A 57,671-nucleotide genomic window follows, 5' to 3' on the forward strand; every position below is an offset into this window, starting at 1 on the left:
GTGCGCTCCGACGGGTCGGAGGTGCGCGGCATCGGCGTGCGCCGCTACGCGCCGAGCGTGCCCGACATGGGCGCGGTCATCGCCGCCGCGGCCGACGTCACCTTCACCGACGTGACGATCCGCGACACCGCGACGACGGGGTTCTACAGCTGGAGCCCCGGAACGACCCTGCGCAGAGTCTCGCTGATCGGCAACGGGATGCTCGGCGGCGGTGCGGCGACGGCCGACGGGTTGCGGCTCGAGGGCGTGCTGTCGGTCGGCAACAACACCGAGCGGTTCAATCGTGCGCCCGTGTCGGGCGCGTTCAAGATCGGGCGGTCGCGCGATGTGGCCGTCGTCGACTCGGCGTTCATCGACAACCTCGGCCAGGGCCCCTGGTTCGACGAGTCGGTCTACGACATCCGCTTCACGGGCAACGACGTGCGGGGCAACACGGGCAACGGCCTGGTCCTGGAGCTCTCCGACACCGCGATCGTTGCCGACAACATCGTCGTCGGCAACGCCCTCTCGGGCATCTACGTCATCAACACCGGCAACGTGCAGCTGTGGAACAACACGGTCGTCGACAACACCCGCAACATCAACATCACCCAGGATCGCCGTCGCGCCGCGACCGCCACCACCGGTCACGATCCGCGCCAGCCGCGGCCCGACCCCACGGTGCCCTGGATCACGCGCAGCACCGTCGTGGCCAACAACGTCGTGGGCTCGCCCGCCGGCGATTGCCTCGTGTGCGTCGAGGACTCCTCGCGCGAGTTCACCGCGGCCGAGATGGTGGCGTCGACCGATGGCAACCTGTACCACCGCGACAGCGCCGGGCAGCCCCGCTGGTTCGGGGTCTGGTCACGCGGATCGGCCGGCAGCCCCGTCGTCGTCGACACCCTGGAGCGGTTCCGCGCGGCGACGGGTCAGGAGCAGCGGTCTCGGCTGGTCGAGGGCGGCGCCGTCGTGACCGATGCGCACGAACTTCGGGCGGAGTACGTCGCGGAGCAGGCCGCGATCGCGCGCGGCGTGCCCGCCGCGGTCGCGGCGGAGTCGCGTCTGCAGGTGGGCAGCCGTGTCCTCGGCGCGCAGCAGCGCTGAGCGGGGCCTCAGTCGTGCGTTCCGGCGGCCGCGCGTCCGATCGCGCGGCGGTACTGCTCGGGGGCGTGCCGGGCGAGCGCGCGGGCGCGTCCGTCAGCCGCGCGCTCGCGCAGCACCGCCCAGTCGCCCCGCACACGCGCGAGTGCCTCCGCGAGCGCGGCGGCGTCGCCGGGTGCGACGAGGTGCGCCGTAGGGTACGTGCCGACGGCCTCCCGCAATCCGGCGATGTCGCTCGCGATCACGGGTCGCAGCGCCAGCACGCCCTCGACCGCCGTGTTGCCGAACGACTCGTCCAGCCGCGACGGCACCACGACGACGTCGCTGTCGGCGAGGTGCGGCCAGATGTGCGGGTCGAAGCCGGCGAAGCGCACCTCGATCTCCTCGGGCAGCGCGGCCGCGGCGTCGCGCAGCTCTCGCTCGTACCACTCGTTGCCGGGGAACACCGAGCCGAGCAGCGTGACCCGCACCGGGGTGCCGTCACGGGCGAGCAGCCGCGCCGCGTCGAGCACGAGGTCGGGCCCCTTGCGCGGCGAGAGGCGGCCCACGTAGCAGATCCTGGTCGGCCCGGTCAGCTCGGCCCTGGGAGGCTCGGGATCCCGGGGGCTCTCGACGCCGTTGTGGATCACCGTCGACCTCTGCAGGAGCGGGGGCACGCTCGCGCCGAGGATCGCGCGCGAGTACCGGCTGTTGACGATCACGGTGTGCGCAGCGGCGAGCGGCAGGTAGGCGGCGGTGTTCACCCACCGGTTCACCGACCCCTCGGCTTCGTGGACGTGGGCGACCACGCGGGCGCCGGCCAATCGCGCGGCGATCGGCCAGTGGGGGAGCGTGATCGTGCTGACGTAGACGACGGCCGGCCGCACCTTCCGCAGGAGCCGGCGCGCGGCGACGAAGCCCCGCACGCCGTCGCGCGCGAGCGCTGCCCACCCCGACGGGCGCAGCAGCGCCTTTCGCAGCACGAGCATGGGGAGCAGCACGACCCGCGCGCCGATGGCCTGCACGGCGGGCACGAGGGGTCCGCGCGCGGGGAGGGCCACGACCACGTCGAAGCCGGCCTCCCGCAGCCCCGCGATGCTCTCGAGGAACATACGGTCCGAGCCGAAGAGCTCGGCCCCCGGGTGCACGGCCAGCACCGTGGGCGCCGTCACCGGGCCCACTCCTCGGATGAGCGGCGCGCCCGACGCGCCGAGCGGTGGACGGATCCGCCGGCCGCGAGCCGGCGGGCCAGCTCCTCGTACCGCGTTGCGACGTCGTCCCAATCGAACGCCGCGGCCGCGCGCTCCCGTGCGGCCCGGCCCGCCGCCGCGACCGCCTCGGGGTCGGCCTCGGCATCGTGCAGCGCCCGCGTGACGCCCCCGGGGTCGGAGAAGAACCATCCGCCCCCCGCCGTCTCGCGATTGAACCCGACGTCGAAGGCGACGACGGCGGTTGCGGCGCCCATCGCGCGCAGCAGCGACGGGTTGGTGCCGCCCACCGAGTGCCCGTGCAGATAGGTGAACGCGTGGGCGTAGAGGGCGTCGAGCAGCTGCTGATCGTAGACGCTTCCGAGCAGTCGAATGCGCGGGTCGCCGTCGGCGAGGTCCTGGATCCGATGGGTGTACTCGGCGCTGTAGGGCGCCGACCCCACGACGACCAGCGGTCGTCTCGCGCGGCTCTCCGCGTAGCCCGCCACGATCTCGCGCACGTGGTTCTCGGGCTCGAAGCGCGCGACAACCAGGTGGTATCCGCCCGGTTCGAGCCCGATGCCGCGGATCCCCTCGGTCGGGGCGGAGTCGATGAGCGGTGCACCGTAGCGGATCATCTCGGTCGCGACATCGAATTGGTGCCGGTAGTAGTCGGCGATGCCCGGGGCGTCGGCGATCAGCGCGTCCGCGCGGCGCACGCCGAATTGCTCGGCCCAGCGGTAGTACGCGCGGCCGCGCGGTCCCCACTTGGAGCGGCGCCACTCCAGCCCATCCATGTGGAGCGCCGTCGGGATGCGCCGCGCGCGCAGGAGCGGCACGAAGGGGGAGTTCGCGGCGTTGAAGACGAATGCGGCGTCGATGCGCCGCCTCGTGAGGGCGTGCACCGTCGATAGGCCGGTGTGGCTGAGCGTCTCCACCTGTTTCACGGGCACCGCCGGGAGGCGCACGATCTCCATGCCGAGGTACTCGCGCTCTCGGCGCTCCGAACCGCGCGTGTAGACGAGCACGCGGTGCCCGCGTCCGACCAGACGACGGCCGATCTCCTCGATCGCGGTCTCGAAGCCGCCGTAGGCGGCCGGCACTCCGCGGGTGCCGATCATGGCGATGACGAGGGCCGTTCCGTCGTTCATGAGTACAGTATGCCGATCTCAGCGCACGGGCGCGTCCCGGAAGCCGTCGAGTTGCGCGGCGAACTCCGCCGTCTCGGCGCGCACGCGCCGCAGCACGGCCGCGTGGGCGTGGCGTCGGCGATGGTGCGCATCGGGAATGTCGAGCGGGTGGGGCGCTTCCCGCCGCGACAGCACCCGACGCTGCTTCCGCGGACGAGGGATCACGAGCGAACCGCGGTGCGCGTCGAGCATCTCGGCGTACTGCGCCACCGCGCCCGGCCGCGACTCCTCGGGGGCGCGGAGGGCGGTTTCGTGCAGGCGGTGCGCGGCCGCGTGCCGGCCGAGCAGCACCGCTTCCGAGAGGGTGAAGAGGCGCCACCGCGCATCGGGCGCGCGCCGGGCGAGTGCCGCCCGCTCGGAGCGGGAGGGCACGATGATGAGATCGGCGCGCAGCTGCGCGCCGTCGACCGGTGTCGCGCGGTGGGCGCTCGCCGCGGCTCGGAGCGGCTCGGAGCGCACGAATGCGCGGCCGAGCTCGCAGGTGGCGGCGTGTTCGCGGGCAGAGACGCCCGCGCTCGAGACGGCCCACTGCTCCGAGTCGGCCACCGAGTCGAGGAACGTGTACTGCATGAGCGGTGAACGGCACACGTTGGCGGCGCACACGAAGAGGATCGATCCTCTCATCGGGCACCTCCCCGCGGCGACTCCCGGATCCTCCGGAGGGTTCCGCGCAGCGTGCGCAGTGCGATGCGCGGCCGCGCCAGCGAGAGCCGGACGAGGCCGAAGCCGCGATACCGGGGCACCCCGCGGCCGCCCAGCCGCGCCCCCCACAGGCGCGCGGCGAGAGAACGGCGGCGCTCGGTCTGGAGCGGCTGGGCCCGCGCGAGCCGCTCGGGATCGAGCTCGCGCAGCTCGATCACCCCGGCCTCCTGCGCGGCGAGCACGATGGCGAGGCCGCGTTCCGTGCGGGCCAGGAGCGCGCTGCGCCCATCCTGCTCGTCGAAGACGGGGTAGCCGCGATCGTCGGAGTCCCAGGAGTCGGCCGCAGCGATGTCGGCCGACTCGCCGATACCGTCGGCGCAGAGCTTGCATCGCCACTGCGTGGCGGGCCCGAGCGCGGCCCCCCAGGAGCGGTCGTAGTCCGCGCTCACCTCGCCCCCGTCGAACACCGCGGTGAACCTGCCGGGCCAGCCCCTCCCCCGATACCACAGCTCCGTGACCTCCTCGGGGGCGGGCCCCCCGAGCTCGCGGACCAGCTGCTCGGTCGCGCGCTGGCTCGGTGTGCCGGCGCAGAAGAACGACAGCAGCACCGGCGAGCCGCCGAGGGCGCCGCCCGTGAGGGCGCGCACGGCGCTCACCTCGCAAGGCTTGGCGGTGAGTGCGTGCGTCGGGTCGGCGGTCGCGATCGCGCCCACCGCCACGGGGGCGTAGCGGGAGCCCGCCGCTGCGAGCGCCTCCTCCTTCGACGTGATGCGCACCGGGACCGTGCGCGTCGGCCGGGCGGGATCCGATGCGGCGGTCGACACCTGCGCGACCGCGCCCGTGGCCAGCAGCCAGCTCTGGATGGCGGTGAGCGCGCCGCCGCTGCTGCCCCGATGCCGCATCTGCGGGTCGACCGCCCAGGCCTCCCACACGCCGAAGTACGAGCCCAGCAGCGGGTGCCTCGTGCTGCCCGCGGGTCGCTGCGCCGTCACGCTGCGGCCGGGGCAGACGCGCGCGAAGGCGCGGGCGGCACCGGGCTCCTCGCGCGGCGGCCCCGCGGCGACCGGCCGCAGATACCCCGACCCGTCGAGCTCCATCGAGAGCCCGGGGTCGAGCAGGGTGCACACGCCGCACCCCGAGCACGCGTCCGCCTGCAGCACCTTCGCCACCTGCTTCCGGACGGTACTCACAGCGACCCCTCCCCTGCGCGGCCTTTCCATCCTCCGTGGTGCCACCCTACAGCCTTGCGGGGCCCGACCCCCGCGCTCACCGCTGCCGGCGCAGCATGAGCCTGCCGAACGAGACCAGGGTCCGGGCATCTCGGCGCAGCTGCGGGAGCAGGAGCAGCGCGGAGAGCGCGAGGGCTGCGGCGCCGAGTCCGGCGATGAGCGCGAGCCAGTTCCCGGCGAGCGGCAGCACGGCCGTCGATGCCGCCCAGGAGGCGAGCGCTCCGCTCGCCGAGACGAGGAGGATGCGGGCCGCGCCCCGGTAGAGCTCGCGCACGGGCAGCTCCGTGAGTCGGGACAGCCAGAAGATCGACAGGGGCCAGGCGATCGCGGGCGCGATCGCGAACCCGGCCGCGATCCCCACCACTCCGAAGAACGAGCCGGCGACGATGCACGTCACCCGGATCGCGGTCGACACGAGGGAGTAGTGCAGGAGCTGTCGGCTCAGCCCGCGCGACACGTAGACCCAGTACCCCACGAACGAGAGCGTCGTCAGGGCTCCCGCGATGGCGAAGCACTGCAGCACGGGCACGGCGGCCTCCCACTGGGAGCCCAGCATGATCGCCACGACGGGCTCCGCCATGCCGCACATGAGCAGCAGCGGGACCCCCAGTGAGTACCCGAGCGCGAGCTGGCCCGCGACGACGAAGCCGTTGAATCGCTCGCGATCCTCCTGCGCCCGCGAGAAGACCGGCAGCGCCACGTTCGTGAGCGGAGACCGGATCTGGTTCAGCGGCGTCATGACGAGCTGGTAGGCGCGGTTGTAGAGGCCGAGCGGAGCGGCTCCGAAGCGCGCCGCCACGAGTACCGTGTCGACCTGGGAGGCGGCGTAGGTGATCAGGTTGGTGGCGACGAGGTGGCCGCCGAAGCGCAGCAACGCGCCGATCTCGTGGCGGCGCGAGTAGCGTCGGGGGCGCCACCGCCCGAATCGCACCAGCAGCGCGAGGAGGGCGAGCGCCGCGACGAGCTGCTGCAGCACCAGCGCCCAGTAGCCGGCGCCGAGGAGGGCTGCCGCGACGGCTGCCCCGAGTGCGACCGCCGCGGAGACGATATCGGCGACCGCGAGCGCGGTGAACCGCAGGGCGCGCATGAGCTGCGCGCGGTACTGCGTCGCGAGACCGTTGAGCACGAACACGACCGACAGGGCCTGCACGATCCCGAGGAGCTCGGGCTGATCGCTCAGCCGCGCGATCGGCCAGGACGCGAGGAGCACGACGACGGCGAGGGCCGCGCCGAGCGCGGAGTTGATCCAGAACAGGTTGTCGCGCTGTCCCTCGGTCAGCGTCGGCGCCTGCACCGCCGCAGAGGTGAGCCCGAAGTCGCGCAGGATCTCGCCGATCCCCACGAGCACGAGCGCGATGGCGAGCAGCCCGTAGTCGTGCGGGGTGAGGAGGCGCGCCAGAACGACGACGGAGAGCAGCTGCAGCAGGATGCGGGCGAGCTGGGCGCCCATCGTGAACAGTGCGCCGCGGGCCGCGGAGTGCGCCAGATCCTGTGCCACCCGTGCACCGCCCTACGCGAGGGCCCCGACCGAGGAGCGCAGCCGGTCGATGCGAGCGCGCCCCTCCGCCTGGGCGTCGCGCGCGCGCTCCGCCAGCCGCGGCGAGCGGATCGCCGAGAGCACCGCGCTGCTCGTGCTCGAGGCGTCGCGCACCTCGACGACGTCGTCCCATCCCAGCTCGGCGAGCAGCGGCCGGAACTTGCGCGAGTAGGCCATGGCGACGGCCGGCGTGCCCGTCGAGAGCGCGTTGAGGCACGCGTGCATGCGGGCGCCGACGACGACCTGCGCTGCGGCCAGCGCGCCGCGCGCCGCATCGAGGCTCTCGGGCTCGAAGAGCTCGAACTCGCCGTCGTAGTCGGCGTGGATCGCGCGCGCCGCCGCGAGATCGCTGTCAGGGCTGCTCGAGTCGAGCACGTGCGGCATCAGCGTGATGCTCCGGCCGTCGGCGCGCACCCCCTCGATCACGAGGCGGACCGACCGGCGGTACTCCTCGTAGTCCACGTGTGGATTCGGCTCCCACAGCAGGCCGGAGACGTTGAGCACGACGTCGCGGGGCGCGTCGGGGCCGGGGGGCGCGATCGCGAACACCAGGTCGGTGGTCAGCGCGTCGACCGGTCGGCCCAGCGCCGCCGCCGCCTCGGCGCTCCTGGGGTCGCGCGCGAACACCAGGTGCGATCGCTTGAGCGTGCGCGTCGCCAGCCAGGCCGCCCGTCGGGTCGCGAACGGCCCGATCGTCTGCGGCGCCATCACGCAGCGCACGCCGGCCTGCGCCGCGAACTCGTGGATGAGCGACATCGTGAGGTGCCGGTCGAGCCCGTAGATGTCGGCGAAGCTGTCGCCCGAGCGCGTATCCCAGAAGAGGTCGAACGACGCCAGCCAGTCCATCATCCCGGAGCTCCGCAGCGCGCGCCGCCGCAGCAGTGTGCGCGGCGACCAGTCGATCGCGGCCGGGCGCGAGCCGTAGTTCATCACCTCGAACTCGGCGTCGGGGTGCGCGGCCGAGAGCAGGTCGATCGATCCGCGACCGAGCGCCCGAACGCCGAGGTTCGGCGAGACGTCGTCGGCCCAGGCGATCAGCACGCGCATGGTCGTTCACCCGCGCTTCCGCCGGGCACCGGATCCGGCGGACCCGCCCGACGGGCGCGTCCGCCCGTTCTCGGTGTAGTAGCCGTCGGTGCTGCGCCGCCGCCGCGCCTTGTTGAGCACGACCCCGATGAGACGTCCCCCGGCCGTCTCGAAGCTCGTCACGGCCTGCGCGAGCTGCGACCGCCTCGTGCGCCCCGCGTCGACCACGAGCACGGCGCCGTCGACGAGCGGCGACGTGAGGCCGGCGTCCGCGACGCTCAGGATGGGCGGCGAGTCGACGATCACGTAGTCGTACTGCGGCGCCACCTCGTCGATGAGCTGCCGCATCGCGTCCGAGGTCAGCATCTCGGACGGGTTCGGAGGGATCGTGCCGGCGGTGAGGATGTCGAGCGTCGTGCCGCGGCGCCGGATCCGGGCCTGCTCGAAGGTGGCGTCTCCCAGCAGCACGGAGGTGAGCCCGACGGCGCCCTCCACGCCGAAGAGGTCGGTGATGCGCGGTTTGCGGAAGTCGGCGTCGATGAGCAGAACGCGGCTCCGCACCTCGGCGAGCGTCAGCGCGAAGTTCGCGCTGAATGTCGACTTGCCCTCGCTCTCCGAGGTCGAGGTGATCATGATCCGTTGCAGGCGATCCGAGACCGCCGCGTAGGTGAGCGCGGAGCGCACGCGCCTGAACTCCTCGGAGGCGTGCCCCAGCGGGTCCTGCGCCACGACGAGGCCCACGCCATGCCGAGCGCCGCGCACCCGCGAGATGGAGCCGAGCACGGGAAGGGGCACCGCGGCCTTGAGCGCGGCGGCGTTCGGGATCCGCGTGTCGAGCAGGCTGGAGATGAGCGCCGCGGCGATCCCGAGCAGCAGTCCGACGGCGGCGACCAGCAGGGAGTCCCGCGACTTGTTCGGAGAGACCTGGTAGATCGGCACGACCGCGCTGTCGACGAGCGACGCGGCGATCGACGGCGCCCCTTCGGCACCGGTGGGCGAGACCTCCTTCACCACGTCGGCCAGGCTCTCGGCGACGGCGTTGGCGACGGCGGCCGCGCGCTCGGGCGAGGTCGAGGAGGCCTGGATGCTGAGGATCACGGTGTTGCTCGGCGTGACCACCTGCAGATTGCGCGCCAGTTCCTGCGGTGTCAGATCGAGATCGAGATCCTCGATCACCGGCTCCAGCACGCGCGAGGACGTGGCCAGGCGCGCGAAGGACTGCATCTGATTCTGGGCGTAGGTGGTGCCCTGATTGAGATCCGAGCCGCTCGACCCCTGGTTGATCGAGACGAACAGGGTCGCGGTCGACTGGAACACGGGCGTTGCCAGCAAGGACATCGTCAGGCCCACGATCCCGCCGAGCACGGTGGCGGCGGCGATGAGGTACCAGCGCTTCTTCAGCGCGGCCCAGACCGATCCCAGCGTCCAGGCGGAGGTGGTCTCGGTCACGTCGAACCTCCCCCCGCCGCTTCGGGCCTCTCGGGCGATATTCGGTTCAGGATAGCAGCGGGCTGCGCCGGGGTCTGCGGCGATCGTGCGCTGCCGAGGCGGGGGAGTCTCCCGGGGACCCGGCGCCGATCCGCGACCCCGATGGCCACCGCCAGCCCCGCGGCGAACCAGAAGAACGCGGAGTACTGGGTGATGAAGGCGACCGCGAACAGGCCCGGGATCTGCCCGGCGATGGCGATGTTCGCGGCGTTCGCCCCGCGCCTGCGCAGCATCTGCACCGTCGCCGCGATCAGCACGGCGACGAGCAGCAGCGCGGCCACCCAGCCCACCCGCATCGCCACCACGAGCAGCGCGTTATCGATCGATCGCGAGAACGTGCCGAGGTAGTCGCCGCCCACCGTCAGACCGGCGATGTCCGGCGCCGCCCCGAACGGGCGCAGCACGGGGCCCAGGGACAGCAGATCGAGACGGTACCCGGCACTGCCGCCGGCCTCCTGGCCCGCCTCGAGGAACACGTCGTTCACGATGGGGACGATGAAGAGGGCAGTGGCGAGGCCGGCGGCGGCGATGAGCAGTCGGGCGAGGCGCGTGAGCCCGGGGAGCACGATGATCGAGAGGGCCACGGTGATCACGAAGGTCACCAGACCGATGCGGCTCAGGGTCAGCAGGATCGCCGCGGCGATGGTCACCAGCAGGAGCAGGCGCACCTGCAGCCGCCATTTCGCGGCGAGCACGAACGCGGCGCACATGGAGAGCGTCGCGCCGAGCGCGATCGAGTGGCCGAAGGCGCCCTCCACCCGGGTGAGTCCGCCGCGCGGCTGCAGCGGGGACCAGATCTCGTAGATGTCGGCCGCGCCCCAGGAGATGAGCACGAACGGGTTGACGGACGTGGTCGCCTCCAGCAGCGCCAGGGCCGCGGCGACGCCGGCCACGAGCGCCACCGCGCGCACCAGGAAGTCGAGGCTCACCCGGGTCAGCACGAGCCGGCCCCAGACGTAGGGGAGCAGCCACTCGGTGAGCGCGATGACGGCGCCCGAGAGCGAGACGAGGCCGAGTGCGTACTGCGCGACGATGAGCAGGCCGAAGGCCGCCATGATCCCGTCGGCCGGGGAGAGTTCGATGGACCGGGAGCAGGTCATGATCATGAGCACGGTGACCGCGGTGATCGCGGACCAGAAGGGGCCGACGCTCACGCCCACCCACACGGGCACGAAGAAGAGCACGAGCAGCCAGAGCGCGACCGCGAGCCGCGGTGCGGCGCGCAGCACGAGCAGCGCGACGATCGCTGCGGCGAGCCCGCCCACGGCCATGATCACGGTGGTCACGCCTCCCATGCTCGCCTACTCCCCGGCGAACGGGAAGACCCGCGGCGCACGAGGCCTCCCCGCCCGCCGCGCGCCTATCCGATCCCCTGCACGTGGAAGCGGTCGAAGGAGACCACCGCGGGGGCGGTGGATGCGCTGGTGCGGCTCGCCCGCACCCCGGCGCTTCCGTCCGCCTGCAGTGCCGCATCGGCGTTCTGCACGGAGACCTGCCACCCCGCCGGCTCCGGAGTGCCGATCTTCCACAGCTTGGCGTTCAGCTGGGTCGCATCGATCCCGGTGACCTCGAGTTTCAGCGTGAACGCGTCGCCCGCGGCGTAGGAGAGCCCCGAGAGGCTGGACGTCTGCAGCACGGTCGAACCCTGCTGCACGACCAGCCAGACGGTGCCTCCGGGCCGCAGCCAGGCGTGCACGAGGTACGAGCCCGCGCCCGTGTCGCGGGCGATCACCCCCGCGTAGACCGCGCCGGTGTCGGGGGAAGCATCCGTCGAGAAGTCGAGCTCGGCGGTGTACTCCCGGGTCGGAGTCTGGCTGAGCAGCGCGAAGCGCGTGCTTCCGGGCGCGAGGTTCAACCGCCCCAGGCCGTCTCCGACCGACGCCGCCGACGCCGCACCTCCCGTGATGGTCCACGCGCCCCCGATATCGGCGCTTCCCCACGAGGCGGTCGCGCTGCGCTCGAAGTCGTCCTGGATGACGACGCCCGCCGGCGCGGGAGCCTCGACGGTCACGTCGCGGGTGGTCGTGCCGGTCGCGCCCTGGTCGTCGGTGACGACGAGGGTGATCGTGTACAGCCCCGCGGCCGCGTACTCGTGCGTGGCCGTCGCGTCCGCGCCGGCCGGCGTGCCGTCGCCCCAGTCCCAGGCGTACGAGACGATCGTGCCGTCCGGATCCGTCGACGCCGAGGCGTCGACCGTCACCGCGAGTCCGGCCGCCGTTGGCCCGAAGTCGGCCACCGGGGGAGCGTTGACCTCAGGGTCGGGGTCCGGGTCGGGTTCGGGATCGGGATCCGGCTCGGGATCCGGGTCGGGTTCGGGGTCGGGATCCGGCTCGGGATCCGGATCCGGCGCGGGCGCGCCCAGGTCGCGGATCGCGAGGCGGTCCACCGCAACCGGTCCGACCGCCGCCGAGGCGGAGCCGAGGTTGTACCGGATCGACGCGAAGCCCGCCTGCTGCAGGCTCGCGGTCGAGTCCGTGACCGTGAGCTGCCACGCCTGCGGCTCTGCGCCGTCGTTCGACCAGATCTTGGCCCGCAGCGTGGTGGGATTCGTGCCGGAGACCTCGGTCTTGACAGTGAACCGGTCGCCCTGCGCCCAGGTCAACCCGGCGATGGGCTGCGTGCCGATCACCGTGCCGCCCTGCTGCGCGACCAGCCAGATCGTGCCGTTGCTGCGGTGCCAGGCGTGCAGGGTGTACCCGCTGGTTGCGGTCTGCCGGAGCGTGAGGCCCACATAGCTCGCTCCGGTCGCCGGCCCGTAATCCATGCGGTAGTCGAGCACCGATTCCGTGTCGGCGAGCGCGAGCGACTGCTGCGCCATCTGCCGGGTGCTCCCGGGTGCGAGGGCGAGCACTCCGTGGGTGCCGTCCGTCGATGCGACCGAGGACGACCCGAGCATCGTCGTCCAGACCCCGTCGGCGGGAGCCGCGCCCCAGCCGCCCGACACGATCCGTTCGAAGTCGTCGAGGAAGGCGTAGACGGTCGACTCGACCGACACCGTGCGGCTGTACTCCGAGCTGGCGCCCAGGCTGTCCGTCGCCGTCAGCGTGATCTCGTAGGTGCCGTCCGCGGCGTAGCTGTGCGAGGCGGTCGCGCCCGATGACCCGGGTCCGCCGTCGCCCCAGTCCCATGCGTAGGAGAGGGTCGCGCCGTCGGAGGCGGTCGTGCCGCCCGCGTCAGTCTCGACCGTCAGGCCCGAGGTCGCCGCCTCGAACACGGCCACGGGCGCGGCGTGCGTCGCCTCGACCTCCTGGCTCGTGCTCGACGAGCCGCCGCGGTCGTCGGTCACGGTCAGCGTCACGGAGTAGGTGCCGGGCGCCGCGTAGACGTGCGATGCGAGTGCGCCCGATCCTGCGGCCGTGCCGTCGCCCCAGTCCCACGCGTAGCTCTCGATGGTCCCGTCGTCGTCCGTCGATCCGGAGCCGTCCACGGTGACCGTCAGGCCGGTCGCCGACGCAGTGAACGCGGCGTCGGGCGGCAGGTTCGGGCCGAGCACCGACACCTGCTGCTCCGCGGTGCCCACGAGCCCGTGTTCGTCGGTCACGGTGAGCGTGGCGGTGTAGTCGCCGGTCTCGGGATAGCTGTGCGACGCGGTCGGCGACGAGCCGGAGACCGCCGGGGAGCCGTCTCCGAAGTCCCAGGCGTAGTCGACGATGTCGGCTCCGCCCGCGGCGGTCGAAGCCGAACCGTCGAAGTCGACCGTCAGCTCGTCGGCCGTGGCGGTGAAGCTCGCGGTCGGCACCTCGAGGCCGCTGCCGATCGCGTAGTGCGCCGCCACCTGCGCCGCGCTGAGCGCGTGCGGGTACACCGCGACCTCGTCGATCGCGCCGGAGAACCAGTCCGACGTGGGCCGGTTCGGCCAGCTGTTCAGGTTGTCGCCCCCGATCCGCCAGAAGCCCGCGAACGATTCCCCGCTCGTGACGTTCGGATCGGCTGCGGCGAGCTGACCGTCGACGTAGAGCTTCATCCCGTCGCCGTCCAGCGCCGCCGCGACGTGGTGCCACTCGCCGTCGTTGTAGGCCGCGTCGCTCGTCACCACGCGCACGCCGCCCGGGTACACTCCGAAGTTCAGTCGTCCGTCGTTGCGCATGTAGATGTGGCGGTCGTAGGAGGACGAGGATCCCGTCTGAGCGTTGCCGTAGCCGATGAGCTTCCCCCCGCGGGTGGTGGTCGTCCTGAACCACAGCTCGGTCGTGAACTCAGCGGGCGTCGGCGGGCGCGAGGTGGTCGAGACCCGGCCCGAGCTGGAGCCGCTGAAGGACGAGAAGCCGGTGCTGGATCCCGTGACCCCGCTCGGCTGCTGCGCCTGCACGCCGCTGCCGAACACCGGGGGATTCGCCCCGGCCCAGTCGGCGCTGCTGTCGCCCAGCGGATAGTAGAGGCTCGCGCCGTCGTCGATCACCGCGCTCGTGTACTCCGCCGCCGTCCCGCTGCTGGCCGTCGCGGTGACGGGCTGGCTCACCACCGAGTTGCCGTCGCCGTCCCTGACCGTGATGCGGTAGGTGTAGGTCTCACCGGCCTCCACATCGGTGTCGGTGAGCGTCACGGCCGGCGGATTCCACCAGCCGTTCGAGTGCGTGACCGAGCTGATCGCCCCGGTGACTCCCGTGCGCGTGAGCTCGTAGCTCAGATCGCGGTCGTCGCGATCCCAGGTGCCCGCGATCGAGAGGCGGATGCGCCCCGGCACCACCGTCGAGGCGGCAGGTGCCCCCCACGCCGCGGTCGTCGCGCGGGGGCCGTCCTTCGCGCCCCCGGGCGGATCCGAGGAGAAGCGCACGATGCCCTGGAAGTAGGAGTTGTTCACGCCGGGGAACTCGCCGGCGATGGAGATCGTGTTGCCGGCCCCCGTGATCGAGAGCCCGGCCTGGCCGAGCCCCGTCGCGGTGCCGGTGAAGAAGTCGGGGTACCAGGCGTACGCGGAGGGAGCCGGCTCGCCCTCCCAGTTGACGTACGTGGTGCCGGCGTGCGGCTGGCGCGACAGGGTGCCCCGCACGTCTGCCGTCATGGCGTGGACGAACTTGTGGGTTCTCGGCGACTGCTCGGGCCACAGGTTCATGGTGCTGCAGGCGTGGGTGTGCGTCGTCGAGTAGACCACGCTGCCGGTCGAGTAGACCCCGTAGTGGTCGCCGAGGCAGTCGGCCATCCAGCGGGTGGAGCCCGAGGAGGGTTCCAGGGCGAAGACGCCCTCCATGTTGCCGACCTGGGCGTTCGCGAACACCCACCCCGTGCCGTAGATCCCGTCCGCGTCGGTGTTGAGCGCGAAGATCCCGGCCTTGCCCCGGCTGCTGCCGGTGCCCCAGCCGTTCTTCACCTTCGCCGTCCCCTGCCACGCCGTGTTGAGCAGCCCGTCGCCCGCGCCGATCGAGGCCATGCCGCGCCAGGCGCCGTCGCCGTTCACATCGGCGAACCGACCGCCGATCACCACGTGCGCGCCGTCCGGATCCATGACCATCGTGTCCACCTGCTGGTCGGGTGCAGCCACCCAGTCGGTGCGCAGCGCACCGTTCGAGGCGGCGAACGCGGCGAGATTGCTGCGCGCAGTGCCGTTCGCCTGGGTGAAGAGGCCCCCCACGTAGACCGCGCCGGCGTCGGCGGCCAGAGCGTAGACGCCCGACCCGCCGATCGAGGGGCTGAAGCCCGGGACGAGCTGACCGGTCTGCGCGTCCAGCGCTGCGATGTTCCAGCGAGACTGGCCGTTCACGTTGTTGAAGGTGCCGCCGATGTAGATCCGACTGCCGTCGGGGGAGGCCGCGACGGCCTTGATGGCGCCGTTCACGGTCGGCGCGAAGGGCAGCAGCGCCCCCGTGGTGATGTCGAACGCGAGGATGTTCGTGCGCGGCGTGAGCGAGGTGCCCGGCGCGGCGAGCGCGGCGCGCGCGTTCTCGAACTGCCCCACCGCGTACACCGTCGTGCCGATGGTGGCCTGGGCCCACACGTAGCCGCTGTCGATCTGGACGGTCGGCAGCGGATCGCCGGTGACGACGGAGTCGTCGCGCTGGAGAAGCGGCGGGGGCGAGGGCAGCGGGTCATCCGCGAGAGCGGCCGTGGTGCCTCCGAAGACGATCGCGCCGGCGACCAGAGCCGCAGTCGCGATCGCAGCGATGACGGCCCGCGGGCCGCGTCCGACAGATGTCATGGGATTCTCCGACTCGTCAGGGCGTGCGCCCGGTGAACTGCGCGACGGGCTCGCCCGCTGCGTAGTTCACGCTGATGGTGAGGTCCCGGCCCTCGGCCGGGTCGAGCATGAACAGGTATCGCCCCTCCGCGCTCGCGCGGGGCGCGACGTCTCCGGCGAGGTGATCGGCGCCGCCGGCGAGCGTCGGGATGCCGAGGTCGCCGTCGGGCGTCTCGAGCGTCACCACGGCGGAGTCGACGCTCTGCGTCTCCGTGGAGTCGTTGGTCACCGTGACCACCACCTCCACCGCGGGCCCGGACACGTCTCCGGGCGTCTCCGCCTCCACCGCGGTCGCCGTCACCGAGTCGAGCTCCACGACGAACCCCGTGGACAGCTCGATCCGCTCGTCGAGCGGCCCCTCGACGATCGGTAGCGGCGGCTGTTCGGTCGGGCCGACGCTGCCCGCCGGTGCCGGTGTGGTGCTCGGCGACGAGCTCGAGGCAGTGTCCCCCGTGCCGGGCGTCGCCGACGTCTGCGGATCGGCGCCCGGAGCGGCGACGCAGCCGGCCGTACCGAGCAGGGCTGCCACCGCGCATGCGGCCCACCACCGCCCGCGAATCCTCGCACGCGTGTTCATCGACGTCACAACAGTCCCCTTAACTGCTAGCGGTCAACACCGTCGAGCTCCATCGCTCACGATGACGGCCGATACGGCATCGTAGGAACCGCGACGCCTCCGATCCGGCGGCTTTCAGTATTTCCTGCGCATGCCGGAGTCGCGCCCGCACCGGGCGTTCAGCACCGGGCGTTCAGCACCGGGCGTTCAGCACCGGGCGTTCACCACCGGGCGTTCAGTGCTCGGCGTGCGCGCGCCACAGCCGCATCCCGTCGAGGCTGCCGCGCAGCGCGGGCCAGATCGTGCGCCCCGGGCGGACGAACTGCCGCCTGCCGCCCTGCAGCAGGATCCGGTACGAGGCCCGGGGTGTGCGTCGCATCCAGCGCAGGCCGTCGTCGCGGGACAAGAACTTCGCCGCGTACAGCAGCCGGTTGCGCGTGTTGTAGTAGTAGTAGACGGGCGACTTCGCCCGGCTCTCGCCCTCGGTGCGGTGCGTGATCCCCTCATCGTGCACGGCGAAGAGCGAGGGATCCGAACGGACGGAGCCCCCCGCCATGACGACCCGACGGGAAAGATCGACGTCTTCCCAGTACAGGAAGTAGTCCTCGTCGAAGCCGCCGAGCCGCTGCCACAGCTCGGAGCTCACCATGAAGCATGCCCCGCTCACCCAGGTGTGGATCTGCGCGGGGTCGGCGCCGGCGGGTCGGCGCCGGGCCGATCGCATCTCGCCGAGCTCGAGGTGCAGATCGACCTCTGCGCAGTAGAGCGTGCCGTCCGGGCGCAGCACGACGGGCGCGAGCTGCAGCATCGGGTCGGCGCGCACCTGCTCGTGCAATCCGCGGATCGTCTCCTCGCTCAGCCACGCGTCGGGATTGAGCAGCAGCAGCTCCGTGGCGCCGCGCTCGATCGCGTGTGCGGCCGCCCGGTTGTTGCCGCCGCCGAACCCCTCGTTCGTGTCCAGCGCGAGCAGCGTCCAGCCGCGCCGCGCGCAGACGGCGCGCGCGGCGGCGCGCTCCTCCGCCGTGCTGAAGTTGTCCACGACGACGACCTGGCCGGGGAAGCGATCGCCCAGGGAACGCTGGAGGTTCTCCTCGACGACGGCGTGCGAGCCGTAGTTCACCACGAGCACCGCGAGGCCGGTGAGCGGATCCGAGGGCGTCTGCACGGCTCAGCCCCGTCGGCGACGGATCGCGATGCGATAGGCGGTCAGGTGGCGGCGGCCCGTCTCGCCCCACTCGCGGCGACCGAGATCGGGCCGGCCCTGCTGGGCGGCCGTCTCGGCCAGCGCGCGTTCCAGATCCGAGGGCTGCAGCTCCCCGGCGAAGCGGATGACCCACGCGGAGCCGACCTCGTCGGCCAGCGCTCGGTTGAAGGCGTTGTCGGGCACGAGCACGGCCCGGTCCAGGGACAGGGCGGCGAGCACGCTGCCCGAGTTGTGCATCTCGGGGTAGGGGAGCACGACCACCTGTGCCTCGCCGGCCTCGCGCACCAGCTCGGCGTCGTCGACGAAGTCGAGCGCCAATCCGACTCGGGGGTCGTCGCCCGCGGCCGACCGCAGCGACTGCGCGAGCTCGGCCGACGACGGGCTGCCCACGATGCGCAACGAGGCGGTCGGGTCGGCGAGGCGCCGGAACACGCGCAGCAGGCCCTCGACGTTCTTGTAGCGCCGCACCTTACCGAAGAACAGGAGACGGCCGCGCGCCGGGGCGGCCTGCGGGAACCGCGCGAACCAGTCGCGGTAGTGCCCGTGCTCGATGAGCATGGTCGCGGCCTCCGGCGGCACGGGGGTGAACTCGTTGAGCAGGATGCGCATGCGCGTCAGCCGGTCGGTCCAGGCGAGCAGCAGCCGCTCGATCCGCCCGATCCCGCTCGGCAGTTCGATGTTGTGCACGGTGCGCACGATCGGGATCCCCTGGACGGACGCCCGCGCCAGGAACAGCGCGTACAGCGACGTCCGGGCGAGCGTCGAGAGCCTGCCGCGCCGCTCGATCAGGGCCTCGGGCCAGTGCGCGTGGAACACGTCGTAGCGCCCCAGCAGCGCGGTGCGCCAGGAGAACCCGCGCACGGCGACGCCCGGGGTCGCCGCGAGGCGGTCGTGGAGCTGGACGATGTAGGGATTCGTGCGGGGCCCCGGGCCGATGTACGACTGCAGCACGCGCACCGGACTCCCCCTGGGTACTCTTCGCTGAGCCACGCTACTCCCTGCCGGACGATCCGTATACTGTCTCGATGACGCCGATGCGGGAGCCCCTGGGTCCCTGGCACGAGGACTGGTGATGACATGAGGATACTCGTTTGCGCGGCCTACGTCCCGTATCCGCCCAAGGGCGGCGGCCGGGCCGACATCTGGCGGCGGATCGAGGCCCTCGTGCGACTGGGCCACTCCGTCATGCTGCTGCACCAGTACGACACGGTCGGAAGCATGGCGCCCGGGGCCTCCGACTTCGAGGAGATGGACCGCGTCCTGACCTCGCGCTTCTCCTACCCCATCAAGCGCAGCAGGATCCGCACCCTGCGGCAGCTGCTGATGATGGCGCGGCTTCCCTGGCACGCCGCCAAGGCCGTCCCGTCCGGCGACGACCGCGAGGCCGCGCACGAGGCCATCCGCCGATTCGGGCCCGAGCTGGTCTGGCTCGACGGCCCCTGGCCGGGCGAGACCGCCCGGCGCACCGCCGAGCGGTTCGGCATTCCGATGGTGTATCGCTCCCACAACGTCGAGCACCAGTATCTCGGCCGGCAGGCCGCGGTATCGCCGAGCCTGCGCAACCGTGTCGCGTGGCGACTCGCCAGCGTCGGGGTGCGGCGCTACGAGACGGGGCTCATGCGCGAGGCCGACCTCGTGGCCGACATCTCCCTGGCCGATCTCGAGTACTGGCGCGGCCGGGGCATCCGGTCGCTCGCCTGGTTGCCGCCGCTGCCCGAGCTCGCGCTGGCCCCCCGCCCCGCGGAGACCGCGCCGAGCGACATCCTCTTCGTGGGCGGGCTCAGCCTGCCGAACAACGTCACCGGGGTGAGGTGGCTGATCGCCGAGGTGCTCCCGCTGCTGCACCGCGTTCGACCGGAACTGACGCTGACCGTCGTCGGATCCTCCCCGAAAGGGGCGCTGCGCGCCGAACTCGAGAACCATCCTGCGGTCCGGCCGCACTTCGACGTGCCGTCCGTGAACCCTCACCTCTTCGGTGCGCGGGTACTGGTGAACCCGGTCTCCGTGGGCAGCGGCGTGCAGCTGAAGATGCTCGACATGCTCATGACCGACGCCCCGATCGTGACCCGGAGCCAGGGCGTGCGGGGCCTGCCGAGCGACTTCGCCGCGCTCTGCGAGGTCGCCGACACCGCGGAGGGCTTCGCCGCCGCGATCCTGGCCCGTCTCGACGATCCCGAGGTCGATCTCGACGCCCGCGACCGGGTGCGGCAGCAGTTCGAGGTGACGGCGGTGGCGGACTGCCTCGCGGCCGTCGCGCAGCGGGCCGGCGAGTAGCCGGCGCACCCGGAGCGGTGCTCAGGGTCGGGCCCGGCGCGGCCGCCGCCACCGGGGGGCCAGCCGGGACCCGTCGATCGTGCAGGTGCCACCCTGGTGCCGAGGCGGTACGAGTCTTCGATGACCCTGCGTGAGTTCGTTCAACGGTCGCGTCTCACGGGCCCGAGGAGTGAGCTGGTGGCATGCCTGCTGCTCGACAGAACTCGGCGTTGTTCGGCTCGGCTCTGTCGAAGCTGGGGAGAACCGCGATGACGTTGTCCGTGCGCAAGCAGGGAACCAGTTGCTCCGCCGGCTGTGGCGCGTTCATGACGTTCACCGCCCAGACTGCGGCACACAGTTCGATGCTGGCCGCAGCTCGATCGTTCGGGGTGCGTATCTCGACGGTCTCGCCGGTTGCTTCGGCCGTCATCGTGTCAGGGATGCCGACTTGAGAGTAGTCGGAAGTCAGATCGTTTTCGGCGTAGCAGTAGGCAGAGCGATCCTGGAGTTTCTGGCTCGCAAACAGCGCTACTGCGCCGCCCGTGGTTGCCATGAGCAGTGTGCTTCCAGCGGTGATCGCGGCGATTCGCCGATTTCGGGTGCGCTTGCGGCGGAGGGAACTGATCTCACGTTCGACGCGGACATTCATTCTTGCGCCTGGATCAGCCGGGATTGCAGGGAAGATCTCATTCATGGTTCTGTTGCTCCTCACGTCATGCTGGTGCGACCACGGATTGGACGTGTCGCCTCAACCGAAATAGGCGGTTGCGCACGGATCCGTGTGTGAGATCGAGTCGAGCTGCAGCTTCCTTGTAGGCGAAACCTTCGATCATGCACATTCGGAAGAGCTCCTGATCGATGGGATCTGCACTCTCTAGGAGGCGTGCGACTTTGTCGAGGATCATGCGCTGCGCAATCTGTTCCTCGAGTGGCAACTGTTGGCTGGCGGGTTCATCGATGTCGTCCATCGGAACGGTGGCACGACTATTCAGCGAACGGCGACGGTTCCAACTGAGATTCCGCGCTGTCACCAATAGCCAGGGGAGTGCGGACAGGCCATGGATGACGATGGAATGACGCTTCTTCCACAGCGCTACGAATGAGTCAGCAGCGACTTCCTCGGCATCGAGATCTGAGCGCAGGAGCGAGCGCGAGTACCAATAGACAGGTGTGCGATGCCGCTCGTAGAGCCTTCTGAAGGCTGATTCGTCGTTGCGGCAAAGCCGGTCGAACAGGACGACATCTGAGTGGCGCTCAGCCATGGACGCGGGTGGTATCGGCGCCTCGAGCATGCGTCACCTGCTTTCTCGAATCATTCGGAAGATGTTCACTCACTCATAGATGTGTGGAGAGTGCGAAAGTGTCTCAACGGGCGTGATCGCGGCCGGACTCCTGAGGTTTCTGCGGAATGTGGTGAGAGGGAATTGTGTCTCAAATCTCCGTGTGTATCCGGCGTGTCATGGTTCAGCACTTGAGCTATGTGCATTCTGGGTGTGTATTTGTGTATGAAGTGTATTCGCTCTTTTTTGTTTATGTATCGGAGAAGAAGATGCACAAGTACTCTGTAGCGCGCCTATCGATTTTGATGCTCGCGATCGGTGCGGCGCTTGCGCTCTCGTCGGTGACACCGACCCTGGCCGTAGTGGGCGACTCGGACGAGGAAATCGAGGCTTCGCGTCGGGTCGACAAGGCTATGCCGATCCCTGAAGCGGGGGAGTCTTGCTGGTATGACATCAGCCTCGACGAAGGACTCTGCGTGCCGACGGGAGAGGACCTCATCGCTGCAGTCGCCGAGGAGACAGGTGCTCGAATCATGATCCCTGACGGAGAGTGGATTGGAGGCCGTGCAGCTGACGCTGACAAGTCGACTGCTGGTCTGGTGGCTCCGCTCGCTTCTTATGCGGTGTCGACCATCTACGATGGTGCGAGTTACGGGAGCAGTTCGTACACCATGGCCGTCGGCCGGTCGGCGACCTGTTCAGGTGGGTACGCCTACGGATACGCGTCACTTTCTGCGATCGGTTGGGACAACAAGGCATCGTCGTACCGAAGCTTCGGCACTTGCAAGACAAAGCTCTGGGAGAATACCGATTACGCTGGTTCCAGCCACGGCTACTACGTCAATGCAACGAGCCTCGGGGCTATGAACAACAAGGCATCCTCGTGGAGGGTCGCGCAATAGACGAGTTGATTCCAGAGGACGTCTCGCGATGAAATCCCGCACCTGGAAGCCGATCTCGCGCCGCTTGGCTCGAGTGTCAGCTGCGTCGCCCTGGGCGCCGTTCGCATCGATGATCCGGCTTTCGCTTGCTGACCGTCGTTTGGGGGTGAGTTTCCCGGGTCGCCGCCTGAGCCGCGACCGGGTGCGGCAGCAGTTCGAGGTGACGGCGGTGGCGGACTGCCTCGCGGCCGTCGCACGGCGGGCCGGCGAGTAGCCTGCGCACCCGGAGCGGTGCTCAGGGTCGGGCCCGGCGCGGCCGCCGCCACCGGGGGGCCAGCCGGGACCCGTCGATCGTCTCGATCCCGCCGGCGGCGTTCAGTGTGTGCACCCGCGAGCCGGGCCAGCCGCTTCCCGGCGCGTACCGGGCGATGATCCGCTGTTCGAACGCGTCGTCGTCGAGTCGTGTGATCTCGGCGACGCTCATCGCCGCGCCGTAGCCGCGCCTGCCGTCCTGCACCGGACGCAGAAGCCTCCCGTCGCGCAGTTCGACCCGGCCCGCCGGGCGCGCGCTGGCGATGTCGACGAGCACCGGGTTGCCGGCGTGCGCGGACCAGGGCCCGCGCAGATCGGGGGCGGACCACAGGAACAGGCTGTCCGAGAGCGAACCGCCGAGGCTGACGGTCGCGGTCATCCACCATCGGCCGTCGTGCGCGAACACCGTGGCGTCACTCGCCACGACGCCGTCGACCAGCACGGAGTGCAGTTCCCAGCCGCGGGGGAAGTCGGTCGCCCGGTACAGCTCGATCCTGCGCGCCCCCGAGGTCTCGGGAATCATCCACACCTCGCCGTCGTGGGCGACGACGAACGGGTACGACAGGTGGACGTCGTGCCGCAGGACCGTCGCGAAGGGGCCGGCGGGTCCGCCCGGCCCCCAGGGGGCGACCGAGATCACCCCCTTGCCGACGCGGTGGTCGAAGTCCTCGACGAAGAGGTAGGTGCGCCCGTGGTGCTCGAACGGGAAGGGATCTGCATAGAAGCGGGAACCGTCGTCGGCGACCTCCGACCATCCGGCACCCGACAGCCGTCCGGTCGACAGCGCGTCGGTGTCGGCGGTGGCGTCGAACACGCGCCAGCCCACTCGCCAGTGGGGAGCGCGGAACCCGATCCGATAGGCGAGGCGCACCGCCGCGCCGAGCACCCGGCGCACCGCGAGCGCGGAGTATGCCCGCGGGGCTGGTTCGGGAACCGCCGTGCCGGTGCCGCCGGTGTCCGTCGGGTCGGGATCGGGGGCCGAGCACCGGCGACCAGCCACGGCACCGACCACGAGCGTCGCGGTGCCCGCGCCCACGTCGGCGAGCGCGGTGGCGAGCAGGCCGGGCACCTCGCTGCCCGGCCGCCCCACGGCCCGCACGCGCCCGTCGCCGTCGACGACGCTGACGATAGGCAGGCGGCCGGCGCGCAGCGCGTCGGCCGCCGCCCGCTCGCCGGGTCGGCCGTCGTAGCGCACCGACCAGTGCCCCGGGCCGGGAGATCGGGTCAGATCGAGCACGATGTCCGGTGCCACCGCGCCGGATCCCGCCTGCGGCGAGGAGTCTCGCAGGCGACCCCGGGCCAGCCCTTCCGGTTTCAGCCGGTGCAGCATCCGCTCGAGGCGCAGCAGTCGCTGCAGGCGCCGGTGCGCGGCCGATCGCGGCTCGTCCGTCAGCCGCACGCTCACCTCGCAGCCGGGCAACGAGCGCAGTCGCTCGACGAGGTCTTCGTGCCACCGCCGGTGCAGGTCCCTGCCCACGCGCACTTCGATTCTCACGCTGCATCTCCCGTGATCGACATGAACGGTGCTGACTATACTCGTGCATACTCGGCTCATCGCCGAGTCCATGCCGCCGGGCCCCGTGCGCGGCGGTCGAGCTGCATCGGGGCTGATGTGCATGGAGGAACGGTCGGAACGCCGCTACGGCGCCGCGCTCGATCACCTGCGGGCCGCGCAGAAGCCGTCGGCCGGAACGCCGCTCTACTCGCGGCTCGTCAACCGCCCGCTCGGCCGGCGGTTCGCCGCGGCCGCCTATGTGCTGGGGGCGACCCCCGACGGGGTCACGCTGGTCAGTGCCGTCTGCACCTTCAGCGGCATCGCGCTCATCGCGCTGGTGCCGCCGGTCTGGTGGCTGGGCGTGCTCGTGAGTGCGCTCCTCATCCTGGGCTACGCGCTCGACTCGGCCGACGGACAGCTCGCGCGGCTGCGCGGCGGGGGCAGCGTGCAGGGCGAGTGGCTCGATCACACCGTCGACGCGGCGAAGGTGCTCACGATCCACGCCGCGATCCTGATCTCCGTCTTCCGCTTCTTCGAGCTGCCGGCCGGGTGGCTGCTGATCCCGCTGGCCTATCTCGTCGTGGACAGCCTGCTCTTCTTCGGCATGATGGAGCGGGATCTGCTGCTGGCCCGAGCTGCGGGCGGCCGTGCGCCCGCGTCGGAGGCGTCCACGGGCGTGCTGCGCGCGATCCTCATCCTCCCCTCCGACTACGGCCTGTTCTGCCTGCTCTTCCTGCTTCTGGGCGCCCCGCTGCTCTACTTCGGCGTCTACGCCCTGATGCTCGTCTGCAACACGATCTTCCTGCTACTGGCCCTCGTCAAGTGGTACCGGCAGCTGGGCGCGCATGGACGGTGACGGGCCGCTCGGCGCGTCGCGCACACTCGATACCTCGGGGAGGGGACTCATGGGACTCGCGCAAACGGCCTTCGAGGTCAAGAGCCGCACGGTGCGGCGGCGGTCCGGGCGCTTCTTCGACGAGCTGCTGCGCGCCGAGCGCCTCCCGAGGGAGCGGATCGTCGAGCTGCAGGCGGAACGCGCAGCGCGGATCGCCCGGTTCGCCGCGGCGCACACCGACTACTACGCGCGGACCTTCGCCGAGTGCGGGGCGAACCTCGCGCGTCTCGAGGATCCGGAGCAGTGGCAGCGCCTCCCCGTCGTCGAGCGCGCGATGGTGAAGGAGCACCGGTCGGAGTTCGTGTCGTCCGAGTCCACCCGGCGCACGGCCCGCGAGGCCAAGACCGGCGGCAGTAGCGGCGAGCCCCTGCGGCTGCAGCAGGACGCCCGTGTGCCGACGCTCGCGCACGCGTGGCGCATGTATCGCTGGTGGGGCGTTGAACCCTGGGACAATCTCGCCCGTGTGGGCCGATGGGGCTTCGGGGTCGCCGACACGCTCAGGACCGCCGTGACGTGGTGGCCGTCCAGGCAGATCTATCTCGACGCGCAGCTCTTCGACCGCACGACGATGCGCGCCTTCCACCGGGCCATCGTGCGCACCCGCCCGGCGCTCATCGAGGGCTACGTCGGTGCGATGCTCGAGTTCGCCGACTTCCTCGAGGCGGAGGGGCTGACCATCCCGACGCCGCGCGCGATCGCCACCACGGCGGCGCCCCTGACGGAGAACGCGCGGCACCGACTCGAGACGGTCACGGGCGCGCCGGTGTACGACGAGTACCGCGGCTCGGAGATCAACTGGATGGCGGCCGAGTGCCGGGAGCGCTCGGGCCTGCACGTGTTCGCCGATACGCGGCGCATCGAGATCCTCGGGCCGGGCGGCGAGCCGGTCCCACCGGGGGTGGTCGGCGACATCGTGGTCACCGACCTGCTCAATCGGGTCTTCCCCATGATCCGCTACCGGGTCGGCGACCGCGGCCGCTTCGTCGAGGGGGAGTGCCCCTGCGGCGTGACGCTGCCGATGATCGCGCAGCCGGAGGGGCGCACCACGGACATCGTGCGCCTGCCCAGCGGGCGGCTCATCAACCACGGTCTCATGGCGATGTTCGCGGATCACCCCGAGGCCGTGCGGGTCTTCCAGATCGTCCAGGCCGCCGATTACTCGCTCCGCATCAGGATCGTGCGCGGCGACGACCCCCGTGGTGAGGAGCACATCGAGCGCGCCGTCGCCAAGGTGCGCCGGCGGATCGACGACGAGGTGCCGATCGCCGTCGAGTACGTCGACCATCTGCCGCAGACCGGGGGCAAGACCAAGTACCTGATCAGTGAGATCACCGCCGGGCAGGCAGCGGAATAGGGCGCGGGAGGCGCGGCTGCGCCGCTCCGCGGCTGCGCCGTGAGCGTACGCGACCGTCCGCGTCGGCGGCCCGCGGTATCCTCCGTGACATGAGCATGAGCGGCGGCATGAGCGGGCGCGGCTCCCGCGTGTCGTCGGGAGACGCCGAGCGGCAGCGCGAGATCAACAGCGAGGCGCCCGTCGTCGCCGATCTGGGTCGCCGCATCGCCGCGCTGTTCCGCCCCTACCGGGGCCAGCTGGCGGTGATCATCGTCATGGTGCTGATCTCCGCGGCGCTCGGGATCCTGCCGCCGCTCCTCACCCAGCGGGTGTTCGACGACGGGCTGTTCCCGCCGGTGGGCGGCCCGGATCTTCCAGTGCTCGCGTGGCTCGTCGCCGCGATGATCGCGGTCTTCGTGGTGTCCTCGGGGCTCGGCATCGTGCAGACGCTCGTCACGGCGCGCGTGGGCAATCGCGTGATGGGCGACCTCCGGGTGCGGCTCTTCGCGCACCTGCAGTCGATGGAGCTCGGCTTCTTCACCCGCACCCAGACGGGCGTGATCCAGTCCCGGCTGCAGAACGACGTGGGCGGTGTCGCCAACGTGCTCACCAACACGGTCTCGAACGTCATCGGCAACACGGTCACCGTGATCGCGGCCGGCGTGGCGATGCTGCTGCTCAGCTGGCAGCTCACCATCGTCGCGCTCGTGCTCATGCCCGTGCTCGTGCTCGCCCAGCGGCGGGTGGGGCAGGTGCGCGCGAGAATCGCCGGTCGCACGCAGGAGTCGCTGTCGGAGATGACCGCGATCACGCAGGAGGCGCTCTCGGTGTCGGGCGTGCTGCTCGCCAAGACCTACTCGCGGCAGCGTGACGAGACCGAGCGCTACGCGGCGGAGAACCGCACCCAGATCGACCTGCAGGTGCGCCAGACGATGAGCGGCCAGGTGTTCTTCGCCCTCGTGCAGGTGTTCCTCTCTGCGGTGCCCGCGATCGTGTACCTGGTGTCGGGGTGGATCATGGCCCGCGCCCTCGGCGAGGGCTTCGACCCCGGCATCACGGCGGGCACGATCGTCGCGTTCACCACCGTGCAGTCCCGGCTGCTGTTCCCGCTCCTGGCCCTCATGCGCATCGCCCTCGACCTGCAGACGTCGCGGGCGCTCTTCGCGCGCATCTTCGAGTACCTCGATCTCGAACCGGCGATCGTCGACGCCCCCGACGCGCGGGAGCCGTCCGACGAGCCGGGACGGGCCGGGCGCGTGGAGTTCGACGACGTGAGCTTCCACTACCCCGACGCCGCGTCGCCGCGGCCGGCGGCGGTGCGGCGGGCGGAAGACGGCGATGCGGATTCCGCGGACGGCGGCGACGCCCGCGACCCGGACGACGCCTCCCGCGCCCCGGATGGCGGCGATCCCCTCGCCGCGGGCGGCGCCCGGGCGACGATCGATCGGGTCTCGTTCCACGTGCGTCCCGGGGAGTTCGTCGCCTTCGTCGGGGCCTCCGGATCGGGGAAGACCACGATCGGCTCGCTGATCCCGCGCCTGTACGACGCGACCTCCGGCTCGGTGCGCTACGCCGGGGACGATGTGCGCGAGCTGCGGCAGGAGGCGCTCATGGACCGCATCGGCGTCGTCACGCAGGAGCCCTACCTGTTCCACGCCACCATCGCCGCGAATCTGCGCTACGCCAAGCCGGCGGCGACGCAGGAGGAGCTGGAGGCCGCGGCGCGGCTCGCGAACATCCACGACACGATCCAGGGCTTCGCCGAGGGCTACGAGACCGTGGTCGGCGAGCGCGGCTACCGGCTCTCGGGCGGCGAGAAGCAGCGCATCGCCATCGCGCGCGTGCTGCTCAAGAACCCCCGGGTGCTCGTGCTCGACGAGGCGACGAGCGCGCTCGACACCGTGAACGAGCGCGCGGTGCAACGCGCGCTGGACGACGCGCGCAGCGGCCGCACGACGATCGCCATCGCGCACCGACTGTCGACCGTGGTGGATGCCGACCGCATTTACGTGGTGGGGGCCGGGCGCATTCTCGAGCAGGGCACGCACGCCGAGCTGCTCGAGCGCGGCGGAGCCTACGCCGAGCTCTACGCGCAGCAGAGCTGAGCCGCCGGGACCGCTCATCCCGCGCCCGGGCGACCAACGCGCCCGCGCCGCGTCGGGCCCCGGGTCAGCAGTCCGAGCAGTCGCTCCATCGGCCCCCGCCCGAGCAGCGCGGCCCAGAGCGAGCAGCCGAGCAGGGCGCCGAGCGTCATGGGCCAGAACGGGTCGAGGGCCCGGAAATCGAACCAGGGATCGAGTGCCGGATCGCGCGCTGTGCCGACCGCGATCCACACCGCCCAGATGAGGATGTGCGCGACGTATGCCGTGAGCGGCATGGAGCCGAGGGCGCGCAGGGGCCAGAGCAGCAGCCGCAGCGGGGTCGCCCCGATGAGCGCGCACGCACCGATCACGGCCAGGGCGAAGCCGCCGGATCCGACCGCCTCGCCGACTCCCGAGGCGTGCGGTGCGTCCTGCAGAACGGCGATGAGCCAGGGCCCGGACCCGGCCGGGGCCTCGAGCGCTCCGCTCCGCACCGCCCGGGCGCCGATCGGCCCGACGATCCCGTACCCGAGACCGGCGAGCGCCGCCCCCGAGACGAGCAGCGCCCAGGCGCGACGGGGCGAGGTCAGCAGCACACGGCCGGCACCGATCCCGGCGGCGATGAACGCCGCCCAGAGCAGGAACGGGTAGTTCCAGCCGAAGAGTCGCAGCGTCTCTTCGATCGCCGCTCCGTCGGGGCGCTCCGCGAGCGCCCGGTCGATCGCGGCGACCGCGACAGGCATCGACACCGCGAGGAGCGCAGCGAGCGCGAACAGGCCCGAGGTCGGCAGGCGCAGCAGGGGGATGCCGATCAGGAAGAGGACCCCGTAGGCGGGCAGGATCACGTACACGGGCACGTCGAGGTCGTCGAGGGTGATGCCGAGCAGCCAGATGAGCGCGGCGCGGAGCGCGAGCTGCGTGCGCAGCCCCCACCAGCGCCCGGGTCCCGAGCGGCTGCGTCTGCGCGCCGCAGCCGCAGCGATCGCCAGGGACACGCCGGCGAGGGTGGCGAACAAGATCGATGAGCGCCCGGACACGAGGCCGGACCAGGTCTCCGGGCGCCCCCAGACCAGCGGTGCGATCACGGCCAGGTGCGCCGCGTACATGCCGATGACCGCGAGGCCCCGTGCCAGGTCGATGCCGGGCAGGCGCGCGGGCGGCTCGAGAGCGGCGAAGTTGGCGCGCAGGCGCTCGAGCGGCGTGCGCCCGGGCTCGGCGCGCCGCTCCGGCGACGCCGAGGGGCGCGCTGCGGGCGGATTTCCGCGCTTCTCGGGCTTCCCGGGAGTATCGGGATTCTCGGGCTCCTCGGCCACGGCGCCACCCCCTCTCGCTCCCGCCTCGACCCTCGCGCACGCGGCTGTGAGGCCGCCGCATGCGAAGAACCTTCGGCGCGAGCGGTTCGTCGCGGGCCGGATCCGCGGTTCCTGCGCAGTCCGGGCCGTGTCGCTGCACAGCATTCGGGTGGGATACTGGTCGGGTGCGTCTCATCACCCAGTCCAGCAAGCTCGCTGGCGTTCGCTACGACGTGCGCGGTCCGATCCTGCAGGAGGCCGAGCGCCTCGAACGGTCCGGGCACGAGATCCTGCGTCTCAACATCGGCAACCCCGCGGTCTTCGGCTTCGACGCGCCGCCCGAGCTCGTCGAGGCCGTGCACGCCGCCCTGCCGCGCGCCCAGGGATACAGCGATTCGCGCGGCATCGCGCCCGCGCGCGAGGCGGTCGCGGAGCACTACACGCGCATCGGCGTGCCGGGCATCGGGCCCGACGACGTGCTGATCGGCAACGGCGTGAGCGAGCTCATCTCCTTGGTGCTGCAGGCGCTCATCAGCCCGGGCGACGAGATCCTGATCCCCTCGCCCGACTATCCGCTGTGGACCGCCCAGGCGACGCTCGCCGGCGGGCACGCCGTGCACTACCCGTGCGACGAGCAGAACGGCTGGATGCCCGACCTCGACGCCATCGAGCGGCTCGTGACCGAGCGCACGAAGGGTATCGTGCTGATCAACCCGAACAACCCGACGGGCGCCGTCTACTCCGCCGAGCTGGTGCGCGGATTCGCCGCGCTGGCCGAGCGGCACGGGCTCGTGCTCATGGCCGACGAGATCTACGACCACATCCTCTACGACGGTGCGCAGCACGAGCACGCCGCGCTGCACGCGCGAGAGACGCTGTGCCTCACCTTCAGCGGTCTGTCTAAGATCCAGCGGGTGGCCGGGTACCGCGCCGGATGGGTCGTCGCCTCAGGCGGTCGCGAGCGGGCGGGCGACTTCCTCGAGGGGCTGACGCTGCTCGCGAACATGCGCATGTGCGCCAACGTGCCGGCGCAGCACGCGATCCCCGTGGCGCTCTCGAGCGCGTCGGACTGGTCGGGCATCGCCGAGCTGTGCGCGCCGGGCGGCCGATTCCGCGATCAGCGCGATGTCGCCCACCGCCTGCTGACCGAGATCCCGGGCGTCACCTGCGAGCTGCCGGGCGGTGCGATGTACCTGTTCCCGCGGCTCGATCCCGATCGCTACGACATCCACGACGACCAGCACTTCGTGATCGAACTCATGCGCGCGACGCGCGTGATGATCACGAACGGGCGCGGCTTCAACCTGCCGACCCCCGACCACGTGCGCTTCGTCACCCTGCCGAGCGCCGAGGTGCTGACCGAGGCGATCGGTCGCATCGCCGAGTACCTCGACACGGTCAGGATCGACTGATGCCGATCAGGATCCTCGCGGTCGGGAAGAAGCACGAGAGCTGGGTCGCCGACGGCATCGGGCGCTACGAGAAGCGGCTGCGCAAGCCGTTCGACGCGAGCTGGCAGTTGCTGCCGCACTCGTCTCGCGAGGGCGACGCGGCGCGGGCCGAGGAGTCGGAGCGGATTCTGGCGAAGCTGGATCGCGGTGCGTTCGTGGTGCTGCTCGACGAGCGCGGTCAGGGCGTCGATTCCCCCGCGCTGGCGCGCACGCTGCGGGGCGCGTTCGACTCCGGCCGCACGGTGACGGTGGTGATCGGGGGCGCGTACGGGGTCGAGGATCGCGTGCGCGAGCGCGCCGACTTCGTGTGGAGCCTGTCGCAGCTCGTCTTCCCGCATCAGCTCGTGCGCCTGATCCTCGCCGAGCAGCTGTACCGGGCGCAGGAGATCAGCGCGGGGCGCCCGTACCACCACGTGTAGCGCGGCGTCGCGGGGCATTGCGGTCGGGCTCGGGCGACGACCGCGCGCCGCCGGTCGTGCAGGAGATCGTCGACGGAGCGGGCGTATCCCGCGGAAGCATCCGAATAGCGGAGGATCTCCTGCGCGAGTGGGGCGATGAGGGCCGGCGCCGCCGGAACCGTCAGTGTCAGTGGTCCCTCGTAGGGTGTCGGCATGAACCCGTTCCGGCTCTCCACCCGCCTGCACCCGGCACCGCGCCCGGTGCGGCAGGAGGCTGTCGAGAGCGAGGCCGTCGCGGTGCCGTGGCGCGTGGTGCGGCGCTCCGAGTCGGGGGTGATCGAGGTGGAGCACCGGGGCCCCGAGCCGCTGTACTCCGTGCGGTTTGCGATGGCGGGCAGCGGCATGCTGGGGCTGTCGCTGCCGCGCACCGTGCTGCCGGGCGAGCGCATCCGCGTCGTGGTGCGGGGCGCCTTCGCGGATCGCGACGCCCGGTCTGCCGCGGCGTCGGCCGACACGATGCTGGTGATGCGCTGGTTCCAGCCCGATGGAACGGAGCTGCTGTGGCCGATCGCACTCTGAATCGGGGAACATCCGGGGCCCCGGCGGTGTTGACATCAGTGCCGGCCGGGCTCCGCATTCGGCGTGCGGCGGCTCCGCGTGGACCTCCGCGGGATCGCTCGAGGGGCGGCACTGCGCGACACGCCGGGGAGGGGCTGTGAGGCAAAATTCTTTCCGGCCGCAGGCCTTGTGGATAACCGCCTCGGAGGGGCGGAACCGCGCCGAAAGTTCTCCCCAGTCCGCGCTGCGGAGCCGTGGAATTCAGGTGGAAAACTACAGTGATGTAACTACATCATGTTGTGGTCGAGTGTGGTGTGGTTCACTAGATGTAGTGCCTCGAGCGAGGCGTGTGAGTTTTTCGAGGAGGGGCGTGGAATGGCCATCACGGTATACACCAAGCCGTCGTGCGTGCAGTGCAACATGACGTATCGCGAGCTCGACAAGCAGGGGATCGAGTACGACGTGCTCGACGTCTCCGCAGACGAGACCGCGCTCGAGACGGTCAAGGAGCTCGGCTACCTGCAGGCTCCGGTCGTGGTGACGGATGACGAGCACTGGTCTGGCTTCCGCCCCGACAAGATCTCGGAGCTCGCCGGCCGCCTCGCCTAGGCCGCAGCCGTACGCAGGATCGTGGACCGCCCGAGGCAGCCGGAGGATCGACACCGGCGCGCCGAGGGCGTTTCAGCAGTTCGGGATCGCAGTGGGGGTGACGCGCGTGGCAGACCTGGTGTACTTCTCCAGCGTCTCGGGCAACACGCACCGCTTCGTCGAGAAGCTCGGCCGCCCCGCCCAGCGGATTCCGCTCCGATCCCGAGACGAGCCGCTCGTCGTCACCGAGCCGTTCGTGCTGCTCGTGCCCACCTACGGCGGCGGCCCCGAGACTCGGGCCGTGCCCAAGCAGGTCATCCGGTTCCTCAACGACGAGCGCAACCGCAGGCACCTGCGCGGGGTGATCGCCGCGGGCAATACGAACTTCGGTGAGGCCTACGGCATCGCGGGGGACATCATCGCACGCAAGTGCCAGGTGCCCTTCCTCTATCGATTCGAACTCTTTGGTACCCCGGACGACGTCACCGCCGTCCAAGAAGGATTGGAACAGTTTTGGTCTCAGCAGGAACAACCGCAGGCGCGGCGAGCGCAGTGATGGAGCCGGGGCTCGAGTCGTCCAAGATCAGCGACATGGACTACCACGCGCTGAACGCGATGCTCAATCTCTACGACGCCGACGGCCGCATCCAGTTCGAGAGGGATCGCGAGGCGGCTCGGCAGTACTTCCTGCAGCACGTCAATCAGAACATGGTGTTCTTCCACAACTTCGAAGAGCGCATGCGGTATCTGATCGACAACGACTACTACGAGAAGGGACTGCTCGACGAGTACCCGCTCGAGTTTATCGAGAGCCTCACCAACGAGGCCTACGCGATGAAGTTCCGCTTCCCCACCTTCCTCGGGGCGTTCAAGTTCTTCACCTCGTACGCGCTCAAGACCTTCGACGGCAAGCGCTACCTCGAGCGGTTCGAGGATCGTGTCGTGATGGTGGCGCTCGGCCTCGCCGAGGGCGACCAGGAGCTGGCCCGCGGGCTGGTGCGCGAGATCGTCTCGGGTCGCTTCCAGCCCGCCACGCCCACGTTCCTCAACCTCGGCAAGGCGCAGCGCGGCGAGCTCGTCTCGTGCTTCCTGCTGCGCATCGAGGACAACATGGAGTCGATCTCGCGCGGCATCAACTCCTCGCTGCAGCTCTCCAAGCGCGGCGGCGGCGTGGCCCTCCTCCTCTCCAACATCCGGGAGTCGGGCGCCCCGATCAAGAAGATCGAGAACCAGTCGTCGGGCATCATCCCCGTCATGAAGCTCCTCGAGGACAGCTTCAGCTACGCCAACCAGCTCGGCGCGCGTCAGGGCGCCGGCGCGGTGTACCTGAGCGCGCATCACCCCGACATCATGAAGTTCCTCGACACCAAGCGCGAGAACGCGGACGAGAAGATCCGCATCAAGACCCTCTCGCTCGGCGTCGTCATCCCCGACATCACCTTCGAGCTCGCCAAGAAGGGCGAGGACATGTACCTGTTCTCGCCGTACGACGTCGAGCGCATCTACGGGGTCCCGTTCGGCGACATCTCGATCAGCGAGAAGTACCAGGAGATGGTCGACGACGCGCGCATCAAGAAGACCAAGATCAACGCGCGCCACTTCTTCCAGACCATCGCAGAGCTGCAGTTCGAGTCGGGCTACCCCTACATCGTGTTCGAGGACACGGTCAATCGTGCGAACCCCATCAAGGGCCGCATCAACATGTCGAACCTCTGCTCCGAGATCCTCCAGGTCAACACGCCCACGACGTACAACGAGGATCTGAGCTACGACCAGATCGGCAAGGACATCTCCTGCAACCTCGGGTCGATGAACATCGCGGCCGCGATGGACGGCGGAGACCTCGGGGGCACCGTCGAACTCGCGATCCGCGCGCTCACCTCGGTGAGCGATCAGAGCCACATCAGCTCGGTGCGCTCGATCGAGGACGGCAACGACCAGTCGCACGCCATCGGCCTCGGCCAGATGAACCTCCACGGGTACCTCGCCCGCGAGCACGTGCACTACGGCTCCGAAGAGGGCATCGACTTCACCAACATCTACTTCTACACGGTGCTCTTCCACGCGATCCGCGCCTCCAACCGCCTCGCGATCGAGCGCGGCAGCGTCTTCGGCGGCTTCGAGGACTCGAAGTACGCGTCGGGCGAGTTCTTCGACACGTACACCGAGCAGGCCTGGCAGCCGGAGACCGCGCGGGTGCGCGAGATGTTCGCGCGCGCGGGTGTCGAGATCCCGACGCAGGACGACTGGCGCGAGCTCAAGGCGAGCGTCATGGAGCACGGCATCTACAACCAGAACCTGCAGGCCGTGCCCCCGACCGGGTCGATCTCGTACATCAACAACTCGACCAGCTCGATCCACCCGATCGCCTCGAAGATCGAGATCCGCAAGGAGGGCAAGCTCGGGCGCGTCTACTACCCGGCGCCCTTCATGACGAACGAGAACCTGGAGTACTACCAGGACGCCTACGAGATCGGGCCCGAGAAGATCATCGACACCTACGCCGCGGCGACGCAGCACGTCGACCAGGGGCTGTCGCTCACGCTGTTCTTCAAGGACACCGCGACCACTCGCGACATCAACAGGGCGCAGATCTACGCGTGGCGCAAGGGGATCAAGACCATCTACTACATCCGTCTGCGCCAGCTCGCGCTCGAGGGCACCGACATGAGCGAGTGCGTCAGCTGCATGTTGTGATCCCGGTGATCCTGCGGGAGCTGGTGGCCGTCATCCTGCGGGAGCGGAGCGAGTCGCAGGATCCACACGCCGTTCATCCTGCGCGAAGTCGCAGGATCCACCCGCCGGTCATCCTGCGCGAAGTCGCAGGATCCACGATCATGAACGTAGACACTGCGACTCCCTCCGGTCGCGCAGCACGACGAGAACAATGAGGAACCGATGAACTTCAAGCTGGGGCACGCGGTGCAGGCGATCAACTGGAACCGCATCCAGGACGACAAGGATCTCGAGGTCTGGAACCGCCTGGTCAATAACTTCTGGCTGCCCGAGAAGGTGCCGCTGTCGAACGACGTGCAGTCGTGGGGCACGCTCACGGCCGAGGAGCAGCTCCTCACGATGCGCGTGTTCACCGGCCTGACCCTGCTCGACACCATCCAGGGCACGGTGGGCGCGGTGTCGCTGATCCCCGACGCGATCACCCCGCACGAGGAGGCCGTCTACACGAACATCGCGTTCATGGAGTCGGTGCACGCGAAGAGCTACTCGTCGATCTTCTCGACCCTGTGCTCGACGCAGGAGATCGACGACGCCTTCCGCTGGTCGATGGAGAACCCGAATCTGCAGAAGAAGGCGCAGATCATCGTCGACTACTACGAGGGCGACGACCCGCTGAAGCGCAAGGTGGCCTCGACCCTGCTCGAGTCGTTCCTCTTCTACTCGGGCTTCTACCTGCCCATGTACTGGTCGAGCCACGCCAAGCTCACCAACACGGCCGACCTCATCCGCCTCATCATCCGCGACGAGGCCGTGCACGGCTACTACATCGGCTACAAGTTCCAGAAGGCGCTCGAGAACGAGACCGAGGAGCGCCGCCAGGAGCTCAAGGACTACACCTTCGCGCTGCTGTACGACCTGTATGAGAACGAGGTCAAGTACACGGCCGACCTCTACGACCCGGTGGGCCTCACCGAGGACGTCAAGAAGTTCCTGCACTACAACGCCAACAAGGCGCTCATGAACCTCGGCTACGAGCCGATGTTCCCCAAGGAGATGACCGACGTCAACCCGGCGATCCTCTCGGCGCTCTCGCCGAACGCCGATGAGAACCACGACTTCTTCTCGGGCTCCGGATCCTCGTACGTCATCGGCAAGGCCGTCGCCACCGAGGACGAGGACTGGGACTTCTAGAACACCAGGTCAGGGGCATACCCTGACCGACAGGCCCCCGCGGCGCCGAGCTCCACAGCTCGAGCGCCGCGGGGGCTCATTCGTTCGTGCCCGCATTCTGCTCACATTCCTACGCGCCGAGTGCGACGGCGCCGGCGCGCGCCAGGGCGAGCTCCTCTGGGAAGGCGGTCCGGGCACTTCATCGGCGTGGCTTCAAGCCTGCCGGAGCCGGACGCGTTCGCGCGGAACAGGCGCGGATCGGGTCGGGTGATGCCGGCCCGAGGACTGTCGACTTCGTCGCCCCGCACTATGACCGGATCCACGGTGCGATTTCGGATCTCATACGCTTCGGAAATCGCTCGCCGAGCGCGGCGTGCCCACCGAGATGACCGGGAGGAGCCCGGGGCCGGCAGCACCCCGGCATCTTCGAGATCCTTGAGACCGACGCTGCCGGTATCCGCCGGATGCCGGTGCAATGATCCGCTCCCGAGGCATCAACAAGGCTGACACCCGCCCTGACAGCTCCGCTGATCCCGGCTACTACACTGAGCAGTGCGTGCGGTGGTGCGCGTGCTGTTCGACGACGGCACGGAAGCGGCCGCACTGCGGGTGGAGCACCGGAGCCGACGGGAGGCGAGATGGCGGGATCGACCGTTCCGAAGCGCGTGCGCCTGGATCGACGGCTGATCGTCGACGCGATCCTCGAGCTCGCCCGCGCGGAGCCGAGCGCGAAGGTCACCTTCAAGCGCCTCGGCGAGGCCCTCGGCGTCGACGCCACCGCGATGTACCGGCACTTCCGCAACAAGGAGGAGCTGACGCGGGCGGCGCTCGATCGCTTGAGCGAGATGGCGGTGATCGATGCCGAGGCGGCGACCGGCGGCTGGCGCGAGCGGCTCGAGGCGCACCTCATGCGCATCGCCGAGCTCAGTCTCGAGTACCCGTCGATCGCCGCCGAGGGCGCGATCCTCGACCCTGTCGGCCCGGGAGATGTCGCCGGGGACGAGTTCGTGCTCGCGCGGCTGCACGAGGCCGGCCTGCGCGGCGACGCCCTGATCCGCGCCTACGCCGCCGTCTCGGGATTCGCGCTCGCGCAGTCGGCGGCGATGGCGCAGGAGGTCGTGGCGCACGGCGGTGCGGCCCGCGACGGCTCGATCCCCTGGATCAGCACCTTCGGGTCCGTCGACCTGTCGCAGTACCCGCTCGTCGACGAGCACCGCGCCGAGCTGCTCGCCATCGACGGCATGGCCGTCTACCGCGCGGGCATCGACGCGATCCTCGACTCCGTGGCGCGGTAGCCGCCGTCCGTGGCGGATTCGTGGGCGAGTAGGGTAGAGGCGTGAGCGGGCGGGGCCCGATGCGAGCGGAGGTGGAGACCGGTGTCTGATGGGGGCGGAGCTCAGGAGTCGGACGCGGTCGGTCTGCTCAGGGCGCTCATCCGCGAGGCCTGCGTCAACGACGGACGCCCCGACTCCGGCCAGGAGATCCGCAGCGTGCGCGTGCTGCAGCGCTTCCTCGCCCCTGCGGTCGCGGCCGGTCGGATCGAGACCCAGGTGCTCGAATCGGCGCCCGGGCGCGCATCGCTGATCGCGCGGGTGCGCGGCACCGACCCGTCGGCGCCGTCGCTCGGCCTGCTCGGGCACCTCGACGTGGTGCCGGTGGACCCGGAGGGGTGGACCCGCAATCCGTTCGGTGGCGATCTCATCGACGGCGAGATCTGGGGCCGCGGCGCGGTCGACATGCTCTACCTGACCGCCGCGTTCGCCGCAGTGCTGCGCGAGACGGCGCTCGCGCCCGAACGGCCGCGCGGAGACCTGGTGCTCCTGGCCGTCGCCGACGAGGAGGCCGGAGGCGAGTACGGGATCCACTGGCTCGTGCGCGAGCACCCGGATGCGATGCGGGTGAGCGAGGCGCTCTCCGAGTCGGGGGGCATGCGCATGGGTGCGCACGTGGCGATCGAGGTCGCCGAGAAGGGCTCGGCCGGTCGCCGTCTGGTGATACGCGGCAAGCCCGGGCACGCGTCGATCCCCTACGGCGCCGCGAGCGCGGCTTACCGCGTGGGAGAGGTGCTGCAGCGCCTGGGCGAGGTGGCGCCGGCGGCGCAGCCGAGCGAGCTCTGGGACGCCTTCGTGGCCGCGCGCATCGGCGACCCCGCACTCGCCGAGCGCCTGCGCGATCCCGTGAGCATCGACGCGGCGCTGCCGCACCTCGGCGGCATCGCGGGGTACGCGCACGCCGTGTCGCGCATCACGCTGTCGCCCACCGTGCTGCGGGCGGGCATGACCCACAATGTGATCCCCGCGGTCGGCACCATCGACCTCGACATCCGCACGCTGCCCGGCACCAGCGACGCCGACGTCGACCAGTTGCTCGCCGCGGTGCTCGGCCCGCTCATCGACGAGGTCGAGATCCAGCACCTGCGCGGCTGGGCGGCCACCGCCTCGAGCGCGCGGGAACCGCTGTTCGCCGCGATCGAGCGGGCGGTGGGCGCGGTCGCCGGCGCGCCGGTCGTGCCCATCATGGCGGCGGGAGGATCGGATGCCAGGGTGCTGCGGGAACTCGGGATCCCGGCCTATGGTTTCGGTCTGCTCGGGCCCGATTGGACCTACGAGCGCTACCGCGAGGGCGTGCACGGCAACGACGAGCGCATCGACGTGGAATCGGTCGAGCTGTCGCTGGCCGCGCTGCGGCTGATCGTCGCGGAGCGGGTGGGGGGCCTCGTCGTCGAGTGAGTGGGCCGTCCACGGGGTGAGCGAGCCGGAGGCGCGTCGACGCCCCGCTCGCGTGGATCCTGCGACTGCGTTCGCTGCGCTCTCTTCGCGCAGGATGACGGAGGGGGCGGATCCCTCCCACGGGGTGAGCGAGCCGGAGGCGAGTCGACACCACGGCCCGGGCTTCGAATCCGCTGCGCTCCGCTCACCCGGCGGAGCGACTACTCGAAGAAGTCGCCCAGGAACTCGAAGGGGCTCTTCTTCTTGCGATAGCGGGGATCGTTCGACCGCCGGTCGTCGGAATAGCGCCGATCGTCGGAGTAGCGTCGGTCATCGGAGTACCGCCGATCGTCGGAGTAGCGCCGGTCGTCGGGGCGCGGGCGGTCCATGCGCGGGTCCGCGTACTGCTGCGGAGCCGGTGCGGCGGGCGGAGCCTGCGCCTCGGATTCGATCTGCGCGCGCTCGAGGATCTTGTCGAGTTCGCCGCGATCCAACCACACGCCGCGGCACTGCGGGCAGTAGTCGATCTCGATTCCTTGGCGCTCGCTCATGAGCAGGACGGTTCCGTCGCTGGGGCAGTTCATATCCCTGACTGTAGCGGTGCCGGCTGGAAGGATCCCCGGGGGAGGGGGCTCTACGCCCACCCCACGACGAGGCGGGCCGCCTGCTCCGGCACCGCCGGGTCGATCCCGGTGAGGTCGGCGAAGCGGCGCAGCCGATTCGTGAGCGTGTTGCGGTGGCAAAAGAGCTCGGCGGCCGACTCGCTCACGCTCCCCGTGCGCAGGTAGCTGCGCACGGCCTCCTCGAGCCGGGAACGCTCTGCCTCCCCGCAGCGCTCCAGCGCCGCCTGCACGTCGGAGAGGATCGGGCGCCCCGACGCGAGCAGCGTGCGCGCGGCGAGCCGGGCCCACCCTCGGCTCCAGGTCATCGCGCCCGTCTCGTCCGGGGCGAAGAGGTGGGCGAGCTCGCCGGCGGTCGCGGCGGAGCGCCGCAGATCCGCGATGCCGGCCGCCGCGGTGATCACTCCGACGCGCAGCTCCAGCAGCTGTCGGCCCAGCTCGTCCAGGCGCGAGCCGGGCAGATCGATCGGCCGGGTGAAGGCCACGAGCGCGTCTCCGAGGTGATGGGTGTGGACGGTGGCCCCCGCGCGTTCGAGCTCCGATATGGCCACGCGCAGCGGCGCGATGTCGTCTTCCGTCGCCGCGACCACGAGCAGCGGGGCCTGGGGCGGCAGGCCGAGCTCGGATGCGATGCTGCGGAGATGCTGCCCGGCGGGCTGCGGTTCTTGGAAGAGCGAGGCGATGAGGCCCTGCCGCACGGAGGCCGCCTCCTCGCGCATGCGCTCGCGCTCGGCGACGTAGGCGCGCTGGGTCTGGCCCACGTACTCGTCGACGGTGCGCAGCACGATGCCGGTGTGGCGCACGAGCAGCTCGGCGTCGTCGGCGTCGGCGACGCGCGTCAGCGCTTCCCAGAGCACGGTGAAGTCGTGACGGATCGCGGTCATGAGCGAGGTGATCGGCACGCCCGCCCTCGCCCGCGAGACGCCGACGTCGGTGGAGATCGTGATCTCCTCGTCGAAGCCGCCCGCCCGCAGGCCGTCGACGAGCGCGCTGAACGAGAGCCGGCCGGTGCGCCGCATCTCCGATCGGGGAATGGGCGGGGGATCGTAGCCGGCCACGGAGCCCACGAGCGCCAGGAAGGTCTCGGTCAGCTGGTCGAGGTCGAGGCGGTCGAGCAGCTCGAGCCAGCGGTCGCGGTCGTCGGGGCGGGGCGTGTCGCTGAGGGTGCGGGCGTGATCCGGCGTCATGCAGCTCATAATATGTGCATATGCACACTTCTGTCCCGAATTCCCGTGGCGATACGTGCCATCCATAGGGCGAATCACCTGGGAATCTGGAGTGCGATGCCGTTGCGACCGTGACGGCCCCGCCCCCGGATCCCGCATCCTCGACGGAGAGAGAGTATGAGCGAGACAACCCACACGTCGGCCATCGAGTACGACGCGACGCAGGAACTGAGCGTCAAGGACGCCAACAAGGTCGCACTCGGCGCCCTCATCGGCACCGCACTCGAGTGGTACGACTTCTTCCTCTTCAGCGCGGCCGCCGCGCTGGTGTTCAACGTGCAGTACTTCACGAGCGAGAACGCGACGGCCGCGGCGCTCGCCTCGTTCGCCACCTTCGGCGTGGGCCTCGCGGCCCGACCCATCGGCGGCATTATCTTCGGCCGCATGGGCGACCGGATCGGCCGTCGCAAGGTGCTCATGATCACGATCGTGGGCATCGGCATCGTGACCGGCCTCATCGGCCTGCTGCCGACCTACGCGGCCATCGGCATCGCCGCGCCGGTGCTCCTGGTGCTGCTGCGCGTGCTGCAGGGCCTCTTCGTGGGCGGCGAGTGGTCGGGCGCCATGACCATCGTGGTCGAGAACGCACCGCTGCACCTGCGCGCCCGCTACGCGGCGATCCCCCAGATCGGCTCGCCGATCGGCACGATCCTTTCTTCGGGCGGCTTCTTCGTCATGACGCTGCTGTTCTCGCAGCAGAACTTCGACGCCTGGGGCTGGCGCATCCCCTTCCTGGTCGCCTTCCCGCTGCTGATCGTCGCCGTCTACATCCGCAGCAGGCTCGAGGAGTCGCCGGTCTTCCGTCAGCTCGAGGAGTCGGGCGAGATCGAGCAGAGCCCCGTGCTCACCACCTTCCGCAACAGCTGGAAGCAGATCATCATCGGCATGGCCGCAGCGCTGCTCGGCGTAGGCGGGTTCTACCTCGTGACCGCGTTCTGCGTCTGGTACGGCGTGAACGTGCTCGGCTACGAGTCGTCGCTCATGCTGCTCGGCAGCATGGTGGCCGCGGCCGTCGAGATCCCCGTGCTGATCTGGGGTGGCATCCTGGGCTCGAAGTACGGCGCGAGCCGAGTGATCCTCTGGGGCGGCATCGCCTCGGCCGTGGTCTCGGTGCCCGCGTTCCTGCTGCTCTCCTCGGGGGTCCCGGTGCTCGTGGTGATCGCCATGACGCTCGCCGTGGGCACGCTCTCGCTGCCCTACGCGGCGTCGGGTACGGTGCTCACCGGTCTCTTCCCGGCCAAGACCCGCTACACCGGTGTCGGCATGGCGCAGAACGTCGCGGGCATGCTCTCCGGCTTCATCCCGCTGCTCGCCACCGGCTTCGTCGCCGCCGCGGGCAACCACTGGTGGCCGGCCGCCGCGATGCTCGCCTTCCTGTCGCTGTTCACCGCGGTCGCGGGTGCGCTCGCCCCGCGCATGAGCGTCAAGCTGCCCGGATTCAAGCACTGATCCGCGCGCACTGATCCGCGCGCACTGAGCCGCGCGCACTGAGCCCGCACGGCGGCGGGTCGCCCGCCCCGCCGCCGCACCCGCCCCGCCGGCCTCACCCCACTTACCCGCCGTCAGATTCCCGGAAGGATCGCCCCCGATGTCAGCGCCCACCACCTCCTCGTCAGCCGGCCACCTCATCGTCCGCACGCTCGAAGCGCATGGCGTGCGGCGCGTGTACGCGGTGCCGGGGGAGAGCTACCTCGACGTGCTCGACGGCCTGTACGACTCGTCCGTCGAGACGGTGGTGTGCCGGCACGAGGGCGGGGCCGGTTTCATGGCGCTGGCCGAGGGCCGTCTGACCGGTCTGCCCGGCGTGGCCATGGTGACGCGCGGACCCGGCGCCGCCAACGCGATGATCGCGATCCACACGGCGTGGCAGGACGCCACCCCGCTCGTGCTGTTCGTGGGCCTCGTGCCCGTGCACGACCGCGAGCGCGAGGCGTTCCAAGAGTTCAGCCTGACCGGCTGGTTCGGCTCGACGGCGAAGCGGGTCATGACGATCGACGACGCGGATCGCGCCGGCGAGCTCACCGCGGAGGCGATGCGGATCGCCGCGGCCGGGCGGCCCGGCCCGGTCGTCGTGGGGCTGCCCGAGGACGTGCTCGTGCACCTCACCGACGCGGCTCCCTCCCAGCCGATCGCGGCCCCCGCTCCGCAGCCGGCGCCGGCCGAGCTCGAGACGCTCGTCGCGCGCCTCGCCCGGGCCGAGCGCCCCGCGATCGTCGCGGGCGGCGACGGCTGGCACGACGGCGCGGGGCGGCAGCTGCTCGACTTCGCGGCGGCGGCCGGCGTGCCGGTCTTCTGCGACTGGCGGGCCTACGACGCGGTGCCGCACGACGGCCCGGCCTGGGCCGGCTGGCTCGGATACGGGCGCGCCGACGCGGTCGCCGCGGGCTACGCCGCGGCCGACGTGCTCGTCTTCGTCGGGTGCTCCCGCTCCGACGTGCTGAGCGACGGCTACACACTCGGCTTCGACGCCGAGACCGTGCTCGTCTCCCTCGACCCCGAGGCCGTCCAGCACGCAGGCCGCATCGACCAGCAGATCCTCGCGGCCCCCGCCGGCTTCGTCGCGGCGCTCGCGGGCGTCGACCCCTCGGGGGCCCGCGGATCCCGATCCGAGGAGTGGATGCGGGGCCGGGCCGAGGCCCAGGCCCGCTTCGCCGCGCACCGCCCCGACGCCACGGTGTCCGCTGGGTCGACGGCCGCCGGGACCGGCGAGGCCGGCGTCGATCTCGGCGTCGCGTTCGGCCAGCTCGACGACCGGCTGGACGGCCGGGCGATCCTCACCTTCGGAGCGGGCAACGCGACCATCTGGGCGCACCGCTTCGTGCGCCACCTCGACCCCGCGAGCCTCGTGGGCGCGCGCAACGGCGCCATGGGTCTCGCGGTGCCCGCAGCGGTCGCCGCGTCCCTCGCCTTCCCCGAGCGCCGCGCGGTGGCGGTCTGCGGCGACGGCGACTTCCTCATGAACGGCCAGGAGCTCGCGACCGCGTTCGCCCACGGCGGCGCACCGCTCGTGATCGTCGTCGACAACGGCATCTACGGCACCATCGTGCAGCACCAGGAGAACCACTACCCCGGCCGCCCCTCGGGCACCCGCATGGTGAACCCCGATTTCGCGGCCTGGATGGCCTCCTTCGGCGGGCACGGCGAGCGGGTCGAGACCACCGAGCAGTTCGCCCCCGCCCTCGACCGCGCGCTCGCGGCGGGCGGCCCGGCGCTCATCCACGTGCTCATCGGCTCCGAGGTCATGCCCCCGGCGTCGCGCGAGATCGCGGCCGTCGAATCCACCCCTGCGAACTGAGAGGCACGCATGCGACTCGATCTGATCCTCCGCGCACGCGAGATCCTCACCATGGACCCCGCGCGACCCACCGCGACCTCGGTCGGCGTCATCGGCGGGCGCATCGTCGGCTTCGACGGCGAGCTCGCCGGGCTCGAGGCCGAGCGCGTGCTCGACTTCGGCGACGCGGTGGCGACTCCCGGGCTCATCGACGCGCACTGCCACACCGCGTGGTGGGGCCTGGGGCTCGCGGCGGTCGACCTCAGCACCGCCCGCGGGCTCGACGATCTCTACGGGCGGATCGCGGCCGAGGTCGCCCGGCTCGACGAGCTCGGCGATCCCGATGCCTGGGTGCACGGAACCGGATTCAATCAGGCGCACCACGGCGGCGGCTTCCCCGATATCGCCCGCCTCGACGAGATCACCGGTGACCGGCCGCTCTACCTGCGGCACACCTCGGGCCACGCGTCGATCACCAACACCGCGACGCTGCGCCTCGTCGGCGCGCTCGAGCCGGGCTTCGAGAACCCGGTCGGCGGCGTCGTGGTGCGCGACGGCTCCGGGGCGCCCACCGGTCTCGTCGAGGAGGCGGCGCAGGGCCTCGTGCAGGCGCTGCTGCTGCCCTACTCGCGCGAGCGCCTGGTCGAGGCCCTCGACGCGGCGACGTCGCGCTACGCGGAGCAGGGCATCACGAGCTTCACCGAGGCCGGCGTGGGCGGCGGCTGGATCGGCCACAGCCCCGTCGAGGTCGCGGCCTACCAGGCGGCATCGGAGCGCGGCCGACTGCACGCCCGCGCCCAGCTGATGCCGGCGATCGACGCGCTGCGGCCGCTCGAGGGGCACGCGGCCGACTTCCACGGCGAGGGCCGCGGGGCGGGCCTCGACCTCGGCATCCGCACCGGCTTCGGCGACGACGCGGTGCGCTTCGGGCACGTCAAGGTCTTCCTCGACGGCTCCCTGCTCGGGGCGACCGCGGCGGTCACCGAGGACTTCTGCGGGCATGCGAATCACGGCAACCGCGGCTACCTGCTCGACGATCCAGAGACCTACCGCGAGCGCGCGCTCGGCGCCTACCGCGCCGGCTGGCCTCTCGCGCTGCACGCGATCGGCGACGCCGCGATCGACCTCGCCCTCGACATCATCGAGGAGGCGCAGGATCGCTACGGCCGCCTCGACGTGCCGTGCCGCATCGAGCACTTCGCCATCGCGCGCCCCGATCAGGTGGAGCGCGCGGGGCGCCTCGGCGTGGCGGTGACGCCGCAGGCGGGATTCATCGGCTCGTTCGGCGAGCAGATGGCGGACCGCGTCGGTCCCGAGCGCCGCGACTGGCTCTACCGCGGGCGCTCCGTCATCGACGCGGGCGTCATCCTCGCGGGATCCTCGGATCTGCCGGTCGCCGACAACGACCTCCGCCGCGGCATGCAGTCGGCGGTCGACCGCATCGCGGATGGCGGCGCCGCTCTCGGCCCGGCCGAGGCGATCACCCCCGAGGAGGCGCTGCGCACCCACACCGAGTGGGCGGCGCGCGCGACGGGCCAGCTCGCCGACAAGGGCACCCTCGAGCGCGGCAAGCTCGCCGACATCGCGGTGTTCTCGGCCTCGCCGCTCACCGCCCCCAGCATCGCCGGGCTCGACATCGTCGCGACCGTGCTCGGCGGCGAGCTGAGCCACGACGCACGATCCTGAGATCCCGGATCCTGAGATCCCGGATCCCGGATCCCGGATCCCGGATCCCGGACCCCGGATCCGCCCGCGTCCCCCACCCCCTCCCCGCTTCGAAAGGACCGACAATGACTCAGCAGGATGATTCCTTCCTCGCAGACTGGGCCGTGCACTCCCGCTTCGGCGCGGTCGAGGGCACGAACGGCGTCGAGCGGCAGGCCGCGAGCGAGGCGGACGGCCAGCAGCGCAAGTGGTTCGCGCGGTTGCTCGAGTCGCACGGCTTCACGGTGCAGCGCGACGCGATCGGCAACCAGTTCGGGCTGCTCGAGCTGGTGCCGGGCGCGCCCTACGTGCTCACCGGATCGCACATGGACTCGCAGCCGACCGCGGGCCGCTTCGACGGCGCCTACGGGGTCATGGCGTCGGCGCACGCCTGCTTCCGCGTGGCCGACGAGCTGCGGGCCTGCGGTGAACGGCCCCGCTTCAACCTCGCGGTGGTGAACTGGTTCAACGAGGAGGGGTCGCGCTTCAAGCCCTCCATGATGGGCAGCTCGGTGTTCACGGGCAAGATGCCGCTCACGGACGCGCTCGCGACGCGGGATCCCCACGGCGTCTCCGTGCGGGACGCGCTCGATGCGATCGACGAGCGCGGCGGATACGAGGGGCCCGAGGTCGCCTCGTACGCCGAGATCCACGTGCAGCAGGGCCGCAGCATGGAGCAGGAGGGCGTGACGATCGGCCTCGTGAACGCCACCTGGGGCGCGCACAAGTTCGAGTTCAGGATCACGGGCGAGCAGGCGCACAGCGGCTCGACGCTCATGGAGGACCGGCAGGACGCGCTGCTCGGCGCCGCCCGCCTCATCGTGGCCGCGCGCGAGCTGGTCGACGAGTTCGAGCCCGGCATCCTGCACACCGCATGCGGCGAGATCAACGTCTACCCGAACTCGCCCGTGGTGGTGGCGAGCGAGGTGCAGCTGCTGTTCGACCTGCGCTCGCCAAGCAGCGAGGCGCTCGACGCGGCCTACGCCCGGGTCATGGAGACCGTCGAGCGGGTGCGGCGCGAGGATCGCGTGGGGATCGAGGTCGTGGCCGAGCACAGCTGGGGCCAGAATCCCTATCCCGAGGACGGCGTCGAGCTCGCGCGCGAGGTGGCCGAGGAGCTCGGCCTGACGCACGACCGGGTGATGACGGTCGCCGGGCACGACTCGACCAACATGAAGGACCGGGCACCCACGGTGATGCTGTTCGTGCCGAGCGTCGACGGCGTCTCGCACAACCTCAAGGAGTTCACGCGCGACGAGGATCTGCTCGCCGGCGTCGACCACCTCACGGGTGTCGTGCGGCGCCTGGCGCAGGGGGCGCTCGTCGACTGAGCCGACCCGCCGGTCCGGCGAGGAGCGCAGCGACGAGTCGACACCGATGGCCTGCGGTTTCGACTCAGCGCTCCGCGCTTCGCTGAACCGGCGGCCCCCGTCATCCTGCGTGAGCGGAGCGAGTCGCAGGATCCATCGGCTCTTCCCAGCCGAAGACCAGCGCCGGGTGCGTGAGGCGCCACCAGAGGTCGGGCTCGACGATCGCCTCGGTGGTGACGACGGGGATCTCCTCGGCGCCGACCGGCGTCTCTACGCGCACGGTTCCCGCCGCCTGCCCGGCCGCTCCCTCGTCCGGCGGTTCGAGCTCGGCGATCCTCGTCGCGGCCTCTCCCGGCACGAGTACGGCGCTCGCCGCCGCGGTCGTCACGAGGGGTATTCGCGCGTCGTCGACGGTGACCGCGGCGCCGATCTCCTCGCCCTCCGCGACGAGGTCGACGGCCTGCGGAGCCGAGTCGAGCGCGTCGAGGGCGGCGAGGCTGGAGGACACCCGATCCTCCGGGCTCGGGCGTCCGAGCACCACCGACAGCTGCACGAGATCCCGGCCCGAGGCGCCGCTCGCCCGGGCGGCGGCCAGGTTGTAGCCGGCGACACTCGTGTACCCGGTCTTGGCGCCGAGTACCCCGGGCGTCACGCCGAAGAGCGGATTGGTGCTCTCGACGAGGCCGATGCCCCACGGCAGTTCCGCGCTGGAGAGACGGGTGATCTCCGCGATCGCCGGCTGCCGGAGCGCGAGGCGCGCGATGCGCAGCACGTCCGAGGCGGTCGCGGCATTGCGCTCGTCCATGCCCGTAGGCTCGACGAGCTCCAGCGAATCGAGTCCGTGGCGCGCTTTCCAGTCGTCGACCGCGGCGATGAACCCGTCGTTGTCGCCGAAGATCGAGTAGGCGTAGGCCGCGGCGAAGTCGTTGGCGGAGGGCACGAGGGCGAGCGTCAGCATCTGGCGGGTGGTGACCTCCGTGCCGATGGGGATCGGGAACGCGACGCCCTGCCGCGCGACGTACTCCTCCTGGAGTGCGCGATCCGCCGCGGTCCACACGTGCACCGGGCCTTCCTCGCCGGCCTCCAACGGCTGCTGCTCGAGCCCCACGAGCACCGTCACGAGCTTCGAGATGCTCGCGATGGGGAGAGCCGCGTCGCTGTTGCTCCACACCTCGTCGTCGTGCAACCAGCCGACTGCCGTGGGCAGTGCCTCGGCGGCGACCGCGGCCTGTGCCGCGGCGGGGTCGGCCTCGAAGGTGCGCTGCGGCTCTGCCTCTGCCTCTGCCTCCGCCTCGATGATCGGCGCGGGGAGCGGCGTCAGCGCGGCAGCCGCGGTGTAGCCGCCGGCGAGGAGGAGCGCGAGCACGGTCAGCGTCGCGGTGAGCCGACGGATCCGGCGCCGCGACATGCGGCGCCGCGGATGCGGGTCGGCCGGGCTGCTCACGGATCCAGCCTAGTCGCTGCCGGTGCCCGCCCTGCGGTGCGTTCCCAGTGGCAGACGTGCACAGTGCCGCGTGGGCCGTCAGTGCCGGATCGACCCGGTCCGGGCCGTTCGCGTGAGGCATGATGGCACTGACGGGCGGCGGAGCCGAGGGCCGTTCCCGCCCCGCCGCACCCACAGCTCCCGAGGAGGCCGCACATGACCGCACTGATCGCGGGCTACGCCCGCACCCCGTTCACCCGCTTCACCGGTCGGCTCGCCGCGCAGCCCGCGACGGCGCTCGGCGCGCACGCGATCGCCGCGGCGCTGCAGCGCGCCGGCGTGGCGCCGGAGCAGGTCGACGCAGTGGTCGCCGGCCAGGTGCTGCAGGCGGGCGCGGGGCAGAATCCCGCGCGGCAGGCGGCGGTGGGCGCGGGGATCCCGCTCACCGTGCCCGCGATGACGCTCAACGCGGTGTGCCTCTCGGGCGCCGAGGCCGTGTCGCAGGCGGCCCGACTCATCGCCGCCGGCGAGGCCGACGTGGTGGTCGCCGTGGGGCAGGAGTCGATGTCGCTGGCGCCGCACGTGCTCCCGCTGCGCGCCGGCACCAAGTACGGGCCGGCGCAGCTCGTCGACACGGTCGACCACGACGGGCTCTCGGACGCCTTCGACCGAGCCGCGATGGGCGCGCTCACCGAGGCGGGCAACGCGCCGCTCGGCCTGAGCCGGGAGGAGCAGGACGCCTTCGCCGCGCAGTCGCACGCGCGAGCAGCGGCCTCGGCCGAGTTCTTCGCGGGCGAGATCGCCCCGTTCACGGTGGCCTCGCGCCGCGGCGACACGGTGGTCGACGCCGACGACGGGATCCGCCCCGAGACGACCGCCGAGACGCTCGCGGGTCTGCGCCCGGCATTCGCGAAGGACGGCACGATCACCGCGGGCAACGCCTCGCAGATCACCGACGGCGCCGCGGCGCTCGTGCTCGTGAGCGGGTCGGCAGCCCAGCGCCTCGGGCTCGAGCCCATCGCCCGGGTCGAGGCGACGGCCCTCGTCGCCGGACCCGACACGCACCTGCACTCTCAGCCCGCCCGCGCCATCGCCGCGGCTCTCGCGAAGATGTCGAATGCCTCCGCGTCCGATCTCGCGGCCGTCGAGATCAACGAGGCCTTCGCCGCGGTCGGCGTGCAGTCGACCCGCGAGCTCGGCCTCGATCCCGCGATCGTCAATCCCCACGGCGGGGCGATCGCGCTCGGCCACCCCATCGGCGCCTCCGGGGCGCGCATCGTGGGCACGCTGGCGCGGCAGCTCGCCGAACTCGGCGAGGGATCGCTCGGCGCCGTCGGCATCTGCGGTGGCGGCGGACAGGGCAGCGCCCTGGTGCTGCGGGCACTGTAGTCGAGGCTGCGGGGTCGCTACACTCGTCTGCTATGGAGCAGCAGCGAGCCGCGATCGGGATCGACGTCGGCGGCACCGGCATCAAGGGTGCGGCGATCGACCCGGCCACGGGTGAGAAGCTCACCTCCCGGCACAAGGTGCTCACCCCCGCGGGCGGGCATCCCGACGGGATCGCCCGCGAGGTGGGCGCCATGGTCGCCGCGATCCGCGAAGAGCTCGCGGGGCTCGGCTGCGACGCCGTGGATCGGGCCCCCGTCGGCGTGACGCTGCCCGGGGTGATCCGCGACGGCGTGATGCGCAGCGCGGCCAACGTCGATCCGAGCTGGATCGGCACCGACGCCCGGGCGCTGCTGTCGGCCGCCGTGGGTGCTCCGTGCACGGTGGTGAACGACGCGGACGCCGCCGGGATCGCCGAGACGGCGTTCGGCGAGGTGCGCGGGCTGCCCGGGGTGACGCTGGTGCTCACCTTCGGCACCGGGATCGGCTCGGCGCTCATCAGCGATGGCGCGCTCGTGCCCAACTTCGAGCTGGGCCACCTGGAGCTCGACGGGCACGTCCCCGTCGAGCGCCACGCCTCGGCGAAGGTGATCGAGCGCGAGGGCATCTCGCTCGCGGAGTGGGCGGATCGCGCGGCGCGCTATCTGCGTCACCTCGAGCAGGTGCTGAATCCCGATCGCTTCGTGCTGGGCGGCAGCATCAGCAAGGCCTCGGATCAGTACCTGCCGTTCCCGGGCGTCACCGCCCCCGTGGCCCCCGCGAGCTTCCGCAACAACGCGGGGATCATCGGTGCTGCTCGTCTCGCCGCGCAGGCGTAGGCCGCCGTCGAGCGGCCCCGTCGTGCGACGACGAGAGTGGAGGAGAGGCCCCAGGATCCGCCCGACGGGCCGGCCCGCCGGCCCGGTCGAGCGCGCCGAGGGGCGGCGACGGGTCTGCGACGAGGGCGGACGCGGATGAGCGGAGCCGCGGTGCGCAGCCTCTTCGCGCTGCCGCCGAGCCCCGCTCCGCGGCGTTGGGTCGCGACCCGCGCAGCGCTCTCCATCGGCGTTCCCTCCGGCCTCCTCGCACTGCTCGGGCACGAGGAGATCGGCCTGCAGGCCGCGGCGGGCGCGTTCGTCGCGCTGTTCTTCGCCGGAGCCGGAGCGGCCGAACGTGCGAAGGCGCTTCCGTTTGTCGCTGCGGCGCTCGTCGCCTGCGCGGCCCTCGGGGCGGCCCTCGCACCGTGGCCCTGGCTGCTGGCGGCAGGGCTCGTCGGGGTGGCGGTGTGCGCGAGCGCGTTCGCCTTCGCGTTCAGAGTGGGGCCGCCCGGCCCCGTCTTCTTCGTGCTGAGCTACGGCCTGGCGGCGAACATCACGGCGGTGGTCGACGGCGCGCGTCTCGCCGAGCCCGGCGCGTTCCTCGCCGCGATGACCTGCGGCTCGCTCTTCTCCTATCTGGTCGCGCTGACGCCTCTGCTGCGCCGAGCCGAGCGCGCGCGCCCGGTGCGCCCGTTGCGCGCGCTGCTGCCGGGGCCGTGGCTCGGTGCCGGGGAGCGCGAGCTGCTGCTCCGCATCGCCATCGTCGCGGTGATCGGCACGCTCTCGACCGTGGCGATGCTCGATCCCCACCGCGCCTACTGGACGGTCTCGGCCGGCATCGCGGTGATCGGCCTCACCCCCTCGCGCGGCTTCGCGGTCGGGCGCGGCCTCCACCGCACCGTGGGCACGCTGCTGGGAGCGGCGCTCGCGGTCGCGCTGGCCCCGCTGAGCGCGATCCCGCTGCTGCTCGTCGCCCTGCTCATGCTGCTGCAGTTCGGGATCGAGCTCATCGTCGTGCGCAACTACGCGCTCGCGTTGATCTGCATCACGCCGCTCGTGCTGCTCATGACCGCGGCGGCCACCGGCACCCCGGATGTGTCGCACGCCGCCGGGGAGCGAGTGGTCGACACGGCGCTCGGATCGGGCCTCGCGGTGCTCACCGGCCTGATCCACCGGCGCGGCGCCTGACGCCGGGCGGATTCCGGTCCGCGGCTCCGCCCGGCCCGCGGCTCCGCCCGATCCTCGCCTCCGCTCGCCTCGGCCCGGCTCCGCCCGATCCGGGGCCCGCGGCCCCTCAGTCCAGGCAGCGCACCCGCACCGAGAGGCAGGTGGGGCAGCCCTCGAGCTTCTCGAACTCCGAGATGGCCACCTCGGCGACGGTGTAGCCGAGATCCCGCAGCATCTCGGCCGTGCGCGGGGCCGAGGCCGAGATGAGCAGCTCCGAGTCGCTGAGGCACACGACCGCGGTGCCGTGCGGTTCGGGCACGGGCAGGAAGCGGTCGAAGAGCGCGGGGGTGTCGACGTAGTCGGGGTAGCCGATCACGGTGCCGTCGGGCAGCGCGGTCACCGCGGTCTTGAGGTGCAGCACCTTCGTGACCGGCACCGCCACGACGCGGCCTCCGAGCGGGGCGAGGATGCGGCGCAGCTGCGCGATGCCCTCGGCGTTGGTGCGTCCGCCGCGGCCCACATAGACGGTGTCGCCGACCTTCAGCACGTCGCCGCCGTCGAGCGTGCCGGGTTCGCGGATCTCGGCGATCGGGCAGCCGAGCTGCGCGAGTGCGCGGCGCGTTCCCTCGGTCTCGGGCTTGCGGCTGTCGGCGCCCGGCCGGCTGATCACCGCCACGTTGCGGAACATCACGACCGTGTCCTCGACGAACACCGAGTCGGGGCAGTCGTCCGCGGGGTCGACCTCGATCGTCTCCCAGCCGTGCAGCTGCAGGGCCGAGACGTATCCGCGCCACTGCTCGCGGGCTCGCTCGAGGTCGACGGAGACCTTCTCGATGTGGTCGACGATGCCGTCGTCGAGCAATGAGCTGGGCTGGCGCACGAGGGCGATTCGGGACATGCCTGGGGTTCCTCTGGGTCTCCGGACGGGATCTCCCCCCAGCGTAGCGGGCACCGGGTTATGCTGGGCGTGAGTGGGCCGGCCGCGGCCCTCACGGACCTCAGGCGGGATGACGGGCTTCATGAGCAGTGCAACCGGAATGAACGAGATTCGCGAGGAGATCGAGGGGCTCGATCCCGCGGTCAGACCGGGAATCGAGCGGTTGATCGGGCAGGTGGACGAGGAGGATCTCCGCGAGCGCGAACCGCGCGACGTGGTCGGAGCGGCGCAGTCGATGCGCCTGCTCGCCGAGCAGCGCGCGGAGCGGGAGACCCTGGTGTCGGTCTTCACCCCCACGCTGCGCGAGCACGGCTGGACGTCGCGTCGCACGATCGTCAACATCTGCACCGACGACTCGCCCTTCCTGGTCGACTCCGTGGCCGCCGCCATCGCCCGGCAGGGGCTCTCGGTGCACCTCCTGATGCACCCGGTCGTCTCGGTGCGCCGCGACGAGGAGGGCGCGCTGGTCGAGGTCGACGCCCACGGCGGCGATCTCGAGTCCTGGATCCACCTCGAGGTGGACCGCGTGCCCACCGAGGAGGGCCGTGCCGAGCTCGAGGAGCGACTGCGGGTCGTGCTGGGCGACGTTCACGCCGCGGTAGACGATTGGCAGGCGATGCGCCGCGCGTGCCTCGACATCGTCACCGATCTGCGCACGGCGGCACCGGCCACGGTCGACCGGTCGGAGATCGCCCCCGCGGTGGAGTTCTTGAGCTGGCTGGCCGAGGACAACTTCACCTTCCTCGGCTACCGGGAGCACGCGCTCGAGACCGGGGAGAACGGCGAGGAGGTGCTGCGCGCCCTGCCGCACACGGGCCTCGGCATCCTGCGCAAGTCGGCGGCGGCGATCGCCAAGCTGACGCCGGAGGCGCAGCGCACGGCTCGGGATCCGCGACTGCTCACGATCACCAAGGCCAACTCGCGGGCCACCGTGCACCGCGACGTGTACCTCGACTACATCGGGGTGCGCATCTTCGACGCGGCGGGCAACGTGACCGGCGAGCGCCGCTTCCTCGGCATGTTCACCTCGGTCGCCTACGCCTCGTCGGTGCTGACCCTGCCGATCGCGGCGACCAAGGTGCGCGCGGTGCTCGACGCCTCGGGTTTCACCCCCAACTCGCACTCGGGCAAGGACCTGCTGCAGGTGCTCGAGCAGTATCCGCGCGACGAGCTGTTCCAGGACAGCCCGGAGCACCTGCTGGCCGTCGCCGGCGAGGTCAGCCGCCTGCGCGAGCGCCGGCGATCCCGCATCTTCCTGCGCCAGGACGAGTTCGGCCGCTTCGTGTCGGCGCTCGTGTTTCTGCCCCGGGATCGCTACAACACCACGGTGCGACTGCGCATCGAGGCGCTGCTGCGCGAGGCCTTCGGGGCGGATCAGGTGGATCACACCACCCGCGTGGGAGACTCCCCGCTCGCGCAGCTGCACTTCGTGGTGCGCGTGCCGAAGGGCGAGACGCTGCCCGCGGTCGCCGAGGCCGAGCTGCAGCCGCGCCTGGAGGCGGCGATCCGCGGCTGGGACGAGGGGCTCGTCAACGCGCTCCACCAGAGGTTCGAGGAAGAGGAGGCGGCCGCGCTGCTGAGCCGCTACGCCGATGCCTTCCCCGAGGCCTACAAGGAGAACGTGGTGCCCGAGGACGCGGTGGGCGACATCGTGCTGCTCGAGCGTCTCGAGCGCGGTGACGAGTTCGCCGTGCACCTCTACGAGCCCGAGAAGCACGAGGGCGGCAAGAGGTACCTCACCGTCGCTTCGCGCCACGAGTACCCGTTGACGCAGGTGCTTCCGGTGCTCACGGATCTCGGTGTCGATGTGGTCGACGAGCGCCCCTACGTCGTCACGATCGCGGGCGACGGCACGAGGCACATCTCTGATTTCGGCCTCGTGGCCTCCGGCCCCGAGCTGTGGGACGACCCCGCGTGGGGCGCCGAACTGGAGGAGGCCTTCCACGCGGTGTGGACCGGCGCGGCCGAGAGCGACCGCCTCAACGCACTGGTGCTGCTCGGCGGCCTCGATTGGCGCCGGATCGTGATCCTGCGCGCGATCAGCATGTATCTGCGGCAGATCGGATCGGCCTTCTCGGTGGAGTACATCGAGCAGGCGCTGATCGAGAATCCCGGCATCGCGGCGGATCTGGTGCGGCTGTTCGAGGCGCGCTTCGATCCCGCGGTCGACACCGAGGGCGGCCGCGAGGGCGGAGACCGCGAGGGCGGAGACCGCGAGACCCGCACCGCCGAGCTCGGGGCGTCGCTGCGCAGGGCGCTCGACGACGTGTCGAGCCTCGACCACGATCGCATCCTGCGCTCGATCATCGGCGTCATCGAGGCGACCTGGCGCACCAACTTCTACCAGCCGGCCGCCGATGGCGGCGCGAAGCCGTGGGTGTCGATGAAGCTCGACTGCGCGCGCGTGCCCGGCCTGCCGAAGCCGCACCCCATGGCCGAGGTCTGGGTCTACTCGCCCGAGGTCGAGGGTGTGCACCTGCGCTTCGGCAAGGTGGCCCGCGGCGGCCTGCGCTGGAGCGACCGGCGCGAGGACTTCCGCACCGAGGTACTGGGACTCGTCAAGGCGCAGATGGTGAAGAACGCGGTGATCGTGCCGACCGGCTCGAAGGGCGGATTCGTGGCGAAGCGGCTGCCGCCGCCCACCGACCGCGCCGTCTGGCTCGAGGCGGGCAAGGCCGCCTACCGCACCTTCATCCGGGGCCTGCTCGACGTGACCGACAACCGCGACGGCGGCGAGATCCTGCCGCCCGAGCGAGTGGTGCGCCACGACGGCGACGACCCCTACCTCGTCGTCGCGGCCGACAAGGGCACCGCCTCGTTCTCGGACATCGCGAACGCCATCTCCGAGGAGTACGGCTTCTGGCTGGGCGACGCCTTCGCGTCGGGCGGTTCGGCCGGGTACGACCACAAGGGCATGGGCATCACGGCCCGCGGCGCCTGGGAATCGGTCAAGCGGCACTTCCGCGAGCTGGGCCACGACACCCAGACGCAGGACTTCACCGCGGTCGGCATCGGCGACATGTCGGGCGACGTGTTCGGCAACGGCATGCTGCTCTCGGAGCACATCCGCCTCGTCGCCGCGTTCGACCACCGGCACGTCTTCGTCGATCCGGATCCCGACGCGGCCGCGTCGTTCGCCGAGCGCCGCAGGCTCTTCCAGCTGCCGGGGTCGTCGTGGGACGACTACGACCGCACGCTCATCTCGGCGGGCGGCGGGGTGTTCCCGCTGTCGGCGAAGTCGATCCCCGTGAGCCCCGAGATGGCCGCCGCGCTCGGGCTCGACGCTGCGACCGCGTCACTGACGCCGGCCGAGTTGAAACGGGCCGTGCTGCTGGCCCCGGTCGACCTGCTCTGGAACGGCGGCATCGGCACCTACATCAAGGCGAGCACCGAGACCAACGCCGAGATCGGAGACCGCGGCAACGACGCCATCCGCGTCGACGGCGACGAGCTGCGCGTGCGGGTGGTCGGCGAGGGCGGCAATCTCGGGGTCAGCCAGCGCGGCCGCATCGAGGCCGCGCTCTCGGGGGTGCGGATCAACACCGACGCGATCGACAACTCGGCGGGCGTGGGCACCTCCGACCGCGAGGTGAACATCAAGATCCTGCTCGGCGCTGTGGAGCGCGACGGCCGGCTGGACCGCGAGGCCCGCGACGAACTGCTGCGGTCGATGACCGACGAGGTGGCCGTGCAGGTGCTGCGCGACAACTACGAGCAGAACGTGCTCCTCGGCAACTCTCGGGAGAACGCCGCGGACATGCTGCCGTCGCACGAGCGGCTGATCGAGTGGCTCGAGAAGCGCGACGAGTTGGATCGCGAGCTCGAGTTCCTGCCGAGCACGACCGAGATCCAGACGCGCATCGCCGAGGGGCGCGGGCTCACCCGCCCCGAGTTCGCGGTGCTCGTGGCCTACGCCAAGCTGGCGCTGAAGGCCGATCTCGCGGCCACCGACCTCGCCGACGATCCGTGGTTCGCGCGCACCCTGGCCGACTACTTCCCCGGCCCCATCCGCGAGCGCTACACCGAGGATCTCGCGTCGCACCCCCTGCGCTCCGAGATCATCGTCAACTCGGTCGTCAACTCGATGGTCAACCGGGGCGGCATCACGTTCGCGTACCGGGCCGCCGACGAGACCGGCGCGTCGAGTCGGCAGATCGCCCGCGCCTACGTCGTCGCGCGGGAGGTCTTCGACCTGCAGGGCTTCGTCGTCGCCGTCGAGGCGACCGACACGGTCGTGCCCGCCGCAGTGCAGACCGATCTCTATCTCACGTTCCGCCGGCTGCTCGACCGTGCCACGCGCTGGTTCGTGCACCACCGTGCCGGCACGATCGACATCGGTGCTGAGATCGAGCTGTTCCAGGAGCGCGTCGCGCGCCTCTCGGGAACGCTGGGCGAGTTGCTGCAGGGCGAGGAGCTGCAGCGCTTCCAGGCCCGCGTGGCCGAGCTCGAAGACGCGGGGGTGCCCGCCGCGCTCGCGCGCCGCGGTGCCGGGCTGCTGGCCTCGCTCCCGCTGCTCGACATCGTCGAGCAGTCGCGGGTGCGCGACTGGAGCCTCGACGAGGTGACCGAGGTGTACTTCGACCTCTCGTCCCGCATGCGGTTCGACGAGCTGCTGAGCGGGGTGACCGCCCTGCCGCAGGACGATCGCTGGGGGTCGATGGCGCGCGCCGCGATGCGCGACGACCTCTACGCCGTGATGATCGGGCTCACCGCATCGGTGCTCGAGCAGACCGAGGCGGGCGCGGCGGGCGAGCGCATCGACGCGTGGCTCGAGCAGGGGGCCGCGTCGGGCCGGCGCGTGCTCGAGGAGGCGCTCGACGCGGTGTGCTCGAATGCCGACGCGGGTCTCGCGACGCTGTCGGTGGCGCTGCGGCGGCTGCGGTCGCTCGTGCGCTGAGCCGCGGCGCCGCCGCCCCCGCTGCGCCGCCGCTCCCGCTGCGCTGCCGCTCCCGCTGCGCTGCCGCTCCCGCTGCGCTGCCGCTCCGCCGCGCTGCCGCTCCGCCGCGCCGTCCCCGGACACTACACCTAGCGCTGCGCGCCGCTTCGCGGTAAACTTGAGTCATCATCACTCAAGTTTGAGTGTCGGGCCGGGAGGCGCCCTCGCCCCCGGCCCGCAGGATCGGCGGGGACGCACCCCGCCCGCAGTCGGAGGAGGACCATGCAGGC

General features: G+C 71.3%; 45 protein-coding genes (2 of these 45 only partly in view). 25 read left to right on the plus strand and 20 right to left on the minus strand.

The features are described from left to right. Positions 1–1,083 carry the final stretch of a right-handed parallel beta-helix repeat-containing protein gene (locus tag EVS81_RS09915; RefSeq protein WP_130110253.1) on the plus strand. Its footprint begins 2,190 nt before the window's first position, so 1,083 of the gene's 3,273 nt are visible here — the last part of the coding sequence; its start codon lies beyond the left edge, outside the window; the stop codon is at positions 1,081–1,083. A gap of 8 nt (positions 1,084–1,091) precedes the next feature. Here EVS81_RS09915 and EVS81_RS09920 read toward each other — a convergent pair whose 3' ends face one another. The 12 genes from EVS81_RS09920 to EVS81_RS09975 all read right to left on the minus strand — a co-directional run bounded on the left by EVS81_RS09920 (position 1,092) and on the right by EVS81_RS09975 (position 18,247). After that, entirely contained in the window at positions 1,092–2,231 is a 1,140-nt protein-coding gene (locus EVS81_RS09920) for a glycosyltransferase (RefSeq protein WP_240739800.1), read from the minus strand. Continuing rightward, complete coding sequence (locus tag EVS81_RS09925) at positions 2,228–3,397, minus strand: DUF1972 domain-containing protein (RefSeq protein WP_130110254.1); 1,170 nt, start codon at positions 3,395–3,397, stop codon at positions 2,228–2,230. Before EVS81_RS09925 ends, EVS81_RS09920 begins: the two co-directional genes overlap by 4 nt. Positions 3,398–3,415: 18 nt before the next feature. Next, on the minus strand, positions 3,416–4,060 hold the full coding sequence (locus EVS81_RS09930) for an arsenate reductase/protein-tyrosine-phosphatase family protein (protein WP_130110255.1): 645 nt from the start codon (positions 4,058–4,060) through the stop codon (positions 3,416–3,418). Then, complete coding sequence (locus EVS81_RS09935; protein ID WP_165384239.1) at positions 4,057–5,268, minus strand: Coenzyme F420 hydrogenase/dehydrogenase, beta subunit C-terminal domain; 1,212 nt, start codon at positions 5,266–5,268, stop codon at positions 4,057–4,059. The genes EVS81_RS09930 and EVS81_RS09935 overlap by 4 nt, the downstream gene beginning before the upstream one ends. A gap of 76 nt (positions 5,269–5,344) precedes the next feature. Beyond that, a complete protein-coding gene (locus EVS81_RS09940; protein WP_240739801.1) occupies positions 5,345–6,805 on the minus strand; it encodes a lipopolysaccharide biosynthesis protein in 1,461 nt (486 codons plus the stop codon). 12 nt (positions 6,806–6,817) lie between these two features. Then, positions 6,818–7,891 carry a polysaccharide pyruvyl transferase family protein gene (locus tag EVS81_RS09945; RefSeq protein ID WP_240739802.1) on the minus strand — a complete coding sequence of 358 codons (1,074 nt, stop codon included), beginning with the start codon at positions 7,889–7,891 and terminating at the stop codon, positions 6,818–6,820. Between the two features lie 6 nt (positions 7,892–7,897). Beyond that, the gene (locus tag EVS81_RS09950) at positions 7,898–9,319 is read right to left on the minus strand and encodes a tyrosine-protein kinase domain-containing protein (protein WP_130110257.1); all 1,422 of its coding nucleotides are present in this window, start codon (positions 9,317–9,319) and stop codon (positions 7,898–7,900) included. After that, positions 9,316–10,644, minus strand: coding sequence for a hypothetical protein (locus tag EVS81_RS09955; protein WP_130110258.1), 1,329 nt, complete (start codon positions 10,642–10,644; stop codon positions 9,316–9,318). Before EVS81_RS09955 ends, EVS81_RS09950 begins: the two co-directional genes overlap by 4 nt. Positions 10,645–10,718: 74 nt before the next feature. Next, on the minus strand, positions 10,719–15,491 hold the full coding sequence (locus EVS81_RS09960) for a PKD domain-containing protein (RefSeq protein WP_130110259.1): 4,773 nt from the start codon (positions 15,489–15,491) through the stop codon (positions 10,719–10,721). Positions 15,492–15,507: 16 nt separating this feature from the next. Continuing rightward, positions 15,508–16,107: a hypothetical protein gene (locus tag EVS81_RS09965; RefSeq protein WP_240740069.1), complete on the minus strand. Its 600-nt coding sequence runs from the start codon at positions 16,105–16,107 to the stop codon at positions 15,508–15,510. Between the two features lie 214 nt (positions 16,108–16,321). After that, positions 16,322–17,251: a glycosyltransferase family 2 protein gene (locus tag EVS81_RS09970; protein ID WP_130110260.1), complete on the minus strand. Its 930-nt coding sequence runs from the start codon at positions 17,249–17,251 to the stop codon at positions 16,322–16,324. A 3-nt stretch (positions 17,252–17,254) separates the two neighbouring features. Beyond that, positions 17,255–18,247 carry a glycosyltransferase gene (locus EVS81_RS09975; protein WP_240739803.1) on the minus strand — a complete coding sequence of 331 codons (993 nt, stop codon included), beginning with the start codon at positions 18,245–18,247 and terminating at the stop codon, positions 17,255–17,257. 120 nt (positions 18,248–18,367) lie between these two features. Between EVS81_RS09975 and EVS81_RS09980 the strand changes: the two genes are divergently transcribed. After that, entirely contained in the window at positions 18,368–19,564 is a 1,197-nt protein-coding gene (locus tag EVS81_RS09980) for a glycosyltransferase (RefSeq protein WP_130110262.1), read from the plus strand. Between the two features lie 154 nt (positions 19,565–19,718). On the opposite strand, the gene EVS81_RS09985 is transcribed toward EVS81_RS09980, so the two are convergent. Both EVS81_RS09985 and EVS81_RS09990 read right to left on the minus strand, forming a co-directional pair. Then, on the minus strand, positions 19,719–20,237 hold the full coding sequence (locus EVS81_RS09985; RefSeq protein ID WP_130110263.1) for a hypothetical protein: 519 nt from the start codon (positions 20,235–20,237) through the stop codon (positions 19,719–19,721). Between the two features lie 19 nt (positions 20,238–20,256). Further along, positions 20,257–20,805: an RNA polymerase sigma factor gene (locus EVS81_RS09990; protein WP_165384240.1), complete on the minus strand. Its 549-nt coding sequence runs from the start codon at positions 20,803–20,805 to the stop codon at positions 20,257–20,259. Between the two features lie 197 nt (positions 20,806–21,002). Here EVS81_RS09990 and EVS81_RS09995 point away from each other — a divergent pair, with 197 nt between their 5' ends. Both EVS81_RS09995 and EVS81_RS10000 read left to right on the plus strand, forming a co-directional pair. After that, complete coding sequence (locus EVS81_RS09995; RefSeq protein WP_130110265.1) at positions 21,003–21,725, plus strand: hypothetical protein; 723 nt, start codon at positions 21,003–21,005, stop codon at positions 21,723–21,725. A 28-nt stretch (positions 21,726–21,753) separates the two neighbouring features. Then, positions 21,754–21,978, plus strand: coding sequence for a hypothetical protein (locus EVS81_RS10000; RefSeq protein ID WP_130110266.1), 225 nt, complete (start codon positions 21,754–21,756; stop codon positions 21,976–21,978). A 21-nt stretch (positions 21,979–21,999) separates the two neighbouring features. On the opposite strand, the gene EVS81_RS10005 is transcribed toward EVS81_RS10000, so the two are convergent. Further along, positions 22,000–23,511 carry a glucosamine inositolphosphorylceramide transferase family protein gene (locus tag EVS81_RS10005; protein WP_130110267.1) on the minus strand — a complete coding sequence of 504 codons (1,512 nt, stop codon included), beginning with the start codon at positions 23,509–23,511 and terminating at the stop codon, positions 22,000–22,002. 121 nt (positions 23,512–23,632) lie between these two features. Between EVS81_RS10005 and EVS81_RS10010 the strand changes: the two genes are divergently transcribed. The 3 genes from EVS81_RS10010 (at position 23,633) to EVS81_RS10020 (ending at position 27,844) form a co-directional block, all read left to right on the plus strand. Further along, positions 23,633–24,367 (plus strand): CDP-alcohol phosphatidyltransferase family protein, encoded by a 735-nt coding sequence (locus tag EVS81_RS10010; protein WP_205879310.1) that lies wholly within the window; start codon positions 23,633–23,635, stop codon positions 24,365–24,367. 49 nt (positions 24,368–24,416) lie between these two features. Then, positions 24,417–25,760, plus strand: a complete 1,344-nt coding sequence (locus EVS81_RS10015) for a phenylacetate--CoA ligase family protein (protein WP_130110268.1) — start codon at positions 24,417–24,419, stop codon at positions 25,758–25,760. 95 nt (positions 25,761–25,855) lie between these two features. Further along, positions 25,856–27,844: an ABC transporter ATP-binding protein gene (locus EVS81_RS10020; protein WP_130111390.1), complete on the plus strand. Its 1,989-nt coding sequence runs from the start codon at positions 25,856–25,858 to the stop codon at positions 27,842–27,844. Positions 27,845–27,858: 14 nt separating this feature from the next. Here the strand turns inward: EVS81_RS10020 and EVS81_RS10025 are convergent, their stop codons facing one another. Then, positions 27,859–29,133: a heparan-alpha-glucosaminide N-acetyltransferase domain-containing protein gene (locus EVS81_RS10025; protein ID WP_240739804.1), complete on the minus strand. Its 1,275-nt coding sequence runs from the start codon at positions 29,131–29,133 to the stop codon at positions 27,859–27,861. Between the two features lie 164 nt (positions 29,134–29,297). Here EVS81_RS10025 and EVS81_RS10030 point away from each other — a divergent pair, with 164 nt between their 5' ends. The 9 genes from EVS81_RS10030 (at position 29,298) to EVS81_RS10070 (ending at position 38,682) form a co-directional block, all read left to right on the plus strand. After that, positions 29,298–30,524, plus strand: coding sequence for a pyridoxal phosphate-dependent aminotransferase (locus EVS81_RS10030; protein WP_205879311.1), 1,227 nt, complete (start codon positions 29,298–29,300; stop codon positions 30,522–30,524). Beyond that, entirely contained in the window at positions 30,524–30,982 is a 459-nt protein-coding gene (rlmH, locus tag EVS81_RS10035) for a 23S rRNA (pseudouridine(1915)-N(3))-methyltransferase RlmH (RefSeq protein ID WP_205879312.1), read from the plus strand. The genes EVS81_RS10030 and rlmH overlap by 1 nt, the downstream gene beginning before the upstream one ends. Before the next feature lie 192 nt (positions 30,983–31,174). Then, a complete protein-coding gene (locus EVS81_RS10040; protein WP_130110271.1) occupies positions 31,175–31,540 on the plus strand; it encodes a hypothetical protein in 366 nt (121 codons plus the stop codon). 354 nt (positions 31,541–31,894) lie between these two features. Then, a complete protein-coding gene (nrdH, locus tag EVS81_RS10045; protein ID WP_130110272.1) occupies positions 31,895–32,128 on the plus strand; it encodes a glutaredoxin-like protein NrdH in 234 nt (77 codons plus the stop codon). Between the two features lie 106 nt (positions 32,129–32,234). Next, positions 32,235–32,663 (plus strand): class Ib ribonucleoside-diphosphate reductase assembly flavoprotein NrdI, encoded by a 429-nt coding sequence (gene nrdI / locus EVS81_RS10050; protein WP_130110273.1) that lies wholly within the window; start codon positions 32,235–32,237, stop codon positions 32,661–32,663. After that, entirely contained in the window at positions 32,663–34,804 is a 2,142-nt protein-coding gene (gene nrdE / locus EVS81_RS10055) for a class 1b ribonucleoside-diphosphate reductase subunit alpha (protein WP_130110274.1), read from the plus strand. Before nrdI ends, nrdE begins: the two co-directional genes overlap by 1 nt. Positions 34,805–35,005: 201 nt before the next feature. Then, positions 35,006–35,974, plus strand: a complete 969-nt coding sequence (gene nrdF / locus EVS81_RS10060; RefSeq protein WP_130110275.1) for a class 1b ribonucleoside-diphosphate reductase subunit beta — start codon at positions 35,006–35,008, stop codon at positions 35,972–35,974. Between the two features lie 617 nt (positions 35,975–36,591). Further along, complete coding sequence (locus tag EVS81_RS10065; RefSeq protein ID WP_130110276.1) at positions 36,592–37,248, plus strand: TetR/AcrR family transcriptional regulator; 657 nt, start codon at positions 36,592–36,594, stop codon at positions 37,246–37,248. Between the two features lie 81 nt (positions 37,249–37,329). Continuing rightward, positions 37,330–38,682 carry a M20/M25/M40 family metallo-hydrolase gene (locus EVS81_RS10070; RefSeq protein ID WP_130110277.1) on the plus strand — a complete coding sequence of 451 codons (1,353 nt, stop codon included), beginning with the start codon at positions 37,330–37,332 and terminating at the stop codon, positions 38,680–38,682. Positions 38,683–38,882: 200 nt separating this feature from the next. On the opposite strand, the gene EVS81_RS10075 is transcribed toward EVS81_RS10070, so the two are convergent. Beyond that, positions 38,883–39,245 (minus strand): TFIIB-type zinc ribbon-containing protein, encoded by a 363-nt coding sequence (locus EVS81_RS10075; protein WP_130110278.1) that lies wholly within the window; start codon positions 39,243–39,245, stop codon positions 38,883–38,885. A gap of 50 nt (positions 39,246–39,295) precedes the next feature. After that, complete coding sequence (locus tag EVS81_RS10080; RefSeq protein ID WP_130110279.1) at positions 39,296–40,468, minus strand: PucR family transcriptional regulator; 1,173 nt, start codon at positions 40,466–40,468, stop codon at positions 39,296–39,298. 156 nt (positions 40,469–40,624) lie between these two features. On the opposite strand from EVS81_RS10080, the gene EVS81_RS10085 reads away from it, so the two are divergent. The 4 genes from EVS81_RS10085 to EVS81_RS10100 all read left to right on the plus strand — a co-directional run bounded on the left by EVS81_RS10085 (position 40,625) and on the right by EVS81_RS10100 (position 46,816). Further along, positions 40,625–41,956 carry an MFS transporter gene (locus tag EVS81_RS10085; protein WP_130110280.1) on the plus strand — a complete coding sequence of 444 codons (1,332 nt, stop codon included), beginning with the start codon at positions 40,625–40,627 and terminating at the stop codon, positions 41,954–41,956. A gap of 139 nt (positions 41,957–42,095) precedes the next feature. After that, on the plus strand, positions 42,096–43,802 hold the full coding sequence (locus tag EVS81_RS10090) for a thiamine pyrophosphate-dependent enzyme (protein WP_130110281.1): 1,707 nt from the start codon (positions 42,096–42,098) through the stop codon (positions 43,800–43,802). Positions 43,803–43,811: 9 nt separating this feature from the next. After that, positions 43,812–45,467, plus strand: coding sequence for an amidohydrolase (locus EVS81_RS10095; RefSeq protein ID WP_130110282.1), 1,656 nt, complete (start codon positions 43,812–43,814; stop codon positions 45,465–45,467). Between the two features lie 104 nt (positions 45,468–45,571). Then, positions 45,572–46,816 carry a M20 family metallo-hydrolase gene (locus EVS81_RS10100; protein WP_130110283.1) on the plus strand — a complete coding sequence of 415 codons (1,245 nt, stop codon included), beginning with the start codon at positions 45,572–45,574 and terminating at the stop codon, positions 46,814–46,816. A gap of 100 nt (positions 46,817–46,916) precedes the next feature. Here the strand turns inward: EVS81_RS10100 and EVS81_RS10105 are convergent, their stop codons facing one another. Continuing rightward, complete coding sequence (locus tag EVS81_RS10105) at positions 46,917–48,239, minus strand: D-alanyl-D-alanine carboxypeptidase family protein (RefSeq protein ID WP_130110284.1); 1,323 nt, start codon at positions 48,237–48,239, stop codon at positions 46,917–46,919. Positions 48,240–48,434: 195 nt separating this feature from the next. Between EVS81_RS10105 and EVS81_RS10110 the strand changes: the two genes are divergently transcribed. From EVS81_RS10110 to EVS81_RS10120, 3 genes are all read left to right on the plus strand, one after another. Next, positions 48,435–49,607 carry an acetyl-CoA C-acyltransferase gene (locus EVS81_RS10110; protein WP_130110285.1) on the plus strand — a complete coding sequence of 391 codons (1,173 nt, stop codon included), beginning with the start codon at positions 48,435–48,437 and terminating at the stop codon, positions 49,605–49,607. Between the two features lie 32 nt (positions 49,608–49,639). Further along, complete coding sequence (ppgK, locus tag EVS81_RS10115; protein ID WP_130110286.1) at positions 49,640–50,422, plus strand: polyphosphate--glucose phosphotransferase; 783 nt, start codon at positions 49,640–49,642, stop codon at positions 50,420–50,422. Between the two features lie 135 nt (positions 50,423–50,557). Then, the gene (locus EVS81_RS10120; RefSeq protein ID WP_130110287.1) at positions 50,558–51,589 is read left to right on the plus strand and encodes an FUSC family protein; all 1,032 of its coding nucleotides are present in this window, start codon (positions 50,558–50,560) and stop codon (positions 51,587–51,589) included. Between the two features lie 106 nt (positions 51,590–51,695). On the opposite strand, the gene ddaH is transcribed toward EVS81_RS10120, so the two are convergent. After that, positions 51,696–52,466, minus strand: a complete 771-nt coding sequence (gene ddaH / locus EVS81_RS10125; protein ID WP_130110288.1) for a dimethylargininase — start codon at positions 52,464–52,466, stop codon at positions 51,696–51,698. A gap of 139 nt (positions 52,467–52,605) precedes the next feature. On the opposite strand from ddaH, the gene EVS81_RS10130 reads away from it, so the two are divergent. After that, positions 52,606–57,402 (plus strand): NAD-glutamate dehydrogenase, encoded by a 4,797-nt coding sequence (locus EVS81_RS10130; protein WP_240739805.1) that lies wholly within the window; start codon positions 52,606–52,608, stop codon positions 57,400–57,402. Positions 57,403–57,663: 261 nt separating this feature from the next. Then, positions 57,664–57,671 carry the beginning of an ATP-dependent Clp protease ATP-binding subunit gene (locus EVS81_RS10135; protein WP_130110290.1) on the plus strand. Its footprint extends 2,251 nt past the window's final position, so only the first 8 of its 2,259 coding nucleotides appear in the window; the start codon lies at positions 57,664–57,666; its stop codon lies beyond the right edge, outside the window.

This window comes from Leucobacter triazinivorans, from assembly GCF_004208635.1.
GTDB classification, from domain to species: Bacteria; Actinomycetota; Actinomycetes; order Actinomycetales; family Microbacteriaceae; genus Leucobacter; species Leucobacter triazinivorans.

Bases quoted from the DNA above. Each gene is read 5' to 3' on its own strand.
- ddaH (WP_130110288.1), bottom strand. From the start codon at position 52,466: ATGTCCCGAATCGCCCTCGTGCGCCAGCCCAGCTCATTGCTCGACGAC.
- EVS81_RS10015 (WP_130110268.1), top strand. From the start codon at position 24,417: ATGGGACTCGCGCAAACGGCCTTCGAGGTCAAGAGCCGCACGGTGCGG.
- EVS81_RS10000 (WP_130110266.1), top strand. From the start codon at position 21,754: ATGAAATCCCGCACCTGGAAGCCGATCTCGCGCCGCTTGGCTCGAGTG.
- EVS81_RS10020 (WP_130111390.1), top strand. From the start codon at position 25,856: ATGAGCGGCGGCATGAGCGGGCGCGGCTCCCGCGTGTCGTCGGGAGAC.
- EVS81_RS09995 (WP_130110265.1), top strand. From the start codon at position 21,003: ATGGTTCAGCACTTGAGCTATGTGCATTCTGGGTGTGTATTTGTGTAT.
- EVS81_RS10080 (WP_130110279.1), bottom strand. From the start codon at position 40,468: ATGACGCCGGATCACGCCCGCACCCTCAGCGACACGCCCCGCCCCGAC.
- EVS81_RS09960 (WP_130110259.1), bottom strand. From the start codon at position 15,491: ATGACATCTGTCGGACGCGGCCCGCGGGCCGTCATCGCTGCGATCGCG.
- EVS81_RS10130 (WP_240739805.1), top strand. From the start codon at position 52,606: ATGAACGAGATTCGCGAGGAGATCGAGGGGCTCGATCCCGCGGTCAGA.
- EVS81_RS10040 (WP_130110271.1), top strand. From the start codon at position 31,175: ATGAACCCGTTCCGGCTCTCCACCCGCCTGCACCCGGCACCGCGCCCG.
- EVS81_RS10090 (WP_130110281.1), top strand. From the start codon at position 42,096: ATGTCAGCGCCCACCACCTCCTCGTCAGCCGGCCACCTCATCGTCCGC.
- EVS81_RS10085 (WP_130110280.1), top strand. From the start codon at position 40,625: ATGAGCGAGACAACCCACACGTCGGCCATCGAGTACGACGCGACGCAG.
- EVS81_RS09990 (WP_165384240.1), bottom strand. From the start codon at position 20,805: ATGGCTGAGCGCCACTCAGATGTCGTCCTGTTCGACCGGCTTTGCCGC.
- ppgK (WP_130110286.1), top strand. From the start codon at position 49,640: ATGGAGCAGCAGCGAGCCGCGATCGGGATCGACGTCGGCGGCACCGGC.
- EVS81_RS10075 (WP_130110278.1), bottom strand. From the start codon at position 39,245: ATGAACTGCCCCAGCGACGGAACCGTCCTGCTCATGAGCGAGCGCCAA.
- EVS81_RS09930 (WP_130110255.1), bottom strand. From the start codon at position 4,060: ATGAGAGGATCGATCCTCTTCGTGTGCGCCGCCAACGTGTGCCGTTCA.
- EVS81_RS10095 (WP_130110282.1), top strand. From the start codon at position 43,812: ATGCGACTCGATCTGATCCTCCGCGCACGCGAGATCCTCACCATGGAC.
- nrdE (WP_130110274.1), top strand. From the start codon at position 32,663: ATGGAGCCGGGGCTCGAGTCGTCCAAGATCAGCGACATGGACTACCAC.
- EVS81_RS10110 (WP_130110285.1), top strand. From the start codon at position 48,435: ATGACCGCACTGATCGCGGGCTACGCCCGCACCCCGTTCACCCGCTTC.
- EVS81_RS10100 (WP_130110283.1), top strand. From the start codon at position 45,572: ATGACTCAGCAGGATGATTCCTTCCTCGCAGACTGGGCCGTGCACTCC.
- nrdH (WP_130110272.1), top strand. From the start codon at position 31,895: ATGGCCATCACGGTATACACCAAGCCGTCGTGCGTGCAGTGCAACATG.
- EVS81_RS10010 (WP_205879310.1), top strand. From the start codon at position 23,633: ATGGAGGAACGGTCGGAACGCCGCTACGGCGCCGCGCTCGATCACCTG.
- nrdF (WP_130110275.1), top strand. From the start codon at position 35,006: ATGAACTTCAAGCTGGGGCACGCGGTGCAGGCGATCAACTGGAACCGC.
- EVS81_RS10065 (WP_130110276.1), top strand. From the start codon at position 36,592: ATGGCGGGATCGACCGTTCCGAAGCGCGTGCGCCTGGATCGACGGCTG.
- EVS81_RS09965 (WP_240740069.1), bottom strand. From the start codon at position 16,107: ATGAACACGCGTGCGAGGATTCGCGGGCGGTGGTGGGCCGCATGCGCG.
- EVS81_RS10120 (WP_130110287.1), top strand. From the start codon at position 50,558: ATGAGCGGAGCCGCGGTGCGCAGCCTCTTCGCGCTGCCGCCGAGCCCC.
- rlmH (WP_205879312.1), top strand. From the start codon at position 30,524: ATGCCGATCAGGATCCTCGCGGTCGGGAAGAAGCACGAGAGCTGGGTC.
- EVS81_RS09945 (WP_240739802.1), bottom strand. From the start codon at position 7,891: ATGCGCGTGCTGATCGCCTGGGCCGACGACGTCTCGCCGAACCTCGGC.
- EVS81_RS09980 (WP_130110262.1), top strand. From the start codon at position 18,368: ATGAGGATACTCGTTTGCGCGGCCTACGTCCCGTATCCGCCCAAGGGC.
- EVS81_RS09985 (WP_130110263.1), bottom strand. From the start codon at position 20,237: ATGAATGAGATCTTCCCTGCAATCCCGGCTGATCCAGGCGCAAGAATG.
- EVS81_RS09925 (WP_130110254.1), bottom strand. From the start codon at position 3,397: ATGAACGACGGAACGGCCCTCGTCATCGCCATGATCGGCACCCGCGGA.